This is a genomic window from Saccharicrinis sp. GN24d3, assembly GCF_052400645.1.
In the GTDB taxonomy this organism is placed as follows: Bacteria; Bacteroidota; Bacteroidia; order Bacteroidales; family Marinilabiliaceae; genus Saccharicrinis.
Genome location: NZ_JBQTGI010000019.1, coordinates 1 through 57,671 on the forward strand (window position 1 = coordinate 1; position 57,671 = coordinate 57,671).

The window sequence follows — 57,671 nt, forward strand, 5'->3', positions numbered from 1 at the left end:
ACCCATAAAGATTCTAACTAGTTTTCAACACTAACCAGTTGAGCGTGAATACATATCGGGTTTACTTGCAGAGACTACTTATATTTCGTTTTTGCTTGCGGAGTAGTAACTTACCCATTGTGTCGTCGCTTATCTTGTTTTATTTGACTACAATATACTAAATATCAATATATTGACAATGCTTTTAATGCTTAAAAAACTGTTTTTTTTGGGACTGCTCATTGACGAAAGTGGTTGGGTAAAGAAAGGCAAGAAAAGTGTGGGTGTGGGTCACCAGTATTGCGGGAACGTTGGAAAGACAGCCAATTCGCAAGTAGCTGTTTTTGGTTGTCTGTGCAGCGACAAGTATGCGTCATTGGTGGACACCAGGCTTTACTTGCCAAAATCCTGGGGGGGGACCATCACAGGTGCGAGGCAGCAGGGATTCCCCGGGAAGAGAGGGTGTTCAAGACCAAACCCGAACTGGCGACCGATATAGTAAAACACCAACTTGAAATGGGGATTTCGTTCGATTATGTTGGAGGGGACGGCCTTTACGGCAACGACATTGCTTTTACACGCTCAATCGAAAATATGGGGCTGGTATACATGCTCGACATCCATTCCGACCAAAAAATCTATTTGGAAAAACCGGAACTGTATATCCCCGAACGCAAAAGCACCCGGGGCCGTGCACCGAAAAACCTAAAGGCGAGCACACCGGCAATCAATGCCAATGATTACATAAAAACCTTGAGCCCCAACGACTGGCAGAAACTGAACATACGCGACTCCGCAAAAGGGAAACTCAAGGGGCTGTTCCACTTCGCGGTTGTCTATATCTGGGACAAGACCGCAGATTCGGTAGAAAAAAGATTGTTGGTGATATCGAAAAGGGAAACCAGGGACGGAACAGAAATAAAATATTCCTTTACCAATGCCGATCTTGCACAATATACCGAACAGGCGTTGGCCTATATGCAAGCACAGCGATTTTTCATCGAGCACAGCTTCAAGGAACAAAAACAAATATTGGGCATGGACCACTTCCAGACCAGGAAATGGAAATCCTGGCATCATCAAGTTGCGCTCAATATGCTGGTGGGCAGTTTTATGCTGAAGGAAAAGCTGTTGAACCAAGATGAAGTCCCTTTGCTTTCCGCCAGAGACATCATGGATTTTATGGTCTATAAATTTTATCGTGAAATGACAGACGAAATGATGTTGGGGAAATTACAACAACGACACGAAAGAAGACAAAGGGACATAGATTACTGTTATTTAAAAAGTTAAATCTGTTAAAGTAGAATTAAAGGGAATATAAATTAGTATTGTGTTTTTGCAAATATGCTTAATTGTTTTAGCTTTGTGGTTAATTGTTTTTGATTCGATATGAAACATTGTCTTGAAATTAAATGAAAAAAGCAACATTAAGCGATATAGCAAAAGAATTGGGTGTTTCCACAGGGCTGGTTTCCATGGTAATAAATGGCAAAGCCCGTCAGAACAGGATTAGTGAAGAGATGTCGCAAAAAGTCATGGATAAGGCGGCAGAGCTAAATTATCGTCCCAATCAATTTGCACGTGGTTTAAAGACTGGTCGCTCCAATACCATAGGTTTAATTGTTGCTGACATTGCCAACCCTTTCTTTGGTAAGGTGGCCAGGGCGGTGGAGGATTATGCAGGACAACACGGTTTTTATGTTATGTTTTGCTCTTCAGATGAGAATCCGGAAAAATCAGACAGTTTGATAAAAGTAATGATTGACAGGCAGGTTGATGGACTTATAATAGCCCCTACAGAAAAATCAGAGAACCAGATTTTGTCTTTGAAAAAGAACAATATTCCCTTTGTATTGATTGATAGATTTTTCCCGAAAATAAAATGCCACAGGGTAGTTGTTAAGAACAAAGAAGGAGCCTACAGTGCTGTAAGCCATTTAATAAAAATGGGGGCAAGGACTGTTGGATATGTCGATATTTCTTCAGGAATGTGGCATATGAAACAACGTTTCGAAGGATATAAGGCAGCATTAAGGGAAGCAGGTGTTTCTTTTAAAACTTCCTTATATAAGGAAGTTCAGTATTCTTTGTTTCATGAAGATATGCAAATTAAAATAAGCGATTTGATAAGTGAAAATCCTGACATTGATGCCATATTTTTTCCCTCGAATATATTAGGCATACAAGGTATACAAGTGCTGAAAAGATTACAAAAGAAAATACCTGACGATATTGCTATTGCTTGTTTTGATGATCCTGAGCATTTTAGTCTTACTGAACCTGGGGTGTCTGCAATTGCTCAACCCATACAAGAGTTGAGCAGGAAAGTAGTAGACCTTTTGGTTCATGATATTAACGTAGATAAGAAAGAACATGGGGAGTTTCAGCAGATAGAATTGGGTACCCAATTTATCATCAGGGGTTCAAGTGGATAGGGAGGCAGATATTTTTTTAATTTAAAGCTAAAACGATTAAGCATAAGTTTAATTTGTAAAATATGAAACGACCCATGAGAAATGATTCTCGCACAGGAGAGGCATTGTATGGGAGTTACATCGAATACATTTTAAAGTTAAAATTATAATGAGATGAAAAAGCAGATATTTTCAATGGGTTTTGATTACGGTTCTGCAGCATGCAGGGTAATCATATTAAATGTATTAACAGGAGAAGTTGTGGGAGAGGGGTCATGCGAATACCCTTCCGGAACAGATGGTGTGATGACGGATTCTACAAACCAGCATCTGGCGCGACAGTATCCGGGTGATTTTTTGTACAGCCTCGAAACAGCAGCAAAATCTGCTGTTTTTCATGCTAATGAGAAAGGAGTAGATTTAAACAGTATAGTAGGTATAGGTGTGGATGCTACAGCATCAACACCTATACCGGTCAATCAATTTCTAACTCCTTTAGCTTTTGAAGAAAGGTTTAAGGGTAACCTGAATGCCCAGGCATGGATGTGGAAAGACCATACATCATTTAAAGAAGCAGCAGATATCACCGCTGTGGCAGCAAAAAAACATCCTGAATTCCTTGAGATGTGCGGAGGCGATTATTCTTCGGAGTGGTACTGGGCTAAAATATGGCATTGCCTTAATGAGGATGTAGAGGTGTTCGATGCCTCTTATACATGGGTTGAACTGTCTGATTACGTACCAATGGTACTATGCGGAATAAAAGATATTGAACAGTTAACACGAAATAAATGTGCAGCCGGTCATAAATGTCTGCATTCTAAAAGATGGGACGGAATCCCTAAAGAGGACTTTTGGAACGACCTGGATCCAAGGTTGAACCGCATTGCAAATACCTTTGGTACTAAAGTAGAATCTGTGGAGACCATAATTGGAACACTAAGTTCAGAATGGGCCGGTAAAATTGGACTTCCGGCAGGGATTCCCATTGCAGCGGGCTCTATTGATGCCCATGTGGGTGCAATAGGAGCAGGGGTACAGGAAGGAACCATGGTTAAAATTATTGGTACTTCTACCTGCGATGTTATGGTACAGCCATTAGACAAAAATATGGAATATATCCAGGGTGTTTCCGGAATTGCGGAAGAGTCGGTATTGCCTGGTTCATGGGGTATCGAAGGTGGTCAGAGTGCTGTAGGCGATTTGTTGAACTGGTATATTACAAAAGTATTGAAGGACAATGGAAGCCTTCATGGGACATTAACCGAAGAAGCTCAAAAACTTCAGGCTGGCGAAAGTGGCTTGCTTGCTTTAGACTGGAATAATGGTAACCGCAATATCCTGGGGGATGCCAATCTATCAGGAATGATTGTGGGACAGTCGCTGTTGACAACGCAGGCCGGGGTTTATCGCGCTTTAATAGAAGCTACTGCATATGGTGCACGTCGTATTTTAGACCAGATTGGAAAATATGGTGTGTCGGTAGAAAAAATTGTGGCTTGTGGAGGTATTACCCGCAAAAACGCTCTGTTTATGCAAATATATGCCGATGTGCTGCAACGTCCTATCTATATTTCCAAAAACCTTGAAACAGTAGCCTTGGGTGCTGCTATTTTTGGAGCGTATGCAGCCATGAAAGAAAATGACGGCTTTAAATCGATTGAAGAAGTACAGGACAGGGTTTGTCAGCTGGAGGAAGAATATTATAAACCGGATTCGAAAGCTAAGTTGGTATACAACAAGCTTTATAAAATATTTTGTCAGTTGCACGATGCCTTTGGTGTGGAAGGCGAATCGACAGATTTATACCCTGTGATGAAAGAACTTATTCAAATAAAAAAAGATACAAGTAAACATTGAAAACGAGATTGATGATATAGATAGTCGAATGTCTATTATCTCTTATCTATAATTTTAAAAACAACTTAGTCATGGAAGCGAAAAAATTAGATGGACAAATAAACAATAAAATTGGGGCTCCCGTAATAGGCGTGTTTGCAACAGGTGACCCTCGTATTGATGCTGATTCGAGAAAAAGGTGTCAGTGTATCATTAAAAAAGTTGCAGAAGAATTGGCTGGAAAAGTAACGCTGCCATTTAGTGGGGAAGTAGATGTAGTTTATTCCGAAACATTGGTAGACGGCGAAAAACAAGCTGACTTTGTAGCACGTCAGTTTAAGGATGCAGGTGTAAATATTTTGGTCGGGGTACCAGATACCTGGGCTTTTCCTCAGCCATCGGTGATGTCGTTAACGGCTCATTTCCCTACGAATACACCGTTGAACCTTACTTGCGGTAACTCGGCCACAAAACCGGGAGTGGTGCTGACTCATGCGGCTTCGGGTGCATTTGCACAAACTGGAAGGCTGATGCATATCAACGTAGGGAAATGGGAAGACGATGGTCAGGAACCGGCTATCTCGCCAAAAACGATAAGCGATTTAATCGACTGGTGTTACGCTGCTGCTGTAACACAAGGATTAAAAGGAAAACGAGTTTTGGTATTTGGTCACGATTCCATGGGAATGGAGACAGCATTGGCTCATGTTTTGGCTACGCGTAATACTTTCGGTATCGAAATCACACGGCTCGATATGAAATTGCTGGCCGATATGCTGACTAAGAAATCATATGACGAAAAAGAGCTAAAACGATTAAGGAAGTGGATTGATGAATGTACAAAGGAAAGACAGGATATCCATACAAAGGAGCAGGAAGATAAGTTTAATGCCAGCCTGGCCATGTACCTGATTGTAAGCGACCTAATGAAGGAATATGATGCCGTAGGAGGCGGATTTATGAGTCAGTTGGAATGGGGTTCTGATTTCAGAGGAATTCCACTTCCGGTAGCCGATGTGATGGAATCATTATTCAATTCATCGTTCGACCATAATGGACCTAAACTGCCACAGCCTTTTGCTACCGAGGCCGATGTTCAGGCCTTGCTGAGTATGTTGTTTATGTCGAGCTTATCTGGAGGCAATGCACCGTTGTTTATGGATTTCAGAAAAGTATGGGAATCGGACGAGATTAAGGAGCTGGCCAAACAAAACAATGTGGAGCTGAAAGGTGATGAGAATTGGTTGCAAAAAGGATTTGTGGATGGAAACAACTCGGGTTCTGCATCCTTCGACTGGGCAGGAATGCCGGGAACAGCACCTGCAGAGTTAATGAAAAAAGTTTCTTTCTACCAGGCAAACGACGAGTATTTCCCCGGAGGAGGGAATTCGGTACAGTTCCTGTCTCCGGGAGGGATAGAAGGTATTGCCGGACGTTTGGCTTATTCAGCTGTGTCGGGTATGTTCTCAATGCTTTGGGACGAAGCGGAAACCGTTGAGTTACCGCATGATTTGGCCGAGGCGGTAATGCGCAAGTCCGATTATGTGTGGCCGCATACCTTGTTTACATCCAAACACGCCAGTATGTACGAGTTTAAACATTATGTGCCTGCAAACCACTTGCACCTGATATGGGGATTACCAACGGCTCGTTTACAATTCTGGATGGATATGACCAATGTGCTGTCGGCTACACCCTGGCAAAAAATGGAATACGGGCGTGAAGGAATCGACCGTCCGATACCATTATTGTATGTTCTTAATGGCGGAGAGGATAATACGAAAATGCAATTGAGCAAATAGTATAACAAGAATTGCTTTTGGTTGAAGATAGGTGCCGCAGTTAAGGTAAAAATAGGACAGGCGGCACCTATCTGATTCGAATCAGGATTAATTTAGAACTAAGAGTTATGAAGAAAAAATCTATGTCAGTTAAAGAATACAAGTTTTTGTTGTATGCGGTGTTTGCAGCTATCTGTATGGTATCCATATCTTGTGTTAACACAAAAAAAATGAAAAAAGATAATTTTCCTAAAGGAACGTATGGTTATGATAAAACTTTCCTGGACGGGTTTTATGAAATTATAGAATTAAAAAATGGTGAATCCAGCCTGGTGACCATTCCTGCCTTTCAGGGCAGGGTGATGACATCATCGTGCCAGGGAGATAAAGGTTTTAGTTTTGGATGGATTAATTATGATTTAATCTTATCGAAAGAGATAGATGAACACTTTAACCCTTTTGGTGGTGAAGAGCGTTTTTGGCTTGGTCCCGAAGGTGGACAATATTCCCTGTATTTTAAAAAAGGGAGTGAGTTTGCTATCAAAAACTGGTATGTACCTAAAGGGATTGATACCGATATCTATAAAATTGTAGAACAAACAGAAAACCATGTGTCTTTTCAAAAAGAAATGGCATTGCAAAATTATTCAGGTTTTGACTTTCATTTAAAAGTAAACAGAGAAATTACTCTTTTTGATGCAGCATCAATAGCTAGAACCCTGGATTTGGAGTTGCCGGAAGTTAACGTTGTGGGTTATGAATCGAAAAATAAAGTAACCAATACCGGTAATGAAGACTGGAAAAAAGAAACAGGACTGTTGTCTATCTGGATGTTGGGCATGATGACCCCTTCGCCTGAAGTAACCGTGGTTATCCCGGTGAAAAATGGTGAAGAAGACATGTTGGGCAAAAAAGTCAACGACGATTACTTTGGGAAGATTAGTGATGATCGCTTAAAAGTGCTTGGTGATAAGGTGTTTTTTAAGGCAGATGGAAAAAGCCGGGGCAAAATAGGTATATCACCTAAAAGGGCAGGCCGTTTTTGCGGAAGTTACGATGCAGCCAACAAAACATTAACTATCGTTGAATGTATTCTGCCGGAAGACAAGTTCGAATACGTAAATTCTGCATGGGAATTACAGGACAACCCTTATTCGGGAGATGCTATCAACTCCTATAATGATGGCCCGTTGGATGATGGTTCGCAGATGGGGCCTTTTTACGAAATAGAAACTTCATCGCCCGCCCTGGCATTGCAAGTAAACGAATCATATACCCATACACAAAGAACCTATCATTTTCAGGGAACTGTGGAATCTTTAAGCAAAATATCAAAAAACTTGTTAGGAGTAACTATCGAAGAAATCGAAAAAGTATTTTAATAAAATGGAAAATAAATCTGTAACAAAAGAAAAAGTGGTATCAAAAGAGGTGTTGTTACCTTTTGTTGTGATTACCGGACTATTTGCCCTGTGGGGTTTTGCTAACGATATTACTAATCCCATGGTTGCAGCCTTTAAAACCGTGATGGAGATAAGTAATGCTAAGGCTTCGTTAATACAGTTTGCCTTTTATGGAGGCTATGGAACCATGGCTATTCCGGCTGCACTTTTTATTAAAAAGTATAGCTATAAAAAGGGGATATTAATGGGACTGATTCTGTATGCGGTCGGTGCATTGTTGTTTTATCCTGCAGCACAATTCGAAATGTTCGGATTCTTTTTGGGGTCGTTGTACATATTGACTTTTGGATTGGCATTTTTAGAAACCACAGCCAATCCGTATATCCTTTCAATGGGCGATGAAGCAACTGCTACGCGCCGTTTAAACCTGGCACAATCGTTTAATCCCCTGGGCTCTATTGCGGGTATGTTTGTGGCTTCTAAGGTAATTTTGGCATCATTGCAATCTGATGTTCGTGATGGGGCAGGGAATTTAATCTTTGATACCTTAGGAATTTCAGAAAAGGCAGCTATACGAACGCACGATTTGGCTGTTATCCGCGATCCATATGTAATGTTGGGTTTTGTGGTATTGGTAATGTTTGTTGTCATCCTGTTATTAAAAATGCCTGAAAACAAAAATGTCGATCATTCCGTTCATCCATGGCAATCGATAAAACGATTGTTAAACAACAAAAAATATCGTGAAGGGGTTATTGCGCAAGTGTTTTATATGGCAGCACAAATAACCTGTTGGACCTTTATTATCCAGTATGCCGATAATCTGGGAATCAGCAAATCGACAGCACAAAACTACAATATAGTGGCCATGGCTCTATTTGTAAGTAGTCGTTTTATAAGTACAGGTTTAATGAAATATCTAAATCCCCGGTTAATGTTGACCATTTTTGCTTTAGGAGGAATGCTGACCACATCGGGAGTAATTTTAATGGAAGGAATGGCAGGATTATATTGTTTGGTTGCTACCTCAGCTTTTATGTCGTTGATGTTCCCAACTATTTATGGAATTGCCCTGCATGGGTTGGGCGACGATGTAACCCTTGGTGCAGCAGGTTTGATTATGGCCATTGTTGGAGGAGCATTAATGCCGCCTATACAGGGAGCATTAATCGATTTAGGAACAGTAGGATTTCTGCCAGCAGTCAACTTCTCGTTTATATTACCGTTTGTTTGTTTTATTGTAATAGCTATTTATGGATACAGGACTATAAAGGTCCATCCGGTGAATTAGTGTTAAAATTATAAGTAAGAATTTACACCTATGATCAATAAAGCCGGGGTAGTATATCAGTAAAGGTTTGGTATTATTTACTCTGGTTTTTTAAACTTAAGATTAAAACTATTTATCCTTAACTTAATAAAATGATGAAAGGAATTCTATTTGACATGGATGGAGTTATTGTTGACTCTGAAGAATTTATTTTTGAAGCTGCAAAAATCATGTTTGAAGAACATGGTATCAAGATTAAACCAGAAGATGCTTTACCCTTTGTTGGTACAGGTGAAAACAATTATATCAAAGGTATTGGTAAGATAAATAATTTTAGAGTAGATATAAGTAGAGACAAGGCTAGAACTTATGCTATTTATAATGAAATAACCTCAGGAAAATTAAAACCCTTGCCAGGAACAATAAAGTTTATTCAAGACTGTAAAAGGAATGGCTTAAAGCTTGCGTTAGCAAGTAGTGCGGATAAGATAAAGATAATGATAAACTTGAGGGAGATAGGGTTACCAGATAATACTTTTGACTCAATTATTAGTGGGGAGGATGTAGAACGTAAAAAGCCATTTCCCGACATTTACATTCTGGCAGCTAAGCAACTGGGTCTTCAGGCACACGAATGCCTGGTTATAGAAGATGCTATTTCAGGCATTAAAGCAGGGAAATCATCAGGTGCAAGATGTCTGGCATTAACAACAAGCTTTCCTGAAGAGAAACTAAATGAAGCTGATTGGGTTTGTGACTCATTAGAAAATGTACCTTCAGAAGCTTTGCAATAATAAAAATAAGTAGATTGTTTTATAAATACTATCACTAGTGACCGACTAAATAAAAAAAAGAGGGTACTCCCCTAAGGTTTCCCCTCAAAGTTGTAATTTGATTTTGCGAAACATTTTACAATATGGGTAAAAATAACGAAATAAATTTTGTCGGTCAGCCGATATTCAAACAGATAATGGATTTGCTAAAAGTCGTAGACATATCATCGCTAATCAGGCATCACAATAGTGACCGTTACTACAAAGCTTTCAAGACCATAACACATATTATTACTATGTTGTTTGGGATTTTCAGCCGATGTGATTCAATAACGGAAATCTGTGAAGGACTGCGGGCTTTAGGTGGAAAGTTAAACCACTTGGGTCTTGATAAGGCGCCTGCCAAGAGTACAGCTGGAGATGGATTACGCAATCGTGACAACCAATTTTTTGAATCATTATATTTCGAATTGGTTAAGAAATACCAAACATTTTTGTCGGACAGCCGATCTTATGGTCTGACCTTCAAAGAAGTGCTTTTGATTGATTCTACAACCATTCGTTTTTTTAGTGATGTACTTAAAGGTGTAGGACGCAATCCTAAAGGGGATGGCAAAAAGAAAGGCGGACTTAAAGAACATATGCTTATTGATGCCGTGCAATCCGTCGGTAGGTTTGTAAAGGTTACAGCAGCTAAGGTGCACGACAAAAACTTTCTCAAGAGTTTGGAACTGATATCTCACAGTATGATTGTTTTCGACAAGGCATACAACAATTATCACCAGTTTGCATTGTGGACTGACCAACAAGTTTATTTTGTCACCCGCATAAAAAAGAATGCTGTTTTTACAGTTATCGAGACACATAAAACAGGTTATCGAAAGAAAGGTGTTGCTAAAGTCCTAAAAGATCAGACAATAGAGCTGGAATACTATCCAAAGAATGAGGATGGCGGCAAACAGTATAAAAACAAGAAGTTGTTAAGGCTAAGAAAAGTAGCTTATCAAGATGAGCAGATCCGCTACTATGAGTTCTTAACCAACAATTTTGAGATCACAGCGGAAGAAGTAGCTTTCCTATACAAGAAACGTTGGGGCATTGAACTTGTTCAAAAAGATGAAGCAAAACTTTCAACTCCACTACTTCTATAGCGAAAATGAGAATGCTATACACACACAAGTATGGTGTACCCTAATAGCCCAGCTTTTGATGACTGTGGTTCAAAGAAGGTACAAACCAAGAAGGCTTTTTCTGTGGTCGCATCACTTGTGAGAATACATCTGATAAGCATGCTTGAATTGACAGAGCTTTTACGTAATATCAGCAGAAGTTTTTAGGAAATTCTGTATGGAGCAATACAGATTATCTACATGTCATGGACAATTTTATATCATGGAGGGATATTGTGGTACTCCATCAATATGCTAAAACCTTTAAGTTTTATAAAAATGTTATTAATTGTTAATTATAATTTATAATTTTGATCATGTGTTAATCATGCTAAGAAGCTAATTCTATAATCTAAAAATATTTGAGATAAGTGGGAAGTGTTGACAATAGTGTTAGACAGTATAAAAATAGAAGATTAGTAATTCAATTAAAAGCTGAAAGTAAGAAGGCTTTTAAAGAGATTTATGAAGAATATTATGAGATGCTGTTAAGTATAAGTATACAATATGTAAGCGATAGGGAGGAAGCTAAAGAAGCGGTTCAAAATGCCTTTATTAAGTTATGGGAAAACAGGACTACTATATTGGATAATACAAACCTAAAAAATTTTTTATATACCATTGTTAAAAACAATTCTCTCAATTATCTTAAAAAGCAAGAGTTTATTCTTCGAAGTCGAGAGGATTTGAAGTGGATGGAGATGCATTATCAGTATGAATCCATGTCGCGGCTGGGTTTTGACTCTGTTGAATTTAGTGAGCTTAAAAATATTATTGAAGAAGCAGTTGGGCATTTGCCAGGTAATTGTCGTACGGTTTTTAAAATGAGCCGTTTCGAGTATTTGATGAATAAAGAAATTGCTCAAAAATTGCAGATTACGGAAAAGACCGTGGAAGCACATCTGACTAAAGCATTGAAACTTCTCAAAAGTGATCTGCGTCCATATTTATCGCTTATTTTTTCCATATCAAATATACTTTCTTAAAGGAATCATCATTTATTCAGTATCAGTATATCAGTTGTGAATCTTTGTAAGAACCATATTGTATGGTGTTTACACAGGGATATTGTGTGCGTGATGGGTTGGTTTTAACCTGTATTTTCTAATACATAATGCAGGTTTAAGTGATTTGTAAAGTAAGCTAATAACAAATAGCTAAAAGCCAACGAACTATTATGGTTGGTAAATTAGAGTTTGCTGATTTTCTAGCCCGGCGACATTGTGGAATTTCGGACATAATATTGTTGGGCTATAGAAATCCGCAAGCTCATTGTTTCTAAAATCGATTTATGTGCTATTTTCAAAACAAGACAAAAAGAAGTTTTGTATTTCAAAGCGACCTGCATTAATTTGGTAAGGTTCATGACAAAAAATATGGCATTCACCCACGATTCGGATGTTTGTTCCAACCTTGCTTTTATATTGTTCAGCCCATAGCCCCTTTTCCCTTGCCCGAACTTTCCTTCCACATGATTTCTTTCTGCGCCCTTTTTCTTTTTGTAATATTTTTCCGATGGGCTTTCCTTTGTTTTCGGGGGACGTCCCAATGGTTTACCGACAATCTTTATCCCATTGGATTTCAAATATTTCCTGTTTTCCCGGGTCAGATAAATACCGTCGCCAAGAAAATACAGAGGATAGCGACCGTACTGTATTTTGTAGTTTTCGACCTGTAGCTTAACATCGCCACCTTCGTTGAAAGCTTCCCAGCTGAACCTGTCGACCCTGCAAAAACCGTTTACCTCGCTGATGTTTATTTTCGAACCGGACTCCGTCCTGGCTTTGTCCTTTCCCCGCACTATCGGCCTGACATGGGGCTGGTACAGGTTCACGATCCGCTTTTCGCACTTGTGCGTTTTGTTGTCGTACATTTCTTTTTGCTGTTTGTAGACTTGACGTATCGTTTCCAGTATCTGCCTGTCTCTTTTCTTTAACCTGGCCTCACGGGCCGGTTTGTCCAAGAGGCCATCCACGGCCTTTATATCACGGGACACAAACTGAAGCTGTTGCTTTACCCCCTTTCGTATTGCCTTTTGGGTCTTGTTTTTTTTCTTGGCAATGTCCAGATAGGACTTCCTGGCCACCCGCTTGTATGTTCTTGGTTTGGTCGCGTCGGCCTTTGCATTGTACAATAGGTCGATTATCCGCTCCAGGTTTTCCCGGCACCCGTTCAACAGCTTCAGATCTGTCGGATAGGATATTTCCTGATCGGCAACGGTTGCGTCCACTTTCAGGGTTCCCTTGTTTTGGTTGTTGTCTCCTCCTTTTCTTTTTATCCTCGATTGGTGGGGCTTCAGGTTTTCCGATGCATCGATGACTATTTTGTTAAACGCATCAAACTCTTCGCCCCCCATTCTTTTGCGGATGTCAACGAAAAGGCTCGCATCGAATACAGCCCCGGTCGCAAACGCTTTTAACCCACAGAAATATTGCATATAGAGGTTCTCCGAGATCATGTCGATGGTTCCCCTGTCGTCGAGCCTCAGCTTATGTTTGATAATGAGGGCGGCGATAACCGTCCTTACATCAACGCTTTTGCGCCCTGACGTGGCATCGAGCTTGCTGCAATATACATTGGCCAGGTCGTCCCAAGGTATCAGTTCGGCAAGGATCACCCACCTGTTTTTCCTGTCCAGTTCTGTTTCGAACGGATGCTTAAATAATTCTAAAGTCAACTGGTTTTGAGCTGTGTATTTGATCATAACTGCAAGGGTTTTGACTATAATTTAATCAAAACCATGCATTTATGCCAATAAAAACGAACCATTTTATTAACATTCGAACTTAGTTATCAACAAGTTACGGCTACAAACCTATTGAAACAGCAGGCCCTAAATTATACCACTTTGACTATCAAATAAAAAGCTGTTTTAAATTGCATTATATCAGTAAGTTATGTGTTGGGGTGCAAAAAAAATTATAAAATTTAAAGTTTTTATTAGGGGTGGACTGCCCCCGATTGTTTAGTTAATAGAGGTTGTCCAAAAAGAGGATAATCCAAATAAATAAGAAATGGATATTTTAACACAGATACAAGCAGTTTTAAAAGGGCAATTATCCGAAAAGGAGAAAATTGCTTTTTATAAAAAACTGAAAGAAGATGAGGAATTGCGAGAGTTGTATTATGAGCAAAAAAACCTTTGGGTAAAAACATCAATTCAACCTGTCTTGTCAAAAAAGGAGCATGAAGGAGATTTTGAACTAATATGGAACAAAGTCAACAGTAGCAAGCAGAAGAGATTAAACATCAATTGGTTCAGGCAAGTTGCAGCAATCGTATTATTAATAGGTGCAGCTGGTATAATAGGGTATTTATTGAATTCTGGGCATGAAGATGTGAAATATGTGTTTAATTCTGAACATAGGAGCATGGCATCCGTGGTGCTTCCGGATGGTTCGCGGGTAAAACTGAATGCAGGTACAGAATTAGTATATCACGAGAGTGCTAAAAACAACGAACGTAGGGTTACCCTGGAGGGGGAGGCTTATTTCGATATCAATCATGATGAGGAAAATCCGTTTGTTATTGATTTTGGAGACTTGGAGATTATTGATGTAGGTACCGCATTTAATGTTAAAGCTTATGAAGGGTATAATTCTATTATAACAACCTTGTTCGAGGGTACTGTAGATATAGTGGTTGATAAAGATACTAAAGCATCGCTTGTTCCCGGACAACTGGCATCTGTTAGCAGAAAAGATAACCAGGTTGTTGTGGCTGCCGCAAAAACGAAACAAATATCTGCCTGGATGGAAAACCGATTTGAATTTCAGGATGAGACCCTGGAAGATATTATGAAGGAACTGAGCCTTTGGTACGATTTTGAAATTAGCTGGAAAAATGAAACGCTTAAGAACAAGAAATTGTTCTTTCATGTGAACCGTTCGCTTTCTGCCAATTCTATTCTTAGAATCCTGTCAAGGGGATCAGATTTTAAGTTTGTAGCAAAAAAAGAAGAAGGGGTTATTAAAACAGTAGAGCTTGATTTGAATAATTAAAACAGATTATGCCTATGGAAACAGAGCTTTAATAGCATAAAAAAAATCGGGACTGGCTGCAACCAATCCCGAAAATAAGATATTAATGAAGCATAGATCTTTTCCCGAGAACTGCTTCAAAGTTCAACATCTAGAATACAAATTTATGAAAAAAACTACGGGTTTGCCAGAATTTCACAATTCTTGGCAACGAAAAATGATTATGTACATGAAAATGACATTTGTAATGATGCTAATGTCTTTAATGACAGTATCAGCCAAAACATTCAGTCAGCAATCTAAATTGTCACTTCAAATAAAAGAGGCCAACATTATCCAGGTACTCGAGGAAGTTGAAACGTTAATTGGGTTGGGATTTATTCTTCAAGCTGAAGAAATTGATCTAAATCAAAAGTATGACATTAACAAGAAGGATGCGACTATCAAAGAACTTTTAGACGATCTTTTTAAAGGAGCTAACATTCAATACCAGATCGTTGATAATACCATAGTTATAACCAATGCGTATCCAGAAGATTCAACAAACCAACAGGATATCAGAAAGATAAAGGGTGTTGTTACTGATGACAATGGAGATCCCTTGCCTGGAGTTAATGTATATCAAAAAAGCAATCCCCAGCATGGAGTGATAACAGGTATCGATGGTAATTATGAAATAGGAATTAACGATTCGAAAGGTGTAATCGTATTTTCATTTATCGGATTTGTTACACAGGAAATCAATATTGATGGCCGATCTGTGATTAATATTTTCCTGAAAGATGAATCGTTGGGTTTGGACGAAGTGGTGGTGACAGCCCTAGGTATTAAAAGAGAGAAAAAAGCGCTAGGTTATGCCACACAAACCGTTGGAACGGAAGACCTTAAAAAAGCCGAATCACCGGATCTGGCATCCAAGCTTTCAGGTAAAGTGGCCGGACTGCAAATTAACACTGCCGCAACCATTGGAGGTTCATCGCGTGTTGTTTTACGAGGTGAAAGTTCTTTGGGCATTGGTGGTAATCAGGCATTGATTGTGGTGGATGGTGTGCCAATTAATACGGAAGGCTCCAATGCCAGTGGTATTGATTGGGGAAATGGTTTTTCCGATTTTAACAGTAACGACATTGAATCTATCAGTGTGCTAAAGGGGGCCGCAGCAGCGGCATTGTACGGTCCTGATGCGGGTAATGGTGTTCTGTTGATTACGACTAAAAAAGGAAGTAAGGATAAAGCATTTTCAGTAGAATACAACTCATCATTAATGTTTGAAAGTCTGCTGACATATCCTGATACCTATCAATATGAATATGCGATTGGAGAGGGCAATACCAGATGGTTATATGATCCTGTTTCAGGTAACTATAACCCTGCACCACGTGATGAAACATGGTCCAGTGAAAAATATGATCCTAACAAACAAATCGAATGGTGGTTCTCTCCAACCGAAAATGGTTACAGGGCTGGTGATACAGGTATCCTAAACAAGGGTGATGCGCAAAAGCTACCTTTTGTTTCTTCGGGAAAAAATAATTATGAAGAATTTTTTGAAGCTGGGCAAACAGTTTATAATCAGATAGCAATTTCATCTTCGGGTGAAAATGTAACCTCTAGATTCTCAATTGGAGACATGAACCAACAGGGTATGCAACCCGGTACTGATTTAAAAAGACGAAGCCTGGCAGCAAGCTTTAATGCAGAATTGTCAGAAAAAGTAACCTTGGACTTTTCATTCAACTATGTAAAAACAACAAGTGACAACCGTCCAAGGCAGCATTGGGGACCTTTTTCTATCAACTATGTATTGTCGTGGATGATGCCGGGTGCATATATGGATCAATTGGAAGATTATTGGCAACCAGGTTTGGAAGGAACTGATCAGATCAATTGGCGATCAGGTCATAACAACCCTTACTTTCTGGCCCATGAAGTAAAAGCGAGCTTGGCCAGAGACCGTTTTTTTGGTAATGTGGTGCTTAACTACAATATTACGAGTGGTCTTTCTTTGATGCTTAGGCATGGAGATGACTTAACCATGAGTACCACAACCAACATGTATCCTTTTGGGGCTGTCGTTGAATTACCAAGACTTACACGTTCAAAAGGAGAAACCAGGGTGTCGAACACCGACTTTCTTTTGACCTATAATAAAAACTTTGACGATAATTGGAATCTGGAAGTAAGCGCAGGTGCTAACCGTAGCAATTCAGAAGGTAATTCACTTTCGGGCAGTTCATACGAGCTTCTTGTTCCGGGATTATACTCTTTAAACAATTCGGCCATTGCCACAGGTGTTGGAGAATACTTCTGGAAGAAAAGAGAATATTCGTTGCTTTCATTGGCCAATATAGATTACAAAAACAGGATATATCTTGCTTTGACTGCAAGGAATTCATGGTCAAGTACATTACCTGTGAAGAGTAATAGCTACTTCTACCCATCTGCCAGCGTCAGTGTTTTAATGAATGAGATACTATCACTTCCTGATCAGATATCATTATTAAAGTTTAGGGCAGGAGGTGCACAAGTAGGGAAAGGAACCGGGGCGCATAATCTTATCACAACAATGTCAGGAGACGGACAATATCAAGGATTCCAAGGTTCTGCTGTTGCCAATGGCCTGAAAAACCCGGATTTAAAACCGGAGCTTTCTACATCATATGAATTTGGGCTGGAAAGTAGTTTCTTTAATAACCGAATCAGTTATGAGGCAACCTATTATTCAACTTCAACAGTCAATCAAATCATCCCGCTTACAATACCTCAATCAAGTGGGTTTACCAGTAAGTATGTCAATGCCGGAGAGATAAAAAACAGCGGTATTGAAATGACCCTTCGTGGCAGTCCTGTGAGGAATGCCAATCTGGACTGGGATATCACTATTAATTTCTCAGCCAACAGAAATGAGGTCATTAGCCTTGCTGAAGGCATAGATGAATATGTACTGGCCGGTTATGGTGATAGCGGTGAACAAATTAAGGCTAAAATAGGAAAGCCTATCATGGGTGTATATGGTTATAAACAAGTAACCGTGGAGGATCCTACAAGTCAATTTTATGGTCAAAAAGTATTTTCACCCGGAGGTACACCAATCCGCAAAAACGATATTGAATATTTAGGTAAAGCTAACCCTGATTTTATTGTAGGTATTAATAATAACATAAGCTACCGAAACCTGAGCTTTAACTTTGTGCTGGATATGCGTAAGGGAGGGGTAACTTATTCTAACGCAACCAACATTATGTATGGTGGTGGGTTCAATTTAGAAACAGCTGATTGGAGAATAAATGGTTACCTGGGAGATGGGGTAATTGTTAATTCTGATGGTACCTATAAACCAAATGATGTAGTTATAAAAGGCGACGATGTAAAGGCCAAATTAATTACCAACTGGCGCGATATCAGTACCAATAATATCTTTTCCTCCAGTTATATAAAAGTAAGAGAGCTAAGTTTAGCCTATGAACTGCCTAAGGGTTTGATAAATAAAGTATTTATTGATCGGGCCTCGGTTTCGTTGGTGGGAAGAAACTTATTTGTTTGGGATAATGTGCCCAACCAGGATGCTGATGTATTCCATAGCGGAATTCCCGGATACACTGGAGGATACACTTATCCAACCGCTCGTACTTATGGGTTAACACTTAATGTTTCGTTCTAAGATATTACGAGAAACATAGGATTTATTAAATAATGAGATGAAACTATCATGATTAAATATTAACGTACAGAATGATAGCCTGCTCCGAACTAGTTTAGGAGATTTAAAGCTCGGAACCTCTGTGTTCTCCATTCTTGATACTTAATACTTGTGTCTTGATACTAATTTTAAAACGCATGAAATATTTCAAATATATATTAGTTGTTCCTATCATCTGTTTCTTTTCCTGTTCAGATGAATTGGAGGACGTGAATAAAGACCTCAATAGCCCAACAGAAGTGCCTGTGAACAGGTTAATCATGGGGATTGAAAGGGATTTGTCACACGAATATGCCGTGAGCTCCTTTGACTTAACTAACAAAATGGTCAATTATACCGAATATCCACTTAAACATTGGGATCATTTTTTATTGATAAGAGATGCGAACGAGGATTGGTGGGAACAACACTATGATGAACTGGCCAATGCGGAATACATCATCAATAATGCCAAACCTGGTGAAGAGAATGAAAAAGGTGTTGGCTTGGTGTTAAAAAGCTGGATGTATTATGTGACTTCATCGTTATACGGCGATTTACCGTATACCGAGGCAGGGAAAGCATACCTGGGCACTAATCAGCCACACTACGATACCCAGGATGATATTTTTAATGGTATACTCAATGATTTGGATGAAGCCAACCAACTTTTAGGGACAGGTTCGTTTGCTCTACAAGGTGATTTTTTATTGGGCAATGATATACAGAAGTGGAAGAAGTTCGCTAATTCTCTCAAGGTGAGAGTTATGATTGCTATGTCTAAGCAGGTAGATCCTTCAGCAGAATTACAAAAAATGTTGAATGACCCTGCTACTTATCCATTAATGGAAAGCAACAACGATCAACCGGCATTTACCTTTAACCACGAAAGTTATTACCCCAGAAGCAAACACGGTTTGTTCTTTTTAAACGATGTGCATATGGGCAAGGATTTTATCGACAAGCTTTTAGAGTTTAGCGATGAAAGAATAAAGATTTATGCCGCTAAAGCCGAGATACCTACAAGTGGTGATTACGTTGGGATTCCTTCCGGAACCACAAAGACCCCGTCAGGTGATGCTTCAAAAACATCCCAATTAATCTTTGAGTCAAGAACCAATTATGCAATACAAACGGTATGGATGAGTTTTGCGGAACTACAGTTTTTGTTGGCCGAGGCCGCAGAAAAAGGTTGGATCAATGGAGGAAGTACTATGGCACAGCAATACTATGAAAAAGGTATTGAGGCATCATATAATTATCAAAAAGGGCGTTTGGAAGTTGGAATTGAGCAAGGAGCCAGTGAGCTGGAAGCCATGTCAAGTTGGGATGCTACTTACTTGACACAGGATGGTGTTCTGTATACTGGATCGCAAAGTAAAAAACTGGAACTGATTGCAACACAAAAGTGGCTGGCGCTTTATTTAGATGTGGAGAGTTATTTTTCGTGGAGACGGACTAAACTTCCTGCATTAAATTTTGATTCATCAACAGCAAACGATAGGATTCCTCCAATGCGACTCAGATACCCTGTAGATGAACGCGAATTTAACACTAAAAACTATGAAGCAGCTGTTGTTAGACAAGGAGCTGATAGCTGGATTACGTTAATGTGGCTTTTAAAATAAAGCTATCCGAAATTGACAAACTGGAATATTAAAGCTTTCAATTTATAGCACCAACTAAATAGTTCTCCACCTGCCTGCGGAAAGGCTTTTAGCTTTGAGCTAAGAGTCTTCCGAATCGAGTTCGGAACAGGTAGTTCCGTGGAAATGAGGGAGGAAGTATTGCCCTGTTTGTGCGGGTGTGGGGACTGTATAAGTGCCTTAATTAGGACTTGTAAGTTTGATTGTTAATTAAATTCAATTTCGGCTACCCTCTTGTTAATACCAAATAACTTATCAAAATAATCACAGTTTATAATTAAAATTTGAACACCATGAAAAATCAATTAAACATTATGAAAAACAAATTATTTATTAATTCTTCCTTGGCTATTATGCTTGTATGTGTAGCCTTTACCGTTGCTGTTGTTGGCTGTAGTGATGATGATGAAAAGGTAACCCCCCCGGCAACGATAACTTCTCTTAGTATTACGGAAGGTGCTGCTGGTACAGCTGTAACCATCGTAGGTGCCAATTTTAGTGCAGTTACGGCCGAAAACAAAGTGTTTTTTGGCGATATTGAAGCTGTGGTAACAGGCGGTACAACAACATCTTTGATAACGAAAGTACCTTTAGGGGCATCATCTGGTCCTGTTTCTGTACAAGTTGGAATGGCTGCAAAGGTGGTTGGTCCTGTATTTACAATCAAAGAAAACTTACTTACTATTCACCTAAAGCATGTTAATGATGATGCAGAAGAGGCTGAAGTGGAATATAATTCAACACCTGCCGGTTTTATGGAATTGACCAGTAGTGACTTGGAGTTGTGTGATATCGATTCTGACTTTGGTTACCAGTATATTGGAACCCGCTTTAGAACTGTAAACATACCTAAAGGTGCGGTTGTAACTAAAGCTTATATTCAATTTACAGCTGATGATACCGGAAGTGATCCTTGTAAGATGCGCATCTATGGTGAAGCAAAAGATACTGGTGAGTTTACAGATACTCCTTTTAGCATCAGCAGTAGAACTAAAACAAGCGCAAATGCACTTTGGGATATTCCGGCCTGGACTGCTATAGACGAACGAGATGAGGCACAGCAAACAGCTGATTTAACAGAAGTTGTTCAGGAAATCATTGACCATGCAGATTGGACTGAAGGTGGTAACATGACATTCATTCTTTCTATCGAAGAAGGTAAAGGTGGCGACGGTCGTGAGGCTGAAACCTGGTCGTCAGAAGGAGATGAAGCTGGTGATGATGTTAATGCTGGTGAAGAATCAGCTTCTTTGATTATTGAATACAAATAATAACATTGCAATACGAAACCCAAATACCCACTTAGGGGTGTTTGGGTTTTTTTATTAATCCTAACTTGGACGAGCCAAAACCAAAGAGGTTTATGATTAGTCCAAGTTAGATATATTAGTTGAAACATTAGTAGAAGTCTTATAAATCTGTAGATGCTTATTATAGTATGTATGCTTGTTAAGTTCTTGTAGGTTAGTTGTTTTGTGTGTTGTTTTGTGAGGGGTGAATTATTCTACTTTTTGCATCAGTTTAAGGAAGAAGTATTGTGTCTTTTTCTGTAAAATATAGTTCTAAACTATGGTTAAAACGCTTACCCTTTAAAAATTTCATTTTACAATCAATAAAATCTAATTATTTATGAAAAAGACTTATACGCTGTTAAAAGATCGAATTGTTATATCTTTTTTATTGTTATTTCTATGCTTGAGCATTAATGCTCAAGATATTTCAACACTATCACGCGATCAAATACTTCAACGTTATGCACCAGTTGTACACATGGGTGTAAATACATCCTCTGATTATTATGATGCTCAGGATATGTTAGTGCGTTTGGATCATGATAAAAATTGGGGAACCTATGATGATGATGACGATGTATGGGCAAATGGAAGCAACTGGCCTCGTACTACTTTAGCTTCTGATATTGGTGGATTCAATTCAAATCATGATGTCACGCCAATTGTATATACTTCTCTTCTTGAAATGAGTGATTTTTATATTCTGAAATATGGAATTTATCATACCTATAACGAAATTGCCGGATCAGCTGGTGATCATTTAAATGATATGGAAAGCATTGAGGTAATTGTTGATAAGTCAGGTAATGTAAAGGGAGCGCTTACTACGGTTCATGGAACAACAACCTGGGGGACAACATGGGCTGGTGATAATGATATGAGTATTTTTGACTCCTATTCTTCTAGTACTTATAACTTGCATTTACATGATGGTACACATCCTCATGTATGGATTGGATCCAATGGTGCAGCTAATTTGTTGACTAACAGCCATGGCCATGCCATTTTTGTGCAAAATGAATGGATGAATGATAGAGGAGTAGATTATTATTATTCTGGAGCGAGTGGTGTTGACGAAATAGATGTTCCTCGTCAGGCTACTTCAATTGGTTATGAAATAAGTAATTGGGGATACAACAGCGATGCAAGATATTTATTAGTACCCATGGAGGAATTGCTTGTCAAAGGTCAAATGGAGACCAATATAGATCAGATGTATCACATTGGACAAAGCATGGGTGCCAGTGGTGGAAACTTCTGGGGTAATGGTTGGTTTACCTTTGCGAGTGAAGGCCATTGGGAAGATTCTAATAGTCTTAGAAAAAGATATAATGACTCTTATGGAGGTGCGGATATGGGATATACTTATCTGTATAAGCCGTTAGCTGATATTGGACATGTAAATCCTTATTTTCAGTTGACCAATATAGGAGGTTTAGCACTGCCTTCCGATATATCCGGTTTTTATAAAAATAGTTATGCGAACATACAAGGAAGTGGTTTTTTTGATATCAATGGAAGCTCTAGTCTGGATTTATTGAGTATGATGGAAACGGCAACGTCGGGCAATGAATTTACGATAGAGGCTGGTGTGCGAAGAGTTGGTAAGCTATGGTTAAACGAAAACTGGTATTCTAATCCGTTTAGTAAAAACTATATTAATGGAACTGGGCCAACAGGAGGTATCATGTTACGTTCTGGACAAGGAAGAGCTGATGATTTTATATATATAGGGTGGGCTCCAGAGAAAGAAAAGATTGTATATATACAGCGTAGTAGTTCCGTAAATAATGGTCAAACTACTGTTGAATATCTGAATATATCCAAGTTTAACAGGTTGTTTAAAGTAGATAATGCTCAGAATGGAACCATAACTATCTTTGCTAAAGATTATAGGAAACCAAATGATACCTGGGTACAAATTAAACAAGTAGATGGTTCGTCTTTAGGACTGGATGGAAACATATATGGTTCGTTGGTTACCCAAAGTGATGTGAACAGTACTGCAAACTACTATTGGACCAATGCGGAATATGTTCATATTAAAACTGCTGGAATTGAACTGGATCCTATTGTTGAACCGGGTTATTATAAGATTATATCTAAAAATAGTGGTAAAGCATTAGATGTGTCAGGTATTTCGCATGATGATGGGGCTAATATTTACCAATGGGAATATGTTGGTCAGGAGAATCAACAGTGGAGTATTGAACAAATCGAGAATGGCAAGTATCGAATTGTTGCACGACATTCAGGAAAAGTGTTGGATATTTATTCTTGGAATCCTGATAATGGAGGTAATGTGGTCCAATGGTCATGGGTGAATTATGAAAACCAGAAATGGAAAATTGAAAAAGTGGATAATACCTATTATAAAATCAGTTCTTCTTTCAGTAATAAAGTATTGGATGTTCAAGGTATTTTACAAGATAATGGAGCCAATGTTTATCAATGGGATTATGTAGGTCAAAGTAATCAATTGTGGAAACTAGATAAGGTGGATAATCTGCTAAAATCTGCGACAGTAGAGAAAATAGTGCCTCAAATTGAAAAAACTAAGCAGGAAGGGATTATTATCTATCCTAACCCGGTAACGGATGGTAAGCTAAATGTGATGTTTTCTGCTGAAGAGGATGATGCGACACAATTGCGAATTCTCTCTTCAGATGGACGAGTGCTCATGCAAAAAACAGAGCATGTTATGCAAGGTGAAAATAATGTTGGAATTAATTTATCAGGAATAAAACCGGGAATCTATTTGGTAGATCTAACAGTTAACAGTGATAGAAAAATTGCGAGATTATTAATTAAGTAGCGTTGTTAGAAATGTATGGAAAGCTGATATCTTTTATCTTTATTCATATACATTAAATAAAGTGAAGAGCTGGCGGAGATCAGGCTATTCAAAGGTCTCTTTTTTGACAGCTCTTTCTTGTCTGCCCGACCCTAAATTTAGTAGGAATTAATATTAAATAAAAGTTTATGAAGAGATTAAAAGTTAGTATTCAATTAATATTATTATTTATAGGAATGAATACCTTGTTTGCTCAACAAGCTGTTTTTCCTGGTGCAGATGAAAAAACACCATCAAGAGCGCAGTATTTTTCGTGGATCAATAATACGAATGAGGGGCCAACGGAGGAGCATACATTAACAAATCTTGCTTTTTTCGAATGGATGAAATCTCAATATGGGATGCAATTGGATATTTATGCTTTTGATGCTGGAGCGATTGATGGAGCCAAATTCTATGGCAGCACGAAGAGTGATCGGTTTAAAAAGCAATTCCCTAATGGATTTGACCCGATGTATAAAAAAGCGAAGGAACTTGGAATTCGTTTGGGTGTTTGGGGAGGGCCTGATGGTTTTGGAACTACGCCTGAACAGGAAGCAAATAGAATTGCAGAGATGGTGGAGCTATGTAAAAAATATGAATTTGAATTATTTAAGTTCGATAAAGTTTGTGGACCACTGCCACTTGAGAAAGAAGATGCCTTTGTGAAAATGATGACGGAGTGCAGAAAGTACAGTCCAGATCTTATCTTATTGAATCACCGACTGGGTTTGACAAAAGGACTACCTTATGCAACAACTTTTTTGTGGGAAGGTATAGAGACTTATACCGATTGTCATATTTGGAATGAAACAACAGCTTCTCACCATAGGGCGGGAGCTTTAACAAGAGGTTTTCCTCCTGGATTTAGTCGTTTAACAGAAGATCATGGCGTTTGTATTTCGTCTTGTTTAGATGCTTGGGATGATGAACTGATTTTGCAAGCTTTTAATAGAAACCTGATTTTAGCACCAGAGATATACGGTAATCCATGGTTATTAAATGACGATGAATTCGCAAAATTAGCTCGTATTTTCAACCTTCACCGTCAGTATAGAGATATTATGGTAGAAGGAAAAATATTACCTAAAAAAGAGTATGGAGCTTATGCAATTTCAAGAGGTAACGAAAAAACACGATTAATCACTCTTCGCAATAATTCGTGGGAATCTCAAACCTATACCATTAAGTTAGACACAATTATTGGCATCAATAAACGAGGTAAATCTTACCGTGTATTCCAACATCATCCAACAGAAAAATATGTGGGTGCCTACAAATATAATTCATCGGTTGATATTGAGGTACTGCCTTTCAGAACTTGTTTAGTAAGAGTTTCATGCGAAAGTGAAACAGAGCCATACATAGAAGGTACAGATTATTTATTGGCTGAACATGAAAAAGGAAACCCAATAAAAATAAAACTTTATGGAGCGCCTGGAACAACAAAGCATGTGTCTCTAAAAGGTCTTCATGGCAAATATCAGTCAGCAAAAATTGATGGTAAATCATATAATGAATTGTTAAAAAGCAATAAGATTGAAATAAATTTTGAGGGACAGTTGCTAAAAAATGCATCGAATAGAAAATTAGCGGATGCTAAAAAAACGCTTGTACCTGACGATGCTATTGCTTTATATGAAGCAACTTGTTTTGCTGCCGATAATAATGCTTTAGAAGTACGATCTCTTAAACGTTCTGGAGAAACTAAAATCCCTGAAGTAAAAGCTGCACGTGATGCCTTCTTTAATCAGGAAAAATTTATTGAAAGAGGAATTTGGGATAAGAATTTGTTTGACGGAAATGAAGAAACTAGCTTTTATGTTTGCCGTCGTCGTTATAAGGAATTCAAGATTAATGGAGGATGTTTCAGGCTTGATATGGCCGAGCCAACCCAATTAAAAAAACTAATTGTTAAGTATCCCGATGTTTATGCTTTACAACCATTGGTTAAAGAAGAAGGCATATATGCATATGGATCAAACAATCTTAAAGATTGGGATAAATTAACGGGTTTTATCAATGATGATATTGAAATTGATTTGCCATCCAATAAAGCATATCGATATATTAAAATTCCTGTTTTTCCTGATCGTGCAAGTGAAGTGATTGGGCTTGATGCAGATAACAAAAGTGTTGACCGTAAAAATTGGACTGCCTCTAATTTGTTTGCAGATTATGCCAAGATCCTTCCAAAGTCAGCCTGGCAAGCTTCTTTTAAGTTAGATGAAATGCCACAGAATGGATATTTATGTATTGCTGTTAATGGTGAGCATGGCTCGGAAGGAGCGTATGCAGGAATAAATGTAGGCGATAAATATGTTGGAGCACCTGATCGAAGTATCTCATATCCTTCAAATACTTTCGAATCAGGAGTTTGCCATAAGGATTATTTTACAGGAAACTATACTTACTATATTCCCTTAGAAAAATGGATGTTAGGACAGGATATAAAGGCGGTGGTGCTGGTTAATTCTGAAGTCACAGAACTTAAGCCCGAAGTTTGGCTTACTACGATGAACGAATATGTGGAAAAGGAAATAGTGATTGAACAATAGATATACATAAACAAATTAAAAGGCGTTATAAGAATAACCAACCCAATGGTCTTTCTCTATTTAACACCAATAATGCATTGAAAGATCAAAACAAATTATCCGTCTGGGTAATATACTGGTTGTGTTACAATATTGCAACACATTATTCCAAGTTTACCATGGGTTTGCAGTCCAACTTTTATGTTACTATAATTTCACTTGATCTAATGTAGCTAAAACGATATAGCATTTTCTTAAAAAAGTTGTATATTTGTCCAAATAATAAATGAAGATGGCTAAAAAAAGAATAAAACTAGTTGATATCGCAAATGAGTTGGGTGTGTCTGTAGGGCTTGTCTCTATTGTTCTTTCTGGAAAAAGTAGGGAGAATAGAATCAGTGATACCTTATCTAAAAAAGTCATTGAAAAAGCAAAGGAGTTGGGTTATCAGGCAAATCAAATGGCAAGGGCATTGCGTACCGGAAAAAGCGGTATTATTGGTCTTGCTGTGGCTGATATTGCCAATCCTTACTTTGGCAAAATGGCGCGATTCATTGAAAATGAAGCTTCTGGATTAGGCTATCAGGTGATGTTCGGCAGCTCCGATGAGGATCCCAAGAAGTTAAATGATATCATCAATGTGTTTTTGTCTCGGCAAGTGGATGCGATGTTGATTGTTCCTGTCAAAAAGAGCCAGAAGTATTTGATGGCTTTGCAAGAACAGTCAATTCCGTTTGTATTTGTTGACCGTTGTTGTGATGGGGTTAGTGAAGACGCTGTAACAACCAATAATTTCGAGGGAGGATATCAGTTGTGTAACGTGTTGATAAAACGGGGATACAAGAAAATAGGAGCTTTTGTTTATGATACAGGTTTAACCAATAATAACCAGCGAATTAAAGGATATACATCCGCCTTAAAAGAATCAGAATTGAATGATGATTCAGAAAATTTGATTTTCGAGACTGGCTTCAAACATGTTGAGACTAGACTGGAATCAATGTTAAAGTCAGCGCTTAAAAAAGGCTGTGATGCATTTTTCTTTGCAAATAATAAGTTAGGGATCCAAAGTTTGAAGTATTTCGATAAAATGAATATTAAAATACCTCAGGATATAGGGATCGTGAGTTTCGATAATCCTGAATCTTTTCAAGTAGCCAAGCCTGGAGTGACTTGTTTTGAACAGCCTATAGCCAACATATGCGTAAAAGCTATTTCTATTTTAGTCGATAAGATGGATGACGCATCAAAACCAAAGGTTGGAGAGGTATTGCTGTCTGGTAATTTGATAATCAGGGAATCCTGTTAAAAGGATTTTTTTTAACCAAAAGCTAAAACGTTTAAGTAATGAGTGGTGATTTTTCTTTGGGTATTGATTATGGATCGAACTCAGTACGCGTAATTATTGTAGAAATAAAATCATGAGATGTTCATGGAATAGCATCTGTTGATTATAGTTGTGCAAATAAAGGAGTATATACGGATAGTAAAAATGATAATGTGGCTCGGCAGGATGCAGATGACTATTTGGAGTCATTACAATCTGCCATGAAATTATTGAGGGAAGATAAGGAAGGTTCGGATTATCGCACCTGTGAGACTTATGGTTCTTTATATGGTATGAAAAGTCTGTAATGGTCAAAGGTTGAATTCGGGCAGTTAGGCTCAGACAAATTCACATAAGTGAAGCAGAAAAATTATAGTTATTAATAAATAAAAATCATAATCGTATGAAATTTAAATGTTTATATCTTTTATCCATAGTGTCAGTTTTGGCTTTCTCCTGTAAGCAGGTGGCACCACCTACTGCAGTTGGTCCAGTGCCTTCTGAAAGTCAGTTAAAATGGCACGAAATGGAGTCTTATGCATTTGTGCATTTCAGTATGAACACTTTTACTGATATTGAGTGGGGATATGGGGATAAAAGCCCCGAATTGTTTAATCCGACTGAACTGAATTGTAAGCAATGGGCCAAAGTTTGTAAGGAATCAGGACTGAAGGGGATTATCATTACGGCTAAGCATCATGATGGATTTTGTCTTTGGCCTTCGAAGTATACTGATTATTCAGTTAAGAATTCACCATGGCGTGACGGAAAAGGTGATTTGTTAAAAGAGCTATCAGAAGCCTGTAAAGAATATGGATTGAAATTTGGCGTTTATTTGTCCCCGTGGGATAGAAATCATGCTGATTATGGGAAGCCTGAGTACATTACTTATTTCCGTAATCAGTTGAGAGAACTATTAACTAATTATGGTGATATCTTCGAGATTTGGTTTGATGGAGCCAATGGGGGATCTGGCTATTATGGTGGAGCCAATGAAACCAGAAGTGTAGATAGGAAAACTTATTACGATTGGGAGAATACCTACAAAATTGTTCGGGAATTGCAACCTAATGCAATCCTATTTAGTGATGCAGGGCCTGGTTGTCGTTGGTGTGGTAACGAAGAAGGTTGGGTTGGAAAAACCAATTGGAATACACTAAAAAGGGATGAAGTATGGCCTGGTTTTCCTAACTATAAGGAATTGCAATACGGACACGAAGATGGTACCCACTGGGTTCCGGCAGAGGTCGATGTGTCCATCCGCCCGGGTTGGTTCTATCATAAGTCAGAAGATCATAAAGTAAAAACCTTGCCACACCTGTTGGATATCTATTACCATTCCGTAGGACGGGGAGCAACATTGTTGATGAACTTCCCGGTTGATCCACGGGGACTGATTCATGAAAAAGATGTGGAGCAGATATTGAAGATGTCTAACGCGCTTAAGGCTGATTTTGCCGTTAATCTGGCTAAAGGGAAAGAAGTAGAAGCTAGTAATGTGAGAGGAAATTCCCGAAAGTATAAAGCGTCAAACATAACTGATGCGGAGAAAGAAACCTACTGGGCAACCGATGATCAGATTTCAGAAGCATCGCTAATCATTGACCTGGAGGAACCTACAGAATTTAACCGTTTCCTGATTCAGGAATATATTCGTTTAGGCCAGCGGGTTCAGGAGTTTACTTTAGACGCGATGGTAGATGGTAAATGGCGGACGCTGGCAAAGGAAACAACTATTGGCTATAAAAGAATACTTCGATTGCCAATAACCAAGGCCGCCAAAGTACGTGTGGCAATTAAAAAGTCAAAAGCTTCTCCTCTGATTACCAATGTCGAACTTTATAAAGCTCCTAAAGTATTAACAGCTCCAGTCATTAAGAGAGACAAAGAAGGGTTTCTGAAAATAGAATCTGCAGACAAAGAAGTAGATGTGTATTTCACAACGGATGGCTCAGAGCCGGATAACAATTCGACTAAATACACTGGATCATTCATCCTAGCAGACAAAGCAGAAGTGAAAGCCATTACTTTGGATCCGGTCTCTGGGAAAAGAAGCCCAGTCAGCAGCGAGACATTCGACATTGTTAAAAAGGAGTGGAAAGTTGTAGGCGTAGGAGATGAAAATGCGAACCGGATATTTGATGGTGAGTCAATGACTGTTTGGCATCAAAATAACAAGAAGATGCCGGTTGACTTGGTAGTTGACCTTGGTCAGACATATACGTTAAAAGGTTTTAAGTATCTGCCGGATCAAAGCCGTTGGTCTAATGGAATCATTTTCAACTATCAGTTTTATACATCTACCAATGGACGATCATGGAAATTGGCGAGTGAGGGGGAGTTTTCTAATATTAAAAACAGCCCTATCTGGCAAACTAAGCTATTTGATTCAGCAAAAGCACGTTTTGTGAAGTTGAAAGCTATAGATAACACAGGCAATAGCAGTGTAGCCGGTTATGCCGAAATAGATATTATAACTGAGTAGTAGTAATTGGGCCGGTGTTGTATGTGATGTCTGAGGCCTGTTTTTTATTATTATTTTATTAAATTAAGTGCCTAATAATCAGGTCTAAATGAAGGATAAATGTCAGGTTGTAGATTTAGCGGCGAATAATATTCGAATTTTATCAACTGCTATGGTTGAGCAGGCAAAGTCAGGTCATCCGGGAGGTGCCATGGGAGGAGCCGACTTTAACAATATCCTCTGTTCCGAGTGAAGGATTATTTAGAAGTCAGTCGAGGGAATATCAGTAACAAGTATTATCCAAAAGGTGCATTAGAATCGGTTTAACTGCTGGTTTGCCTGTAACTTAAGAATTGTTGGTTGGTGAAGATGGAATGGTGTTGGGCCTTGATCGTTTTGGCTATTCGGCAAAGGCTGAAGTACTGGATGAGGAGTTTGATTTCACACCTTATGATGTAGCTAACAAAGTCATTTCTCATATAGCAATGGTTCCTGAGTTATCTGTTGACTAGTAGGCTAAATAAAGTTCTAAAATATAAGTTAATATTTGAATAATTGATCTTACCATGAATATAGTAAAATATTTTATCTTTTTTTTGAATCTTGTGTTTAACTGTACACTGGTAAATGCACAGGAAACTACAATAATACCTGAGGGGACACGTCAGGTGCATCTGGATTTTCATACAAGTGAAAAACTGGAGAATATTGGAAAAAATTGGAACAAAGAGGAGTGGCAACAGGCGCTTAAAGTTGGCCATGTTAACTCCATTAACATCTTTGCCAAAGGACACCATGGCTGGTGCTATTACGATACCAAAGTTGGAAAACGTCACCCCAATCTGGATTATGATCTCTTTGGGGCCCAGCTGGATGCCTGCCATGAAATAGGAGTAACAGCCCAGGCTTATGTAACGGTAGGATGGAATGTGCTGGATGCCAGGGAACATCCCGATTGGGTTTCCACCGGTAAGGATGGTATCGATAAGTTTGCCGAAATGGAAGCCAAGTCCAAGCCTGGCGAGCCTTTCCCATGGGGATGGCCAACCCTGTCGCCCGAAGGGCCTTACATGGAGCATCTGTTAAAGCATACTGAGGAGATCGCTAAAAACTATGAAATAGATGGCTTTTGGTTCGACATTGTTCCCGTTGGAACCGTCAATTACAATGAATGGAGCAAGAAAGATATGGAGGCGAATGGCGTAGACTGGAACAATGAGGAGGAGGCCTGGGAGCATCATTGTAAAAAGATGCATACCTATTTCCAAAAGACCAATGCTATCATTAAGAAATACCGGCCCAATGCAACCATCTATTACAATTGGACTACTCCAATCAGTGGTGCACGTAATATGAAGGAGCAATATCACCAATATAATACCAAGCAGGATTTGGAAGACCTGCCTACAACCTGGCACGGTTACGATGTATTTCCGGTAAGAGCAAAGTACTATGCCAATACCGGCAAGCCTATCGTTGGCATGAGTGGGAAGTTTCATTCAGCTTGGGGCGAATTCGGAGGATTCAAACACAAAGATGCCATTTGGTACGAAGCAGCAGCCATGATGTCCTTTGGTGCGATGGCTAGTTTTGGTGACCAATTGCATCCTACCGGAAAACTGGAGAAAGCCACTTACGGCAACATTGGGCATGCCTATGCCTACATCGAAAAAATTGAAGGCTATAGCATTAATGCTCAGCATAAAGCGCGTACAGCTATTTGGCTAAGCTTTACCGGGCGTGATAATGATTTGACCAAGATGTTACTGGAGAATCAGGTCAATTTTGTAGTTGCCAACAACCTTAAAGACTGGAGTGACCTGGAAGTGTTGATTCTGCACAGCGATGTGCGGTTGAATGAGATAGAAACAGCTCAGATTCAGTCATATTTGGATAAGGGAGGTAAGTTATTCATTTTAGGCAAAGGTGCATACGAAAATGGAGCATGGAAATTTGATATTGGCGCAACAGATGCTGCTGAAGCCACTTATCGAAACGACTATACCTATGTGGGCGATAAACTGACCACCGATCTGGTTCAATCCCCCTTTCTGAATCGTATGCCGGCTATTCGTGTAACGCCTAAAGAAGGGACTGAAATACTGGCGCAGATATATGAGCCTTATTTCGACCGGACTGTGGAGCACTGGACCTCGCACGATAATGTGCCTTACCAAAACAAACCGGCAGTTCATCCGGCTGTCATAAAATATGGCAACATCGTTTGGTGTGCCCACGATTTGGAGCGGATTTATGCCAAAGAGGGATCGCGTGTTCATAGACAGTTGTTCTATAATGCCTTGAAACAGCTGCTAATGGATCCCTTTGTGGAAGCAGAAATGCCCAGTTGCGGGAGACTTAACTTGTTGCATCAGCCTGAGGAAAACCGATATGTGGTGCATTTAACCTATGGAACACCACATCAGCGCGGACGTGCGCAGGTAATAGAGGATTTGGTGCCCTTGCATAATGTGCCTGTAAGTGTTGATTTTGATGAGAAAATCAAAAAAGCATATACTATTTCTGGTAAGAAAGCTTTGAAAATGAAAAAAGTAGATGGTAAATTACAGGTTGTAGTTCCTGAGTTTGAATGCCATACTGCGGTGGTTTTTGAGTATTAGATTAGTCAGAGTATGGATAATCTGATTGTTTTTTACGGTTATCCATACTCTTCATAAGAGTAATAAAAATACATGATGCTACGTAATTTTATAATGGTTGGCCTTTTTCTTTGTGTTGTCACTACTGTGGTTGAAGCCAAATTAAAGAAAAATGGTAAGAAAGGGGAAGTCTCCTTTCGAACTTTATTAGAAGAGATGATCGATCGTGATGTGCTGACACGCTACCCTGATCCGTATTATACCTTTAAGCAGTTTAGTAGTTACGATCGCCGTTCCACTGCCATTAATGATTCTACCTGGTTTGCCAATTCCGATTGCGACCAGTTTATCAGGGTGGAAAACAACTGTGGGCGCGAAGAGAGTGTGTTAATGGATACCAATGGTGCCGGCTCTATCGTTCGGTTTTGGTTAACAGGAAACAATCATGGTGCAGGTACATTACGTATTTACCTCGATGGTAATACGGAGCCGGTAATTGAAACCAAACTCATCGATTTTATCAGTAAAAATGAGGTTGGGGTGCCGTTAAGTTCATCAGTGTCTTCTAAAACCAGTTACATGCGGCGTGGACATAATCTTTATCTACCCATTCCTTACGCCAAAAGCTGCAAAGTGACTTATGAGATGCGATCAGTAAATAGCGACGAAACTTTATACTATTGTATCAATACTCGTGAATACGCTAAAGGAACAAAGGTTGTGAGCTTCAGTCCAAAGGAGTTGGAGCAAAATAAGGCACTGATTCGGCAAGTGAATGAAGTTCTGAGTTCAAATGGAACAGCAGTGGCTGATGGAAAGGTATTTGACTTGCAATTGCCTATCGGAAAAGAAGCTTCTCTTAAATTGGTTCAGGAAGGTTTGGCGATAAACAGTGTAAGTGTGAAAATTCATGGAGATAACCTCAAACGTGCATTGCGCGATATCATCGTGAAATGCACGTTTGACGGTGAGCAAACCGTTTGGTGTCCTATTGGCGATTTCTTTGGCACTGGGTATGAACTTCACCCCTCGGAAACTTTTTATACAAAAGTGGAAACGGATGGAAATATGACGGTTTACTGGTTGATGCCATACTTGAAAAACTGTACCATAGCATTCGAAAACATTGGAAATGTTGCCTACCGGTTAACAGGGAATGTTACCACTCAGTCATACGAATGGACTAAAAACTCCATGTATTTTCATGCCAGCTGGAAACAGTATACTGCACTATCTACAGGTGAGAACAAAGCGCGTATTGGGTATGGCGGTTGTTTCGATATGAACTTTGTAACCCTGAATGGCAAGGGGGTTTATGTGGGTGATGTGATCACACTTTTCAATACCTCCTTAGGCGGTCACTGGAAGAGCTGGTGGGGCGAAGGCGATGAGAAAGTCTACCTGGATGGTGAAGCTTTTCCATCGGTTATTGGAACAGGTACTGAGGATTACTACGGATATGCCTGGTGTGAATATGCACCCTTTAACCATCCTTACTTGTCACAACCCATTGGAGGTGGCAACTTTAAGTTCGATATGACCGTGAATATGCGCTATAGAGGGCTGGACGCCATGCCTTTCGCTAAATCACTTAAATTTGATATGGAGATGTGGCATTGGACCAAGACCAGACTCAATTTTGCACCCACTACTTTCTATTATCTGTTACCGGGGGGTAGCAGCAATATCGAACCTGATTATGATGGAGCCAAAGCCAAGCTGGCCTTTGATCGTTTTGATATACTAAAAGCGGAAGCGGAAGATGGTAAGCTGGAAGGCGAAAATTTGCGTGTTATTGGAGTCGATAAAAATACCTATGGCTTTTATCACGATAATGTATCAGGAGGTGTTGGTTTGATATGGCGAAACGGAGAGCTTGGGGAAACCCGTACTTTTGAGTTTGATGCGGATACCCATTGTGTGTTAAGTCAGTTGGCTTTGGCATCTTCCATTCCTAATGGTGTTTATGAAATTGCTCTGAATGGGGAAATAATACTCGAATGGAGCAGTACAGACTGCAATAAGATGCCTCAATTAGTAGAATTGGGTAAAGTGAAACTGCAGCGGACCAATACTTTGAGAGTGAAATTACTATCGAAGAAGAATGATGATGAAAGCTGTGATTTTATTATTGACTATTTACTGATTGATGAGAAAGCAGAATAGTTGTTGTTGAGTTGAGTATGATAGTTTCGCTATTTTTAAGGAACTGGCAAAAATTAGATACTTATATCATTTTTTACACAAAAAAACAGTTGGCAAAAACTTAATTGGTATAATTCCGTGACAGGAAATAAAATCAGTTGAACTGATTTTTTTAATACTGTATCACTATAACGATTAAGTAATACGAAGAAGTTAGAACTAACAGGATAGAAATCAAATAAGGGACAGGAGCAAGTCCTGTAAAGAAAATAGGAACTTTTAGTTTGCAGCGGATTATTTCAACACTGAAGAAGAGATGGGGAATAGTCGGTTAAAAGTTTTGTGCAAAAGGGAGAAGCACATACTTCAGTTTTTATTCATCGGCGATGGATAAAGCTGGATGTATGTGCTTTTGTGTAATAATTTATTAAACAGTTAATAATGAAGAGAGTTCGTTTCATGATTGTAATGGCTATGGTATTAGCCCTGTTTGCGTGTAGTAAAGAAGAGTCGACAGCCTTAGTGCCACAACCAACCGGAAAATTAGATGCTGAATTGGGAATAGAAGCTGTACCTTTATCCATGGGCAGGGCTTATACAAAAAACTTTAACCGTTACACCAAAGTAACTACCCCCAATGGTGGTGTCATACATATTGTGGCCCAAAGCAATATAACCAACGAACAGATTGTGCGTTGCAGAAGCATTATAGAGCATTACTTGCGCAATTATCCGGGGTCGAAATATGGAAGCGATAAAAGTGCAGTGGGCAACAAGATGGCAGCCAACAAAGCGATATTAACTCTGTTGAATGGGAGTGATGATGGTAAGAATCCTGTTGAAGTGGCTGGCCAGCCATTGTACGAAAACGAGATACAGGTGGAAGGGCAAGCCTGGTATGTGAATCAGAATTATAACAATCATCGGGATGCCGCCTTTGAGGAGATCCTGCACCTGGTACACGATTATGGAATCGGGATCGATGGAAGCAATGGCAGTGTTGGGGCTGCTCCGGAGCTGCAAGCTGAGATCAGGGCTGCCCAGAAAAATGCCTTATCCAATAAGATATGGGGATTAGGAGCCGGGAATGCCAACTGGATTAAAGAACTGACCAAAGAGAACAGCTTGTCGCAGGAGTACCTGGCGTCGGTGGTTGACTCTTATTATGGACTTTGGGGGGCTTGGAAGGGCAATGATAATAAGGGGATGTGGGGGATTTACAAGGCCAAAAACAGGGAGGAGATCGCAAAGGAAGATCCAATGGGCCATGCTGTAATGAACAATAAATTCTTTCACCCCTACCTGACCTATAATGCACGGATTGATGCCGGGTTTGTAGGAACCTTTTCTCTGAAGTTTGATGCTTCGCGACCTTATTCGCACCACTCGCGCTACCTGAAGGATATAACCCTTCTGGGCAATAACGATACGAATGTGCGGGTGAACGAACTGGACAACGACATCACAGGAAATGCCGGTGTCAACACCATCATTTTCTCGGGCAACAAGGACGAATATACCATTACTAATAGTGATGAAGTAGTGACAGTAAAAGATAACACAGTCAATCGCGATGGTAAAAACAGCTTACGAAAGGTGGAGAAATTGCAGTTTGCCGACTTTGATGTAACTCTTTAAAAAGGAGTCTTTTATTTGAATAGTGGAAGTGTAGAATGAAAGTTGTGAAGTATATAAACGGAGAAGAATTCAAGTCGATATTTGAGGAGTATTACAATCCTCTGTGTAATTACGCATTTCGGATTACGGGCAGTGAAGAGGCTGCAGAAGATATCGTTCAGAATCTATTCATTCAATTATGGGAGGAAGATAAACTGGCAGCTGTGGCAAAGCCGGAGCGTTTTCTGTTGCGTAGCACAAAATTTAAGTGCGTCGACTATTTAAGAAAGCAAAATACCTTAAAGGAGGTGTCATGGTTTGGGGAAGTTGATTCTGAATTTGAGGAGCATTCTGATTTGGAAGAAGAGGATGTAGAGCCGTTGTTGAATTATTTTGCTGCTAAACTTCCGACAAAAACACGTGAAGTGTTTTTATTGAGTAGAAAATCAGGGCTTACCTATAGTGAGATAGCCGAGGAAGCCAATATTTCGACGAAAACGGTGGAAGCACACATGAGTAAAGCCCTGAAATTAATGCGAAAACTCTTGAAAGAGCAAGGGTACTTTAATTTACTTTTTTTTATTGTGTGATTAAGTGTCATTTAATCAGTGAATAATAGAATTAAAATTACAATAATAATGTGATTTGAGTTTTTCTTTGATTTCAGACTAAGGGTGTTCCTTTTTTCCTTCGACATATTTATGTAAGCCGATTAAAAATATAGGCTTTACTGAAAATACGGTGATTACCAATAATTAGCCAGCGATAGATAATTTTGAATATAAAATTTGCTTAAACAAATAAAAATGAAAATGTTAACCGATTTGACTAAATTGATTGTAATTGTTCTGGGAATCGTAACAATTACCATTGCCTGTAGTAAAGAAGAAGATGAGCTTGCATTGTTGGAGAAGAAAAAAATCTTCTCCGTTGTTAATGATCAAACGATTCTTTTAAATGGAGTTATTAATTCTAAGTCACTTAATGAATTTAATGAGTTGTATGAGAAAAATCCCGGAGTAAAACAGGTAAACATCCAGCAATGCGATGGTTCCATCAATGATGAAGTAAACCTGGAATTATCTAAACGGGTGCATGAGTTAGGATTAAGCACGCATCTAATGGACAATGGTCAGATTGCTTCAGGAGGTGTTGACTTCTTTTTGGCAGGAATTACCAGAACTGCCGGAAAGAATACTAAAATAGGAGTTCATGCCTGGGCCGATGGAGGCAAAACGGCTAAAGATTTTCCGAAAGGGCATGCTTATCATCAGTCTTATATTGATTATTATAAAGCTATTGGATTTTCAAATAAAGAGGCAGAGGATTTTTATTATTTCACAATTAGAGCTGCACCAGCTGATAAAATTCATTGGATGACAGCAGAAGAGATCGTTTTTTATAAACTTCTGGTTCCAGAATATACTCTAAATCACCTACAAGGTACCTGGTTGCTAACCAACTCAACCGATACAGATCATCTACCAGAAGTTGAAATTATCGATGATGTTTTGAATTTCGGTGCTTTTAAAAAGGTATCAGGTCAATGGAGTCTGTTGGCACCGGATGGGATGAATTCATTTGCGATTACATTAAAGAATAATATCCTGTCAGGTAGGTTGATGTTGTCTAATGGGGCCATCGATCGTTATAGGGCGTTAAATTTAAATAAAGAAATGATTGACTTGGAAGAAGCATGGTCTAAAGAAGAGCGCGAAATATTTCAGGTTTTAAATGTGGATGCAAAGCAGTTGGTAATAAAAGCATTGTCCCGCGATGGACAGTACTATTTTAGTGTAACATTAACTAAAAAGTAGTCATCAAACAATAATAAAGTATAGGGTCGTTGAAATTATTTACGGCTCTTATTTATACTACCTAATTGGGATTCAATCCAAATTTTCGCGTTCAATTGCTCAAAGTTTTTTTCTATTTCAACTAAGGGTATCACTTCCATTTTTCGACATCTCAATATAAAGCATTAAGAGAAGGTGAAATGAATGAATCATACATACTATTATTAAAGCATTTTCTAAGAGAAACAACATCAGAGGAAGAGATGCTTGTTGACGAGTACAAAGAAGTGCACAAAGCCGAATATGAGGTACTCAAAAAGATTTGGTCAACAGGCGGGGGGCAAATCGATGTGAGGCAGTTTGACACCCAAAAGGCTTTGGCCAGGGTAGAACAGGCCGTTACCCAGAGAAATAAACCTCAACCGAAGCTCATTTCGCTCCTGACTCGCTTCAAAAGGGTTGCCGCTGCTATTGTTGTCTGTATTTTATCTGTTACGGCTTATTTGATGGTGGCACACTTCACATCGACAAAAACACTAGTTGTAGATTGTACGATGAGTGGCCCGGAAAACAGTGTGGTTCTCTCTGATGGAACGACAATCTGGCTCAATAAGGGTGCGAAATTAACATATCGACAAACTTTCGGCAGCAAAGAAAGGGTGGTTAGCCTGTCTGGGGAGGCTTTTTTTGAGGTAGCCAAAGATAGCCTGAGACCTTTTACCGTTAAAATGCAAACAGTCGATGTTCGTGTGTTGGGAACTTCCTTTAATATCAAGGATATGGGGAACAAAACAAGCGTAACTGTAGCAACCGGAAAAGTAAGTGTAAAGGCCAATCAGCTGGATAAGTCTGTGGTTCTTATCTCGGGGCAAACGGCGGAAGTAAACCACAATTCTTTAGATTATTTTGATACCAGGAATAAAAACTATTTGGCCTGGAAAACGGGCGTTTTTGTATTCGAAAATACACCATTACCTCAGGTGATAAGGGATTTGAATACTTATTACGATACTAAAATCGAGTCAATACCTTCAGGCGGCAACTCCTGTTTATTAACAGCTAACTTTAACCAAAAGCCATTGGCTGAAATTATTGAAGTGTTGAGTCTTACTTGCGACGTTAATTTCAAAAAAGTAAATAATACCTATTGGATCTCTGTGCAATAGGTGTTCATATCTCTTTTAAATCAATACATTAAGATAGTTAAATCAATGAGAAAGATATCAATAGTAGCAATGCTACTCATTGTGTACAGCCATCTGTATGCCCAAGAAGGAGATAAAATAACGATTTCTTTTGATGATGTTTCAATTGAAACTGCTTTGAAAAAGCTCGATAATCTATTAACGGAGACAGATTTCTCTTATAACAGTAAATTGCCTGCCTTAAAGGGAAAAGTGACCCGATCGTTCCATTCAATGTCATTAGATAGTGTTCTTACCGATTTATTTAAGGGACTTCCGCTCACTTATAAAAAAGTAGGAAGTACCATTGTCATTATCAATAAGAAAAATGAAAAGGAGGATGGAAGGCAAACCGTATCAGGGTTTGTTTATGATAAAACAACCGGAGAGTCACTTATTGGGGCAACTATTTCAACAGCAGACAGAAGGTTGGGAACGGTTACGAACCAGTATGGTTTCTATAGTTTGACTATGGATGAGGAGGTAACAGCAATTACCGTGAATTATCTGGGGTATAAGGAAGAGAACATCCTTACTGCAGGTAAAAAGAGGCTGGATGTGAAGCTTTCACAGGATGTCAATAGTCTGCATGAAGTAGTGGTGCAGTCTGACCGAGCAAGAGAAGAGAAACAGTTTGCCGGAGTTGTCAGTTTAACACCCAAAGAAGTCAAGCAATTGCCTCTTTTTATGGGCGAACCGGACATATTAAAAGCGATACAGCTGCAAAATGGTGTCAAAACGGTGAGTGACGGTGCTTCTTTTTATTATGTGCGAGGCGGAAATTTCGATCAAAACCTCGTGTTAATGGACGAAGCGCCGGTTTACAGTCCCTCGCACATCATGGGACTGGTTTCGGTGATAAACGGTGATGCGATAAAGAATACCAATTTTTATAAAGGGTATTTCCCCGCACAATATTCAGGACGTCTTTCATCCGTTTTAGATATTGCTACAAAAGATGGAAATAGCCAGGCGTTTCAACTTGCCGGAGGCGTTTCAACCATTGGAGCCCGACTCGTGGTCGAGGGGCCTTTGGTAAAGGACAAGGTGAGTTACATGATTTCAGGTAGAAGAAGTTGGATTGACAAAATTATGAAGGGTAAAACTATGGCTTCTCCCGCTTATTATGATGTGAATACCAAGTTACATTGTAAGCTGAATGCCAATAATAAACTGTACTTCTCATTGTATCAAGGGAAAGATAACTTTGCGTCAGATGGGACCGTTTATCGTTCTGATTGGGGAAATACGTTAGCTACAGTTCGCTGGAGTCACATTTTTAATGAAAAGTTGTTTGTTAATACATCCGTCATATATAATCACTTTAAAAGCTTTGTTTCATTTTCGACAACTCAAAATTCATGGGAAACTGAGGTTTCCGAAATCAGGTTGAAGCATCAGTTATCCTATTATCTCAATGATAGAAATACGATAACGGCTGGAATAAAAATTGGGCGTCATATCTTCCAGCCAGGACGGATGAAGGCTTTAGACATTGACTTGGGAAAAAAGCAACTGCAGTCGTTCGATCTCTATGCTTCGCACCAATGGCACATTAGTGAGCTGCTAACCCTAAACTATGGCATCAATCTTAATGTGATAGGAGCATTGGGGAAGACCAATCTGTATACATTGGACCAAGCATGTAAGATTGTCGGTATGGAGAGAAATAAGGGAGGGTTTTACAAAACCTGGATTGGTGTGGAGCCACGTCTGAATCTGCAATATAAGTTCAATCATAAGCATCGTGTGTTTTCTGCTTATTCGCGTATGCAGCAATTTGTTCAGTCCCCTTATCCATATCAGAATGATTTTGATATGCTGAAAATGTGGATACCGGTATCTAATAATGTGAAACCTTTGAAAAGTGATATTTTTTCTGCCGGATATCAATACGGAAGTAAATATTTCAGTTTTAGCTTGGAAGGGTATTATAAGCAAATTCAAAACCAGTTGGATTTTGCAGCCTACCCCGATGTGCAAAGCATTACCTACGAGCAATATTTACGAAGGGGAGGAGCCACATCTTATGGATTTGAAGCGGGGGTGGGGTATAAAACAAATAAAGTAAACCTTAAAATTGACTATTGCTATGCTAAAACACGGGTGAAAGTGCCCGAGATTAATAACGGGCGAGCCTATGATGCAAAATTTGATATTCCACATCAGGTGAATGTGACAGCCTCTTACCAATTTACCAAAAGATGGGGGATTTCTACCTACTGGAAGTATAGCACGGGAAAACCTTACACCTTACCGGTAGGTACTCAGTTATTAAATGGAGGAAGAACCATTGTGCCTTTGTATGGCAATATTCATAATGCCCGCTTTAAAGATTATCATCGCTTGGATGCCATGTTAACCTATCGTCATAAAAAGATAAAAGGCAAATGGCAAGGTACCGTCAATGTGGGGGTTATTAATGCCTATGGCCGGACGAACCCTGTTTCAGTCAGCTATAATTACGAAATTATGGCACTAAAGCCATCCACCGAAACTTTCTATAAATACCTGCCCATGTTATCTTATAATTTTAAATTTTAACGATTATGATGTTCCAAAAATTTAAGATCTTACTTTTTAGCTTTGTTTGGTTGGCACTACTTCTCGCTTCTTGTTCAGATTCGCTGGATTTGACAGATTTTGTAAAAGATTATTCAACATCGGTGAAATACGTTATTGAAGCACAGATAACCACTACTCCATCCAAACACCATGTGATAATCACACGCCCGGCAGGGATCAATAAGCCTCAGGATTTTCAAGGGGTTTCCGGCGCCAAAATCACATTGTCGGATGGGGAAAATACATACCGCTTTAAAGAGCTGCCATCAAAGCATCCCAAATATGTAGTGTTTAATGCGCCGTATAGTGCGAAGTTATCAAAAGGAATTTACGAAAGTGAAACCTATTTTGCCGGAAAAGAAAGTGAGGAGTACACCTTAACGGTTGAAATGGATGGTAAAATGTATACGGCGAAACAAAGCATGCCGGTGGCTGAAGTAATGACTTCGGATGAATTTTCAGTTTTGCAAAATGCCGGTTGGTATACTACCGATGTGTTTGGACAAGCAAAGTCATCCATCTGGAAAACTGGTAGGGCTGCGTATGACGATGTAGAAATCATTTTAGAAGGACGAATGAACTTTCACAAGCGGGCCAGTGTAGATGATCATGGCAGTGCCTGGAAAGAGAAGGACCTGCTGAGCTCAGAGGGGAGCATACTACGGAGATTTACAATGACTTCGGATTATCAAGACTACGTATGGTCCGTTTTGAGTGAGACACGCTTGCAAAGCTTAAATAACGTTCGACCAGTTAGTTTACCTTCAAATTTTGACAGTGATGAGATTGCAGGTTATTTCTCTGCCGTTAGCTGTAAGGAGTATGAGGCTAACCCGAAGTCCTATCAGGCGCGCAATTTAAGCCTGTTTAATTCGAGGAAATCGTTTGGGGTCCAATATGAGAAGGATAAGTATTCTGGAGATGGAAGGATGAAAATTGAGTTTTCACCTTTAGGCGATTGCGAACTGGTGAGTAGTTCCGGGAAGCTATATGGTGCTTATGAAATTTTGAATCACAAACAGATTCTGGTCTATTTTACGGATAAATACCAGGAGGTCCCCTCTGATCTCTATTATTTCTATGATGTGATTATGAAGGGTGCTGAGGTGATTGAGACCGGATTTGGTACAATCTATCGCTCCGGGGTATATGCAGCCATTGAAATTGAAGGTGTAAGTTCGTTAAAAACAGTAGATGATAAAATATGGTCAGCATTATAAATTAAAAACAGAGATATGAATAAGTTAATTGTTGTTATTGTATTTTATTTGATGGCTTTTTTCTATGGAAAAGCACAGACATTAGAAGTAAAAAATGTGCTAGGCGTTTGTATGCTGGAGCAGGATGGCAGAAAATTTAAGTTAAAAGAGATGGAGCCTGTCTTCAAATTCGATCAAGAAGCTATAGGTTTATTGAAAAAGACAAGAAGACAGAAAGTAGGCTTATTTTTCCTTGGTACGGCTGCCGGTTCAGCTGTTGGTATTCCTGTTGGAATGGCTTTGGGAGGTGAAAAAATAGATTGGACCATGCTTGGTGTAGGCCTTGGTCTTTCTGCTATTTCGGTTCCGCTCTATTCTAATTACAACAAACGCATCCGGCAATTGGCTGAATTGTATAATGCCAAAAACTTAAGCGCATCAAAATATTGTTTTCAGCCTCAAATGGAACTGGCGGTAATGAACAATGGGATTGGGATTAAGATAATTTTTTAAAAATCTCTTTTTTACGTTAAGCGTATCTTAATTGCCTAATAGTACAACATGCTTGTATTATTGGGCTATTATAGGTTGCTTCTTTATTGAAAGATGGCTCGCTAATGGAATGATTTCGTTTAGGTTCTAGCTTTTTTCCCTGAAACTATTAATAAGAGTTTGAAGCTTGAATAAGCTAGGTGAGATATGTCATATTTATATTCTCCTGAGAAGTTGTATATTTGATTGCTAAAACGTTTAAGTAGATTCAGTGCAGTTAGTAGTAAAGTGTAATACTACTTGAATTTCACGTTGCGCTGGTGATTGCTGATACATCAGAGATTAAATAATTGATCTATGACCTTTTATCGAATAGTAAAAATTATACAATGGATGATCTTGAGCTGCTAAATGAGGTTACCTTCAGAGATAATGAAGCTGCTTTTAAAGTTATATTTGATAATTTTTATCCGATTTTATTTCTTTTTAGTAAAAGGTTCATTCAGGATCAGGAACTACGTCATGATATTGTGCAGGAAGTGTTTATATCTATATGGGAACAACGAAAGACTTTGGATATTAAAATTTCTTTGCAGAACTATTTAATAGCTTGCTGCCGTAATGCTTGTCTAAATTATTTGCAGCGATATAGTAAGAGGAATAATAACGTGGTGTCCTTGAGTGAGAATCTACCAATATATTGCGAGTCTGTTGAGGATATTTTCTCTGTAGGAGAATTAGTACAGTTGTTGGAAAACGCTTTAGCCAAACTTCCTGATAATTATAGGCGGGTTTATAAAATGAGCCGTTTCGAGAGTAAAAAGAACAGAGAGATTGCTGTGTCTTTAGGTGTTTCTGAAAAAACAGTGGAGAGATATAAGCATAAAGTGGAATCTTTTCTGAGGATAGAACTAAAAGAGTATTTACCGTTACTCCTTTTTTTACCATAAAAATTTTCACATACATAATTAAGTGTAAAATTGTGGTGTTTGTAATGGTCAGATAGCTAGTGTAATATGTAAGTATTGGCATTATTCCTTAAAAAAAGTAATTTTTTGTGTCTGTTTTTGTCATTACTATATGTCTTATTAGTAAACATAGGAAAAGTGAATAATAATAATTGGTCCATAGAGAGTAGTTTGATTCGTTTCTGCAGGGGTACATGCACAGCAAATGAGGCAAAGTGGGTACAAGCAGAAATACAAAAGTATGAAACCTTATCACAACGCATGAGAGAAATTCAGACTGTCATGGCAATTGAAGGGGATATCGAGGAATGTCAGACACTGGATGTTCATAAAGCTTACAAAAATGTTGAGAGAAAAATTAAAAAAACGGGAAAAAATATTTCTGTGATTCGCTTAGCTATGAAATATGCAGCATTTATTGCGTTGCCATTTATCATATTGTCTGCCGTATTAGCATATCGGTATAGTGTGAAGGAAAATCAAGCTGTTAGTTATATGGAAATATTGACTTCACCAGGTACTATTACGCGCTACGAGTTACCTGATAGCTCAGTGGTATGGCTTAATGCTGAAAGTAAGTTGCGTTTTCCTTCCCGTTTTGTTGATAAACAGCGTGAGGTGGAATTATGGGGAGAAGGATATTTTGAGGTGAAAGCTAACCCGGATCGTCCTTTTTATGTGACTACCGGAAATGGTTCTAAAGTATTTGCTTACGGAACAAAATTTAATGTTAATGCCTACTGTGATGATGGTTTTGTTGAAACTGTTCTTGAGACTGGGCATGTGAATGTGATTTCGCCCGGAGGGAATTCAACGGTGGTACTGCAACCTGGTGAGAGTGCCTTATATGATAAAAACGCTAAAATGATGATTGTGAAACCTATAGTTGTGGATGATAAAGTGGCATGGAAAGATGGGAAATTAGTTTTTCGCAATGTGGCTCTCGAGGTTATTCTAAATAAACTAGCTAGGCATTATAATGTGGATATTGTCTTGGAAAATCCTTCTGATAATAACTCTTTATATAGGGCTACTTTTGGTCAGGAAAGTATTTTTCAGATACTTGAGTACCTTAAACTTTCAACACCTCTTGAGTGGACCGTTAGTGCGATAGAAACAAAAGCTGATAGTTCTTTTACTCGGCGATTAATCACAGTTACGTTTAAGGATGATGAAAATTTTTAAGTACAACAACAAATAAAGATTCTGGAAATTGTAATGATGTATTTCTACAATCCAAAAGTATAAATATTAATTGTATAATAATTTATAAGTATGAGAAGTAAAGGGCTTATGAAAAGCTTTGCTGCTATTGTATTGTCGTATAGATACCTAGCGAGGGCAAATAAGTGTGTGATGATAGCTGTTTTATGGATGCTATTTCAAATGTCAGTATGGAGTTCAGTAGTCGAGGATAAGCTGCTGACACTGAGAATGAAAGATGTTACTGTGGAGCAGGTTATCAATAAGGTAGAGCAGATAAGTGACTATACCTTTCTGTTTAATAGTGAGGTGCTGGATGTTAAAAGTAAAGTATCGGTTAATTGGCAGGGAAAAGGAATTAGAGAGGCATTGGCTAGTTTGTTTGAGGGATCTTATGTGCAATATGTTATATCGGGGAATCAAATTGTCTTATCTAAAAAGAAAAAGCAGCGGAAGGAAGTTAAGCTTCAACGTGGTTTTGTTCAGGGTCTTATAACGGATGAAAAAGGGGAACCTATTATAGGGGTAACAATCGTTGTTAAAGATAATTTGTCAGTAGGTACAATTAGTGATTTCAATGGGCATTTTCGCTTAGATATTACAGATCCTAATGTCTTGTTAAAGGTTTCGTTTATAGGTTTTAAACCAATGGTTATTGAACCTGATTTTGCAAAGGATATGAGGATTGTACTAAAAAGTGATACTGAAAATCTCGAGGAGATTGTTGTGACAGCTATGGGGATTGAACGAAAAGCTAAATCACTAACTTATTCTACTCAAACAATTAAGAATAAGGAGTTAACACGAGCCAAGAATACCAATTTCATGAATTCCTTGCAAGGTAAGTCAGCAGGGTTGACTATAACACCTAACTCTTCTGGTGCGGGTGGTGGTAGTTCTAAGATATTGCTACGTGGGCAAAGCTCTATGCTTGGTAATAACCAACCTCTGATTGTTTTGGATGGTATTCCCTTGTCAAACGGTATGTCAGGACAAACGCAGAGTCTGCAATATAGTGGAGCCTCTGATGGTGGCGATCTGCTTTCAACCATTAATCCAGATGATATCGCAAGCATGTCTATCCTTAAGGGAGCTAACGCCGCAGCTTTATATGGTAGTGCTGCCAATAATGGGGTAATACTTATAACAACAAAAAGTGGACGCGAGGGAAAACCGAGGGTTGATGTATCAAGCAGTGTAACGGTTGAGTCTCCGCTTATTTTACCAGAATTACAGAAAGAATATGGTGGTAATATAAGTAATGGTTACAAGATGAACTTTGATGGATGGGGTAAAAAAATAAGTGAATTTACTGACGAAGAGATAAATAGATTGCCCTATGCCACCCGCAATACCCGCGATAACATCAAAGATTTTTTTGTGTTGGGGTTAACTTGTAACAATAGTGTCTCTATTAACGCTGGAACGGAGTTTAATAAGTCCTACTTTTCATATGGTAACACTTATCAGCAAGGATTAACACCAAACAATAAGTTTAACAGGCATAACATCCTGTTTAAGCAATCATTTGCGATTCTGAACAAAAAACTGAAGCTTGATCTGTCGATAAACTACATCCATCAGAAAACAGAAAATACGCCTTCTATAGGTAAAGGTCTGAACCCTCTTTATGGCTTGTACCGCACACCGGCTAATATTGATATGCGTTATTTTAAAAATAACTATCAACATATTGCCCGAGCTGATGACGATATGGTGTTGGGTAATCCAGCAAGTACGAATAAAAAATTAGAAGGTCATAACGTGCAGTCATGGCCATGGTTCACTCAGCATAACAATAATCCTTTCTGGATGATTAATAAACGTGATGGTGAACTGGTTAAAGATCGTGTTCTTAGTTCTGTTACGGCTAATGCAGATATCGTGAAAGAGGTGTTGTCAGTACAGGGTCGATTGAGCATTGATAGTAAGATGAACAAGTCGAAGGCCGAGGAATACGCCACACTTAATCGTGAGACACGTGGTTTAGGCGGGAAATATTTCACGGGTCGTGGCAAGCGTAGTGATGTGTTTGCCGATATATTGACAACCTTGAATAAAAAAGTAAATGGTAATATAGAGATAAATACAACCGTAGGAGCCAGTACTAAAAGAATTAAGGACAGGTACTTTGGTGTGACTAATCCTATTGATACCGCAGCTATGCCCAATGTATTTGTGCCCCAAAACAACAGGCGCAATTTAATAGAATCATCCGCAGCAGCATACGAAACATGGAGTAGTGACTGGGAGGCTGCTGTGTTTGCAACGGCACAGTTAGGTTATAAGGATATGGCCTATATCGATATGAGCTTCCGTAACGATTGGGCAAAGGCATTTCAGCAGTTTGCCGATAAGGGTAAGTATAAGAGTTTTCCTTATTTTTCTTTTGGTGCAAATATGCAGTTGCAGCAAATAGTTCCAAAGTTAAAAAGATATGTCAATTATTTAAAGTTGCGTGCTTCCTATAGTGAAGTGGGTAATTCTATCCCCAACTCTATTTACAGGGCTCAGAATATCGATTTTGGCACTGGTGCTATCTCAGCCCGAGCTCCATCTTTTGATAATCCAAAGCCTGAAACCACAAAAGCTATTGAATTTGGAATGGAAGGGGCTGTATTGAATAATAAGCTGGACTTTGATATAGCATTGTATCAAACCACCATGGAAAATCAATTCTTACGTTATTCTACTCCATCAGGGCAGCTTAAGCCTATTAATTCTGGAAAAGTTCAAAATAGAGGGCTGGAGGTTTCGATTGGTTACATGGTTTTTAATAATAATAATTGGCGATGGAAGTCAGGTCTTAATTTTTCATACAACGATAACACAATACTGTCTACTTACAAGCCGGCTAATGGCACAGCTCAGAAAATAGAGCTCGGAGATGCAGCATTTAAGATTAAATTTATTGAAGGTGGATCCTTCGGTGATCTATATGTTAATTCGTTTATGAAAGACGATAAGGGGCATATTCAGATTGATTCGCAGGGAGCACCCATGATGGCCACTGGAACATTCGAAACTTTCGTTGGAAATGCAACGGCTAAAATGAACTTTGGGTGGAACAATACGCTGGCTTATAAGAATTTTAATTTTTATATGCTGATAGACGGTAAAGTTGGTGGCAAAGTAATGTCCCTTACCGAAGCCGACCTCGATCGCTTTGGATTGTCACAGCGGACGGCTGATGCTCGTAACAAGGGAGGTAAAGTGACCCTGCCTGATGGAACAGGGAGACAAGTAGATGCTAAGGCGTACTATTCTAAAATTGGTGAAAACCCGATGGAGGATTACGTTTATGATGCCACGAATTTGCGTTTCAGGGAATTGTCTCTGGGGTACTCCTTACGTGACTTGCTGGGCGCAAATAAAGATGTTAGTATTTCTCTTGTTGCACGAAATATTGGGTTTTTATATAAAGATGCACCGATAGATCCGGATATTTCTATGTCCTCGGCCAATGGTTTTGGCGGTATCGATGTTTATGCCTTGCCAGCAACAAGAACTTTGGGTGTGAATGTTAAGCTTACATTTTAGAGGGATATGTTAGGTAGCTAATTCTATAAATTAATATAACGAAAATGAAAATATTTCATCAAATAAGGATTTTAAATAAGGAAGGAATGTTGCTAACGAGTATAAATTCAAACAAGGAGAAAGTTCCTGTTGGGTCGTTCATTGGATTGGCTGTTATGTGTCTTGTTTTGTTCATTACCGCTTGTGGTCCACTTGAGGATAATGACTACCCATGGCTAATAGTGGATGAAAATCAAGATGGGGATGATACTGATGGAGGTAAGGCAGAAGTTACCCTTAAGGTCATGGAAGGTGAATTGCTTGAAGGGATGAAGTACATGCTTAACTATCAGAAGCACTCGTACCAGTATATGCGGGCTAATAGCATAGATTCTTATGCAGGCTATATGACTGTTAGCCAAAATAACTTTATCTATGGCGGGCCATTGCCTACTACCTATACCTTTCCTAATCCGTATCTTGGAGGACCTATGGGTGCCAGTTTAAAATTGTTTCCACAGCTCTATAATGCGTACATGTATGCAGAGCAATTAGGTGTACCCGAGTGGAAAGCCATTGCTGAAATCATGTATGCCTACAGTATGCATGAGATTATCGACATATATGGTGCAGTACCTTTTGATGACTTACGCAATTTGAAGGAGAATCCGCCCATCAATTATGAGTCAGCTGAGAAGGTATACTTTAAAATATTTGATGAATTGGAAGAAGCCATTAAAGTGTTGAAAGAGCGTGCTCCCACGTCGTATGATCTTGCTAAGATTGAAGGTGTACAAGGAGGATTATCTCAGGGTAAATGGCAGCTATGGGTTAAGTTTGCAAACGCTATCCGTCTTAGGATGGCAATGAATATGGTAAAGGTTAAGCCTGCTAAGGCACAGGAGATTGCAGAGTCAGCTGTAAATGATGAAATAGGAGTTCTTCAGTATACTGATATTGCTTATACCGATGAGAACAGTGGTAAGCAAAATCATCCATTGTACGACATTTCAGCTGGTTGGGATGATCTGCGACTAGGTGGCTCGCTTGAAAATATATTAAAGCATTTCAACAATCCACTTATTGGTGTTTGGTTCACAAAAAATAGTTCGCCGATATATAGCAAAGAGGGTAATTCAACAGGTTTTGAAGTTGGAGCCGATTATTTTGGTATCCGTCAGGGAGTTCCTATGATCGATAAATCCAATAAAACACAAGGGTATGGAATGTACTCCTATTTTAAAGTGGCCACTTTTCCGCGCTCTTTGTTAAAAGTCTCTGAAGTTTTGTTTCTACGAGCCGAAGGAGCCTTGCGAGGTTGGAATATGGGCGGCGATGCAAAATCTTTGTATGAAGAAGGAATTAAACGATCGTTTGATGAAAATGGGATTGGTAATCAATACGAAGCTTATGTAGCTCAAGACAAACTTCCTGTGGTCGATTATGTTGATCCTTATGACCAGGCCAATAATATTGAAGGAAGAGTGAGCATCGGTGTGAAGTGGAACGATATAGACACGAAGGAGCTCAAACTTGAAAAAATTATCACACAAAAATATATTGCCAATTTTGGTATGGGGGCAGAGGCATGGACGACATTTCGTCGAACAGGTTACCCCCGTCTGTTTCCTGTACGGATTAATAACTGGCCTGGTGTGGATACAGAATTGCAACTGCGCCGCATTCCTTACATTCAAACCGATAACAATGCTGCTGACATAGCTACTTCGCTTATCCCGGCACTCGGAGGTTCTAATGAGGGTGGACAACGTATCTGGTGGGATGTCGCAACCGAAGATTATAACAATGGAAAGGTTGTGCCCCGTAACTTTTAATTAGGAGCTTCATGTATTTTGAAATGAAAAACTATTGGAAAATGAAAAATGGATTATTGAATAAATTTTTTTCCCCTCTGCTGCTTATTCTTGTATTACTTGTAGGGTGCAAAGAAGAGGAAGAGGTATATATCACCATAAATAAGCTAAATTCTACAGTGGAGCTTAATCAAACGCTTAAGCTTGAGGCTGAGGTGTCCGGTGCAGGTGCTGCAGGAATGAGTAAGTTGATTACATGGTCAAGTAGTAATGCCGAGTATATTACTATTGATGAGAACGGGCTTGCAAAGGGTTTGCAATTAACGCCTAAAACAGATAATGTGCTGATAAAAGCGCAATTGCCAGGAGGTAAATATGCGACAGCAATAATGCGTGTTATTCCTCAGAACCCTAAACCGAATACCTTACTTATTAATGTTAAGGATTACTATTTAAGGCCTGAGTCGGCTGATACTATAATAACAGCCGTGATAGTACCTATAGATCTTACAAAAACCTACGATGCAAAATGGACTATTGATAAGCCTGAGGTGGCTGTTATTAAATCGTTCAGTAAAGAAGAAGGGAAACTAAAAGTTGTTATCTCACCTAAGGCTGAGGGGGTGGCTAAGTTAACTGTAACAATGGGAACTAAACAAGCGACCTGCACGCTACATGTGGGGCCTTTGGCTGAGCTGTCGTGGAAGGAACGCAGTAAGATCGGTTTTATACAGAAAACCATGTTCCCGGGCACAACCTTGGTTTTGGATGCCTACGCAAGCGTGAAACCCGATGATGATGCCACGCTGGAATCTATTCAATATGATTGGAGTATGGAAGGCTCTGGTGCGATTCTTAAAAATATTCACTTAGATGCTGCCCATAAGCACATACAACATGCCACAGTGGTGGCTGGGGATATACCGGCTAAATTAAAGGTTTTTATTGCAGTTAACAGTAGTAAGATAACAGCGGAGATTAATATCCGTAATCGCTATAATGTTGAAAGTGTAGAGATAACGCCTGCCGAAAAGGAGATGTCATCTGGTGATAGTTATAAACCGGAGATGCGTATTTTACCAGGTAAGGCTCAAGACGATTGGATCGACCTAGTACAATGGTCTTCATCGAATACCTCGGTGGCTACCGTGGATGCTATGGGTAGTATAAAGGCACTTGCACCAGGTACAGCTGATATCAGTGCGACCGTTAATGGTAAAGCCGGTACAATCAAGTTAACCGTGAAAGCGAGTGTTGACAAAATATTGTTGAGCAGCGGACAAACTATGCTTATGGCTGGTGATATTACCAAATGGAATGCAAAAATATTACCTGAAGTTGCGCAGGATGCTTTTAATGTATCATGGAGTTCAGCTGATGAAAGTATTGCCTTGGTGAATGATAAAGGTGAAATAACAGCAGTGTCAGCCGGTAAGGTGATGATAAAAGCCCTGGCAGGTGGCAAAGAGGCTACGCGTGAAGTGACGGTAGTAGACGCAGAAAGTAATGTATCGGTTACAGATGGTACTATCAAAGATGCCCTCTACGCCTTCGGAGGTGGAAATCTCGAACTTATGCTAGATACCAAGTCGGGTAAAAATTACACCTTGGCTACTCCTCTTACCAGCGTAGCTAACGGAACGTACTCCTTTAATACAGGTAGATTAACGTGGCGTCATCACAGTAATTATAGTTTGTCGCCAGTTAAGGGTACAGTTACAATTAGTAATGGAACTGATGGGAAACGTATGCTTGTAAATGCCGAAGTGCAACGAAGCAACGGTACTGCGGTGAAGGTGTCGTTTAATGTTGATGCGTTTGACCTTGACGATCTTTAGAAATATTGCAGAGCTATCATATTGATTTCGATACGATAGCTCTTTATATATAGTTTTAATTATTTTAATTTAATTTCTATGAAGAAGTTTAACCTTAGAGCAGTATTGTTTACTGCATTAGTGGGGATTGGAATAAGTGCTCTGGCACAAATTCCCAAGCACCCGAATTACATTAAAGAAGGTGGCAAAACTGAAAAGTTCTACGATCTTTACAAGGCATGGACACCAGGCCAGCCTTATTCGGTGACAGAGGCCGACGATGATGAGTTTTTTATTTCGCGCGTAAAACCTAAAGAGCGTTTTACCAATGCCCAAACACAGGTCAATCAGAGCATGGATCCGGCGCGTAAACTGCTATGGTGGGTACCCATTGGTGAAGGTAACCATGGTTGGAATGCCAAGCCGGCTTATTATTTCGACTCGGAGGCATTCAATATGTGGAACTACATCGACAAGTACGGTAACTGGACAGCTGCTTATATTCGTTGTCCTGCCGCTTTCTTAGATGCCGCCCACAAAAACGGGGTGCTTACCTCTGTAAATGCCAATGTTGGATGGGCAGCTAGCGTGTCGGCTACGGATAAAGGTCATGGTCAAAATTTCCAGGCGCTGATAGATGGCAAGGCCGAAAAAATGCTGCAGTTCTGCCGTTACTACGGGGTAGATGGTATTGGTCTTAACTCGGAGTTTAATTTCTCAGATCCGGCTCAAAGTATTGCCTTTAATGGTCTTTTGAAAGATGCAAGCGCTCAAAAAGATGCTGCTAACTGGCCGTCATTTGGATCTGTATGGTACAACCTGATGACTAATGCAGGACGTGTTGGCGGGAGCTCAACTGTTCTGAATGATGGTAATAAGGATTGGTTTTATAAGGGCGGAGATGTTAATAAATATTTCTTTCTTAATTACGGATGGGAAACATCAGCCTTACAAAGTTCTGAGGCAAAAGCTAACGAATTGGGACGTGATTCCTACGATGTATATGCCGGTATGGATATGCAAGCTAGTAGCCCCCAGTCATGGTCTGCCTTAAAGGATCGTAAGATATCAATCGGTATCTGGGGGGCTCATAACATGAATATGCTTTATGAAACTCGTGCAGAGAAAGGATCCGATCCATTGGTACAGCAAAATACCTATATGGCACGTAGCGAAGGCTTTTTTACAGGAGCTACGCGCAATCCGGCTAATACGCCAGACATAAGTTCTAACTTTGGTTATACATTGGATGCCCTTAAGTCGTTTCACGGCATTTCTAAGTTTATTACGGCACGTAGTGTGTTACAGGGAGATTTAGCAACCAATCCTTTTGTAACCTACTTTAACCTGGGTAATGGTACATTCTTTAATATTAATGGTGTAACGGCTAATGCAGGCGAGTGGTATAACATTGGTATTCAGGATTACCTGCCTACATGGCGCTGGTGGTTAAGCGCTTCTTTTATGGGGAACGATGTAGTTGATGGACTCAAGGCTAATTTTACATGGAACGATGCCTGGTTCGGTGGTTCTTGTCTTGAAGTTTCAGGTGAAACCAGCAGCGAGTTTTTGCACTTGTTTAAAACAAAGTATCCAATGCAGGATGGCGACAAAGTAACGGTACGTTATAAGTTGCTTAGTGGAAATGCTTCCCTTAAGTTGGCCGGTTCTGTTGAAGGTGATGACAAAACTGCAATTATTCCTCGTTCGTCTTTATTAAAGACAAGTGATGCTGCTGATGATGTTTGGGTTGAAAAAACAATTAGTGTTGGTAGTGGAATCCGCGATTTTAACGTTGGTGGTAAAACGCTTGCCATGTTGGCACTTCAGATCAACGATGCAAGTGCAGACTTTAAGATTCTTATTGGTGAGGTCAAAATAGCTCGCTCGGAAAGTGTTACACCGGATATACCTCTTGTGAAAAAGAATAAGTTGTTGGCACTGAATCATAAAGGCTTTGATTTTAAGCTAATTTATGCAATGAACAGTACGATTTCGGATCCTGCAACTCCTGTTTACAATGACGATGTTAAAACGTGGTATTATAAGGTCTATTCACAGCAGGAAGGCGAAAGTGTTGAGTTTTGTACAGCTACCACTTCGTGGGCTGCTTATATGGTTGCTGCTGCTCATAATAAAGCAGGAAGTAACAAAGTTCGCTTAGGTGTTTCTGCAGTATCTCTTGATGGTAATAGCGAATCAGACATTGCCTGGGGAGAGTACATGGAGTTGCCGACACCAACCATTGAGGAAGGTATTGTTGTAAGTAAGAATATTATTAAGCCGGAGGAAGATTTTGAGGTAAGATTTTTGGATTTTTACCACCCGGCAGCCAAAAAATGGGAAATTCGTTCGCAGGTAACAGGTAATATTATTGTTACAGAAGAGAATGTGAAGGAGTTTACAGCTAAAATAACAGCCATTGGAATATACGATGTAATTGTAACCCTAGCTGATGATAGTAAGAAAGAGTACAAGGCTCTGATACAGATTTCTCCGCAGGAAGTGGGTGCATTACCAGAGATTAAAACTTTAACAGCTAATGGGAGTGCTGATCCTGTTACCATTACAGTAAACGATGCTGTTAACTTTGCATATACTGGTCGCAAAGCCGACGGTGTTGTATCACGAGGTATTGATCTTAAGGAGCAACCTTTTATTCTTCCGGTAAGTACATTGGGTCTTAATGACGGTGAGGATTTTTCACTTGCCTTCTGGTTTAAATCTCGAAATTTTAAACCGCTTGCTACGGGTACTGCCTTGATGAATATTAAGGATCCAACAGCTGGCTGGCCTCAAAATAATTGGGGAATGACCATGGGGTATGTTGATGGTCGTACAGAACAGCCGAATTGGTTTAGAACGCACATTGGCAATTACTATGGGGATGCAACCATGAGTGGTTATTCAACTACCATCGAGCCGAATATATGGTTTCATGTAGTATATGTTTATGATTATCAATCGGATGGAGGATTAACTTTCTCTGCTTATGTTAATGGTAAACAGGTGCTTACAAGTGCCATGGGATCAAACATTAGTAGCTTATCTCGCAATACAAATATTACTATCGGTTGTCCTTCTGCTGATTTGGCCGGTCTCGATGGAATTATTGATGAGGTACAGTATTATTCGAAAGCAATTAATGCTGAGGAGGTAAAAACCAGTATGGCTCATATTGAGGCTGCGGATATACCCGATGCACTTAAAGGATACTGGGATTTTGAATCTGATGTAGATCCAACTACTAAGAACTTTGCGAATAGTGGTAAAGATGCAACTTGTGTAGCTTATTATGGAGTACCTATCCCGGGTACGAATGAGGGTGAGGTAACTGGCTTTACAAAAGAAGATCCTAACTATATTCCTGGTGCACCATTTATCCCGGGCTCGGTATACAAAGTTACAACAACTGCAGAATGGAAGCTGGGCGAAGGTGGTGCACTTGTGTCATCTAGCGGAAGCGATGAGGCTGGTGTAGCAGAGGTGAAATATAGTACTACGGGTGATAAAGTGGCGACTCTTACGCTGACCAACGGTTGGGGTAGCGCAACTAAAACCTTTAGCTATGTGCGCGTAGAAGATACTTCAACCGCTATTGATGACATGGCAACAGAGATGGATTTTGAAGCCTATCCTAATCCATTTAAGGATGAGGTGAATGTGCAATTTTCCAAGGAAGGAGATTATACTGTTGATGTATATAATTTATTAGGTCAGCATATATATTCGCAATTGGTTTCTGTTACTAACGATCAATTTGTACGTATTAATGTCAACGCTCCTAAGGGAACTTTCCTGCTGCGTATTCTAAAGGATAATAAGACCGTAAAGGTAATTAAAGTGATTAAAAAATAAAGTGAGAGCATATTGGATTGATCTTATACTTATTAAAGTATAACTTATAGGCAGCCTTAGGGATATATAATATCTTTAAGGCTGCTTTTTTTTTATGGAAATCAGTAATTTTTAGCAAACGATTTTTAGATGTCACGATCAAAGAGAGTCTCCATTACCTAGGATTGAGAATGTTAAAACTTCGCTTTTTTTTTCTACTTGATGATAATATACTATATTTGAATCGCTATAACGTTTTAGCGGTTTAAAAAATAGGAAATGAGAATAAGTTTTTTTGTAGGTCTGTTGGTAATCTGTTTGTTCTTGCAGGGGTGTAATTCTGTTATTAATGTCTATACCGATGTTTTGGGCGTGAATCAAATGGCACAGTCGAAATCTGATTGGCAAGCCCACATGTTTAGCAGTTACGACCGCAAGGGTGGAAACGATGATGGATTTGCAGGTACTTATTCTAAACTTCGTCTTGAAGACGGAAATAGTGTGTTGGCAGAAACTACTGGAGCCG

At 39.2% G+C, this 57,671-nt stretch carries 35 protein-coding genes and 1 pseudogene (1 of these 36 running past the window's edge); 35 read left to right on the top strand and 1 reads right to left on the bottom strand.

The features are described from left to right. Window positions 1–187 precede the first annotated feature (187 nt). The 9 genes and pseudogenes from ACT29I_RS19760 (at window position 188) to ACT29I_RS19800 (ending at window position 11,617) form a co-directional block, all read left to right on the top strand. Window positions 188–1,272, top strand: a pseudogene (locus ACT29I_RS19760) (IS701 family transposase). Window positions 1,273–1,394: 122 nt separating this feature from the next. Further along, entirely contained in the window at window positions 1,395–2,417 is a 1,023-nt protein-coding gene (locus tag ACT29I_RS19765) for a LacI family DNA-binding transcriptional regulator (protein WP_444794193.1), read from the top strand. Window positions 2,418–2,570: 153 nt separating this feature from the next. Next, on the top strand, window positions 2,571–4,256 hold the full coding sequence (locus ACT29I_RS19770) for a ribulokinase (RefSeq protein ID WP_444794194.1): 1,686 nt from the start codon (window positions 2,571–2,573) through the stop codon (window positions 4,254–4,256). Between the two features lie 71 nt (window positions 4,257–4,327). Further along, window positions 4,328–6,037 (top strand): hypothetical protein, encoded by a 1,710-nt coding sequence (locus tag ACT29I_RS19775; protein ID WP_444794195.1) that lies wholly within the window; start codon window positions 4,328–4,330, stop codon window positions 6,035–6,037. Between the two features lie 107 nt (window positions 6,038–6,144). Further along, complete coding sequence (locus tag ACT29I_RS19780) at window positions 6,145–7,398, top strand: DUF6786 family protein (RefSeq protein WP_444794196.1); 1,254 nt, start codon at window positions 6,145–6,147, stop codon at window positions 7,396–7,398. Window positions 7,399–7,402: 4 nt separating this feature from the next. Then, window positions 7,403–8,710, top strand: a complete 1,308-nt coding sequence (gene fucP, locus ACT29I_RS19785; protein ID WP_444794197.1) for an L-fucose:H+ symporter permease — start codon at window positions 7,403–7,405, stop codon at window positions 8,708–8,710. A gap of 131 nt (window positions 8,711–8,841) precedes the next feature. Next, entirely contained in the window at window positions 8,842–9,483 is a 642-nt protein-coding gene (locus ACT29I_RS19790; protein WP_444794198.1) for an HAD family hydrolase, read from the top strand. 122 nt (window positions 9,484–9,605) lie between these two features. Then, window positions 9,606–10,613 carry an IS4 family transposase gene (locus ACT29I_RS19795; RefSeq protein WP_444794199.1) on the top strand — a complete coding sequence of 336 codons (1,008 nt, stop codon included), beginning with the start codon at window positions 9,606–9,608 and terminating at the stop codon, window positions 10,611–10,613. Window positions 10,614–11,002: 389 nt separating this feature from the next. Further along, window positions 11,003–11,617 (top strand): RNA polymerase sigma-70 factor, encoded by a 615-nt coding sequence (locus ACT29I_RS19800; protein ID WP_444794200.1) that lies wholly within the window; start codon window positions 11,003–11,005, stop codon window positions 11,615–11,617. A 221-nt stretch (window positions 11,618–11,838) separates the two neighbouring features. On the opposite strand, the gene ACT29I_RS19805 is transcribed toward ACT29I_RS19800, so the two are convergent. Continuing rightward, the gene (locus ACT29I_RS19805; RefSeq protein ID WP_444794201.1) at window positions 11,839–13,335 is read right to left on the bottom strand and encodes an IS5 family transposase; all 1,497 of its coding nucleotides are present in this window, start codon (window positions 13,333–13,335) and stop codon (window positions 11,839–11,841) included. 310 nt (window positions 13,336–13,645) lie between these two features. Here ACT29I_RS19805 and ACT29I_RS19810 point away from each other — a divergent pair, with 310 nt between their 5' ends. The 26 genes from ACT29I_RS19810 to ACT29I_RS19935 form a co-directional block, all read left to right on the top strand. Next, complete coding sequence (locus ACT29I_RS19810; RefSeq protein ID WP_444794202.1) at window positions 13,646–14,632, top strand: FecR family protein; 987 nt, start codon at window positions 13,646–13,648, stop codon at window positions 14,630–14,632. A gap of 208 nt (window positions 14,633–14,840) precedes the next feature. Further along, complete coding sequence (locus ACT29I_RS19815) at window positions 14,841–18,272, top strand: SusC/RagA family TonB-linked outer membrane protein (protein ID WP_444794203.1); 3,432 nt, start codon at window positions 14,841–14,843, stop codon at window positions 18,270–18,272. 176 nt (window positions 18,273–18,448) lie between these two features. After that, entirely contained in the window at window positions 18,449–19,918 is a 1,470-nt protein-coding gene (locus ACT29I_RS19820; RefSeq protein WP_444794204.1) for a SusD/RagB family nutrient-binding outer membrane lipoprotein, read from the top strand. 332 nt (window positions 19,919–20,250) lie between these two features. Then, complete coding sequence (locus ACT29I_RS19825; protein WP_444794205.1) at window positions 20,251–21,207, top strand: IPT/TIG domain-containing protein; 957 nt, start codon at window positions 20,251–20,253, stop codon at window positions 21,205–21,207. Between the two features lie 358 nt (window positions 21,208–21,565). Further along, complete coding sequence (locus ACT29I_RS19830; protein WP_444794206.1) at window positions 21,566–24,043, top strand: RICIN domain-containing protein; 2,478 nt, start codon at window positions 21,566–21,568, stop codon at window positions 24,041–24,043. A gap of 167 nt (window positions 24,044–24,210) precedes the next feature. Then, the gene (locus ACT29I_RS19835; protein WP_444794207.1) at window positions 24,211–26,619 is read left to right on the top strand and encodes a hypothetical protein; all 2,409 of its coding nucleotides are present in this window, start codon (window positions 24,211–24,213) and stop codon (window positions 26,617–26,619) included. A 271-nt stretch (window positions 26,620–26,890) separates the two neighbouring features. Next, the gene (locus ACT29I_RS19840; RefSeq protein WP_444794208.1) at window positions 26,891–27,907 is read left to right on the top strand and encodes a LacI family DNA-binding transcriptional regulator; all 1,017 of its coding nucleotides are present in this window, start codon (window positions 26,891–26,893) and stop codon (window positions 27,905–27,907) included. Between the two features lie 191 nt (window positions 27,908–28,098). Continuing rightward, on the top strand, window positions 28,099–28,233 hold the full coding sequence (locus tag ACT29I_RS19845; protein WP_444794209.1) for a hypothetical protein: 135 nt from the start codon (window positions 28,099–28,101) through the stop codon (window positions 28,231–28,233). A 95-nt stretch (window positions 28,234–28,328) separates the two neighbouring features. Next, a complete protein-coding gene (locus ACT29I_RS19850; protein WP_444794210.1) occupies window positions 28,329–30,410 on the top strand; it encodes an alpha-L-fucosidase in 2,082 nt (693 codons plus the stop codon). Window positions 30,411–30,498: 88 nt separating this feature from the next. Next, complete coding sequence (locus ACT29I_RS19855) at window positions 30,499–30,642, top strand: hypothetical protein (protein ID WP_444794211.1); 144 nt, start codon at window positions 30,499–30,501, stop codon at window positions 30,640–30,642. A gap of 313 nt (window positions 30,643–30,955) precedes the next feature. Next, window positions 30,956–33,010 carry a hypothetical protein gene (locus ACT29I_RS19860; RefSeq protein ID WP_444794212.1) on the top strand — a complete coding sequence of 685 codons (2,055 nt, stop codon included), beginning with the start codon at window positions 30,956–30,958 and terminating at the stop codon, window positions 33,008–33,010. Between the two features lie 72 nt (window positions 33,011–33,082). Beyond that, entirely contained in the window at window positions 33,083–35,155 is a 2,073-nt protein-coding gene (locus ACT29I_RS19865; RefSeq protein WP_444794213.1) for a glycoside hydrolase family 172 protein, read from the top strand. A 420-nt stretch (window positions 35,156–35,575) separates the two neighbouring features. Continuing rightward, the gene (locus tag ACT29I_RS19870; RefSeq protein ID WP_444794214.1) at window positions 35,576–36,772 is read left to right on the top strand and encodes a hypothetical protein; all 1,197 of its coding nucleotides are present in this window, start codon (window positions 35,576–35,578) and stop codon (window positions 36,770–36,772) included. 44 nt (window positions 36,773–36,816) lie between these two features. Next, window positions 36,817–37,341 (top strand): RNA polymerase sigma-70 factor, encoded by a 525-nt coding sequence (locus ACT29I_RS19875; protein WP_444794215.1) that lies wholly within the window; start codon window positions 36,817–36,819, stop codon window positions 37,339–37,341. 216 nt (window positions 37,342–37,557) lie between these two features. Beyond that, a complete protein-coding gene (locus ACT29I_RS19880) occupies window positions 37,558–38,568 on the top strand; it encodes a hypothetical protein (RefSeq protein ID WP_444794216.1) in 1,011 nt (336 codons plus the stop codon). A 179-nt stretch (window positions 38,569–38,747) separates the two neighbouring features. Then, window positions 38,748–39,713 carry a FecR family protein gene (locus tag ACT29I_RS19885; RefSeq protein WP_444794217.1) on the top strand — a complete coding sequence of 322 codons (966 nt, stop codon included), beginning with the start codon at window positions 38,748–38,750 and terminating at the stop codon, window positions 39,711–39,713. A 45-nt stretch (window positions 39,714–39,758) separates the two neighbouring features. Beyond that, the gene (locus ACT29I_RS19890; RefSeq protein ID WP_444794218.1) at window positions 39,759–42,275 is read left to right on the top strand and encodes a TonB-dependent receptor domain-containing protein; all 2,517 of its coding nucleotides are present in this window, start codon (window positions 39,759–39,761) and stop codon (window positions 42,273–42,275) included. 5 nt (window positions 42,276–42,280) lie between these two features. Continuing rightward, window positions 42,281–43,516, top strand: a complete 1,236-nt coding sequence (locus tag ACT29I_RS19895) for a DUF4249 family protein (RefSeq protein ID WP_444794219.1) — start codon at window positions 42,281–42,283, stop codon at window positions 43,514–43,516. 15 nt (window positions 43,517–43,531) lie between these two features. Next, window positions 43,532–44,008: a hypothetical protein gene (locus tag ACT29I_RS19900; protein WP_444794220.1), complete on the top strand. Its 477-nt coding sequence runs from the start codon at window positions 43,532–43,534 to the stop codon at window positions 44,006–44,008. 368 nt (window positions 44,009–44,376) lie between these two features. Then, window positions 44,377–44,937, top strand: a complete 561-nt coding sequence (locus tag ACT29I_RS19905; protein ID WP_444794221.1) for an RNA polymerase sigma-70 factor — start codon at window positions 44,377–44,379, stop codon at window positions 44,935–44,937. A gap of 156 nt (window positions 44,938–45,093) precedes the next feature. Beyond that, on the top strand, window positions 45,094–46,140 hold the full coding sequence (locus ACT29I_RS19910) for a FecR family protein (RefSeq protein WP_444794222.1): 1,047 nt from the start codon (window positions 45,094–45,096) through the stop codon (window positions 46,138–46,140). Window positions 46,141–46,230: 90 nt separating this feature from the next. Next, window positions 46,231–49,698, top strand: coding sequence for a SusC/RagA family TonB-linked outer membrane protein (locus tag ACT29I_RS19915; protein WP_444794223.1), 3,468 nt, complete (start codon window positions 46,231–46,233; stop codon window positions 49,696–49,698). A gap of 44 nt (window positions 49,699–49,742) precedes the next feature. After that, window positions 49,743–51,512, top strand: a complete 1,770-nt coding sequence (locus ACT29I_RS19920) for a SusD/RagB family nutrient-binding outer membrane lipoprotein (RefSeq protein WP_444794224.1) — start codon at window positions 49,743–49,745, stop codon at window positions 51,510–51,512. Between the two features lie 41 nt (window positions 51,513–51,553). Beyond that, on the top strand, window positions 51,554–53,329 hold the full coding sequence (locus ACT29I_RS19925) for an Ig-like domain-containing protein (protein ID WP_444794225.1): 1,776 nt from the start codon (window positions 51,554–51,556) through the stop codon (window positions 53,327–53,329). Window positions 53,330–53,407: 78 nt separating this feature from the next. Next, window positions 53,408–57,166, top strand: a complete 3,759-nt coding sequence (locus ACT29I_RS19930; RefSeq protein WP_444794226.1) for an endo-beta-N-acetylglucosaminidase — start codon at window positions 53,408–53,410, stop codon at window positions 57,164–57,166. Between the two features lie 258 nt (window positions 57,167–57,424). Further along, a protein-coding gene (locus ACT29I_RS19935; RefSeq protein ID WP_444794227.1) for a DUF2961 domain-containing protein crosses the window boundary here: on the top strand, window positions 57,425–57,671 show its 5' portion. 1,241 nt of this gene lie beyond the right edge of the window; the window shows 247 of its 1,488 coding nt (coding positions 1–247); its start codon is at window positions 57,425–57,427; its stop codon lies off the right edge, out of view.

Bases quoted from the DNA above. Each gene is read 5' to 3' on its own strand.
- ACT29I_RS19765 (WP_444794193.1), top strand. From the start codon at position 1,395: ATGAAAAAAGCAACATTAAGCGATATAGCAAAAGAATTGGGTGTTTCC.
- ACT29I_RS19770 (WP_444794194.1), top strand. From the start codon at position 2,571: ATGAAAAAGCAGATATTTTCAATGGGTTTTGATTACGGTTCTGCAGCA.
- ACT29I_RS19775 (WP_444794195.1), top strand. From the start codon at position 4,328: ATGGAAGCGAAAAAATTAGATGGACAAATAAACAATAAAATTGGGGCT.
- ACT29I_RS19780 (WP_444794196.1), top strand. From the start codon at position 6,145: ATGAAGAAAAAATCTATGTCAGTTAAAGAATACAAGTTTTTGTTGTAT.
- fucP (WP_444794197.1), top strand. From the start codon at position 7,403: ATGGAAAATAAATCTGTAACAAAAGAAAAAGTGGTATCAAAAGAGGTG.
- ACT29I_RS19790 (WP_444794198.1), top strand. From the start codon at position 8,842: ATGATGAAAGGAATTCTATTTGACATGGATGGAGTTATTGTTGACTCT.
- ACT29I_RS19795 (WP_444794199.1), top strand. From the start codon at position 9,606: ATGGGTAAAAATAACGAAATAAATTTTGTCGGTCAGCCGATATTCAAA.
- ACT29I_RS19805 (WP_444794201.1), bottom strand. From the start codon at position 13,335: ATGATCAAATACACAGCTCAAAACCAGTTGACTTTAGAATTATTTAAG.
- ACT29I_RS19810 (WP_444794202.1), top strand. From the start codon at position 13,646: ATGGATATTTTAACACAGATACAAGCAGTTTTAAAAGGGCAATTATCC.
- ACT29I_RS19815 (WP_444794203.1), top strand. From the start codon at position 14,841: ATGAAAATGACATTTGTAATGATGCTAATGTCTTTAATGACAGTATCA.
- ACT29I_RS19820 (WP_444794204.1), top strand. From the start codon at position 18,449: ATGAAATATTTCAAATATATATTAGTTGTTCCTATCATCTGTTTCTTT.
- ACT29I_RS19825 (WP_444794205.1), top strand. From the start codon at position 20,251: ATGAAAAACAAATTATTTATTAATTCTTCCTTGGCTATTATGCTTGTA.
- ACT29I_RS19830 (WP_444794206.1), top strand. From the start codon at position 21,566: ATGAAAAAGACTTATACGCTGTTAAAAGATCGAATTGTTATATCTTTT.
- ACT29I_RS19835 (WP_444794207.1), top strand. From the start codon at position 24,211: ATGAAGAGATTAAAAGTTAGTATTCAATTAATATTATTATTTATAGGA.
- ACT29I_RS19840 (WP_444794208.1), top strand. From the start codon at position 26,891: ATGGCTAAAAAAAGAATAAAACTAGTTGATATCGCAAATGAGTTGGGT.
- ACT29I_RS19850 (WP_444794210.1), top strand. From the start codon at position 28,329: ATGAAATTTAAATGTTTATATCTTTTATCCATAGTGTCAGTTTTGGCT.
- ACT29I_RS19855 (WP_444794211.1), top strand. From the start codon at position 30,499: ATGAAGGATAAATGTCAGGTTGTAGATTTAGCGGCGAATAATATTCGA.
- ACT29I_RS19860 (WP_444794212.1), top strand. From the start codon at position 30,956: ATGAATATAGTAAAATATTTTATCTTTTTTTTGAATCTTGTGTTTAAC.
- ACT29I_RS19865 (WP_444794213.1), top strand. From the start codon at position 33,083: ATGATGCTACGTAATTTTATAATGGTTGGCCTTTTTCTTTGTGTTGTC.
- ACT29I_RS19870 (WP_444794214.1), top strand. From the start codon at position 35,576: ATGAAGAGAGTTCGTTTCATGATTGTAATGGCTATGGTATTAGCCCTG.
- ACT29I_RS19880 (WP_444794216.1), top strand. From the start codon at position 37,558: ATGAAAATGTTAACCGATTTGACTAAATTGATTGTAATTGTTCTGGGA.
- ACT29I_RS19885 (WP_444794217.1), top strand. From the start codon at position 38,748: ATGAATGAATCATACATACTATTATTAAAGCATTTTCTAAGAGAAACA.
- ACT29I_RS19890 (WP_444794218.1), top strand. From the start codon at position 39,759: ATGAGAAAGATATCAATAGTAGCAATGCTACTCATTGTGTACAGCCAT.
- ACT29I_RS19895 (WP_444794219.1), top strand. From the start codon at position 42,281: ATGATGTTCCAAAAATTTAAGATCTTACTTTTTAGCTTTGTTTGGTTG.
- ACT29I_RS19900 (WP_444794220.1), top strand. From the start codon at position 43,532: ATGAATAAGTTAATTGTTGTTATTGTATTTTATTTGATGGCTTTTTTC.
- ACT29I_RS19905 (WP_444794221.1), top strand. From the start codon at position 44,377: ATGGATGATCTTGAGCTGCTAAATGAGGTTACCTTCAGAGATAATGAA.
- ACT29I_RS19915 (WP_444794223.1), top strand. From the start codon at position 46,231: ATGAGAAGTAAAGGGCTTATGAAAAGCTTTGCTGCTATTGTATTGTCG.
- ACT29I_RS19920 (WP_444794224.1), top strand. From the start codon at position 49,743: ATGAAAATATTTCATCAAATAAGGATTTTAAATAAGGAAGGAATGTTG.
- ACT29I_RS19925 (WP_444794225.1), top strand. From the start codon at position 51,554: ATGAAAAATGGATTATTGAATAAATTTTTTTCCCCTCTGCTGCTTATT.
- ACT29I_RS19930 (WP_444794226.1), top strand. From the start codon at position 53,408: ATGAAGAAGTTTAACCTTAGAGCAGTATTGTTTACTGCATTAGTGGGG.